The organism is Ruminococcus flavefaciens, from assembly GCF_900108555.1.
GTDB classification, from domain to species: Bacteria; Bacillota; Clostridia; order Oscillospirales; family Ruminococcaceae; genus Ruminococcus; species Ruminococcus flavefaciens_P.
The window spans coordinates 57672-115342 of record NZ_FNWV01000001.1 but is presented as its reverse complement, the minus strand read 5'-3'; the positions used below and the strand labels follow the sequence as shown (position 1 = coordinate 115342).

56 protein-coding genes (2 of these 56 cut by a window edge) are annotated in these 57671 nt (G+C 39.3%); 35 read left to right on the top strand and 21 right to left on the bottom strand.

Translation table 11 applies throughout. The annotated features are described in order from the left end of the window. The 13 genes from addA to BLW60_RS00425 form a co-directional block, all read left to right on the top strand. On the top strand, positions 1-238 hold the end of the coding sequence (addA, locus tag BLW60_RS00485) for a helicase-exonuclease AddAB subunit AddA (protein WP_074713957.1). It extends 3392 nt beyond the left edge of the window; only the last 238 of its 3630 coding nucleotides appear in the window; its start codon lies off the left edge, out of view; its stop codon occupies positions 236-238. 184 nt (positions 239-422) lie between these two features. Beyond that, a complete protein-coding gene (locus tag BLW60_RS00480; protein ID WP_074713956.1) occupies positions 423-1493 on the top strand; it encodes a D-alanyl-D-alanine carboxypeptidase family protein in 1071 nt (356 codons plus the stop codon). A gap of 59 nt (positions 1494-1552) precedes the next feature. Next, positions 1553-2521 carry a D-alanyl-D-alanine carboxypeptidase family protein gene (locus BLW60_RS00475; protein WP_074713955.1) on the top strand — a complete coding sequence of 323 codons (969 nt, stop codon included), beginning with the start codon at positions 1553-1555 and terminating at the stop codon, positions 2519-2521. Between the two features lie 76 nt (positions 2522-2597). Then, positions 2598-3734 carry a D-alanyl-D-alanine carboxypeptidase family protein gene (locus BLW60_RS00470; protein ID WP_074713954.1) on the top strand — a complete coding sequence of 379 codons (1137 nt, stop codon included), beginning with the start codon at positions 2598-2600 and terminating at the stop codon, positions 3732-3734. Between the two features lie 135 nt (positions 3735-3869). Further along, positions 3870-5204: a glucose-6-phosphate isomerase gene (locus BLW60_RS00465; protein ID WP_074713953.1), complete on the top strand. Its 1335-nt coding sequence runs from the start codon at positions 3870-3872 to the stop codon at positions 5202-5204. A 70-nt stretch (positions 5205-5274) separates the two neighbouring features. Next, positions 5275-5682: a hypothetical protein gene (locus tag BLW60_RS00460; protein ID WP_074713952.1), complete on the top strand. Its 408-nt coding sequence runs from the start codon at positions 5275-5277 to the stop codon at positions 5680-5682. A 94-nt stretch (positions 5683-5776) separates the two neighbouring features. Next, positions 5777-6226 carry a YceD family protein gene (locus BLW60_RS00455; RefSeq protein ID WP_074713951.1) on the top strand — a complete coding sequence of 150 codons (450 nt, stop codon included), beginning with the start codon at positions 5777-5779 and terminating at the stop codon, positions 6224-6226. Between the two features lie 34 nt (positions 6227-6260). After that, entirely contained in the window at positions 6261-6446 is a 186-nt protein-coding gene (gene rpmF, locus BLW60_RS00450) for a 50S ribosomal protein L32 (RefSeq protein WP_019678749.1), read from the top strand. 74 nt (positions 6447-6520) lie between these two features. After that, positions 6521-7822, top strand: a complete 1302-nt coding sequence (locus BLW60_RS00445) for a DUF512 domain-containing protein (protein WP_074713950.1) — start codon at positions 6521-6523, stop codon at positions 7820-7822. Positions 7823-7866: 44 nt separating this feature from the next. Beyond that, the gene (gene der, locus BLW60_RS00440; protein WP_074713949.1) at positions 7867-9195 is read left to right on the top strand and encodes a ribosome biogenesis GTPase Der; all 1329 of its coding nucleotides are present in this window, start codon (positions 7867-7869) and stop codon (positions 9193-9195) included. Further along, positions 9195-9869 (top strand): glycerol-3-phosphate 1-O-acyltransferase PlsY, encoded by a 675-nt coding sequence (gene plsY / locus BLW60_RS00435; protein WP_074713948.1) that lies wholly within the window; start codon positions 9195-9197, stop codon positions 9867-9869. Before der ends, plsY begins: the two co-directional genes overlap by 1 nt. Positions 9870-9897: 28 nt before the next feature. Further along, positions 9898-10890, top strand: a complete 993-nt coding sequence (locus BLW60_RS00430; protein WP_074713947.1) for an NAD(P)H-dependent glycerol-3-phosphate dehydrogenase — start codon at positions 9898-9900, stop codon at positions 10888-10890. Positions 10891-10916: 26 nt separating this feature from the next. Then, positions 10917-12455, top strand: coding sequence for an asparagine synthetase B family protein (locus BLW60_RS00425; protein ID WP_074713946.1), 1539 nt, complete (start codon positions 10917-10919; stop codon positions 12453-12455). Between the two features lie 31 nt (positions 12456-12486). On the opposite strand, the gene surE is transcribed toward BLW60_RS00425, so the two are convergent. Then, positions 12487-13200 (bottom strand): 5'/3'-nucleotidase SurE, encoded by a 714-nt coding sequence (surE, locus tag BLW60_RS00420; RefSeq protein ID WP_074713945.1) that lies wholly within the window; start codon positions 13198-13200, stop codon positions 12487-12489. Positions 13201-13408: 208 nt separating this feature from the next. Here surE and BLW60_RS00415 point away from each other — a divergent pair, with 208 nt between their 5' ends. The 5 genes from BLW60_RS00415 to BLW60_RS00395 all read left to right on the top strand — a co-directional run bounded on the left by BLW60_RS00415 (position 13409) and on the right by BLW60_RS00395 (position 17949). Further along, a complete protein-coding gene (locus BLW60_RS00415; RefSeq protein ID WP_175460859.1) occupies positions 13409-15112 on the top strand; it encodes a putative bifunctional diguanylate cyclase/phosphodiesterase in 1704 nt (567 codons plus the stop codon). A 181-nt stretch (positions 15113-15293) separates the two neighbouring features. Further along, complete coding sequence (locus BLW60_RS00410; RefSeq protein ID WP_347496341.1) at positions 15294-16352, top strand: lysylphosphatidylglycerol synthase transmembrane domain-containing protein; 1059 nt, start codon at positions 15294-15296, stop codon at positions 16350-16352. Positions 16353-16455: 103 nt separating this feature from the next. Then, on the top strand, positions 16456-16983 hold the full coding sequence (locus BLW60_RS00405; RefSeq protein WP_074713944.1) for a MotA/TolQ/ExbB proton channel family protein: 528 nt from the start codon (positions 16456-16458) through the stop codon (positions 16981-16983). Beyond that, a complete protein-coding gene (locus BLW60_RS00400) occupies positions 16970-17545 on the top strand; it encodes a hypothetical protein (protein WP_074713943.1) in 576 nt (191 codons plus the stop codon). The genes BLW60_RS00405 and BLW60_RS00400 overlap by 14 nt, the downstream gene beginning before the upstream one ends. 11 nt (positions 17546-17556) lie before the next feature. Continuing rightward, a complete protein-coding gene (locus BLW60_RS00395; RefSeq protein ID WP_074713942.1) occupies positions 17557-17949 on the top strand; it encodes a hypothetical protein in 393 nt (130 codons plus the stop codon). 36 nt (positions 17950-17985) lie between these two features. Here the strand turns inward: BLW60_RS00395 and BLW60_RS00390 are convergent, their stop codons facing one another. From BLW60_RS00390 to thyX, 6 genes are read right to left on the bottom strand one after another with little or no spacing between them, the layout of a single operon-like run. Then, positions 17986-19203, bottom strand: coding sequence for a peptidase U32 family protein (locus BLW60_RS00390; protein ID WP_074713941.1), 1218 nt, complete (start codon positions 19201-19203; stop codon positions 17986-17988). After that, positions 19203-20675 carry an endolytic transglycosylase MltG gene (mltG, locus tag BLW60_RS00385; RefSeq protein WP_074713940.1) on the bottom strand — a complete coding sequence of 491 codons (1473 nt, stop codon included), beginning with the start codon at positions 20673-20675 and terminating at the stop codon, positions 19203-19205. Before mltG ends, BLW60_RS00390 begins: the two co-directional genes overlap by 1 nt. Further along, positions 20668-21228: a 5-formyltetrahydrofolate cyclo-ligase gene (locus BLW60_RS00380; protein WP_242872795.1), complete on the bottom strand. Its 561-nt coding sequence runs from the start codon at positions 21226-21228 to the stop codon at positions 20668-20670. The genes mltG and BLW60_RS00380 overlap by 8 nt, the downstream gene beginning before the upstream one ends. 1 nt (position 21229) lies before the next feature. After that, positions 21230-21772, bottom strand: coding sequence for a DJ-1 family glyoxalase III (locus BLW60_RS00375; RefSeq protein ID WP_074713938.1), 543 nt, complete (start codon positions 21770-21772; stop codon positions 21230-21232). Between the two features lie 13 nt (positions 21773-21785). Further along, on the bottom strand, positions 21786-22676 hold the full coding sequence (locus BLW60_RS00370; protein WP_074713937.1) for a DUF2156 domain-containing protein: 891 nt from the start codon (positions 22674-22676) through the stop codon (positions 21786-21788). Positions 22677-22680: 4 nt separating this feature from the next. After that, complete coding sequence (gene thyX, locus BLW60_RS00365; RefSeq protein WP_074713936.1) at positions 22681-23460, bottom strand: FAD-dependent thymidylate synthase; 780 nt, start codon at positions 23458-23460, stop codon at positions 22681-22683. Positions 23461-23684: 224 nt separating this feature from the next. Here thyX and BLW60_RS00360 point away from each other — a divergent pair, with 224 nt between their 5' ends. Continuing rightward, positions 23685-24953 carry a hypothetical protein gene (locus tag BLW60_RS00360; protein WP_074713935.1) on the top strand — a complete coding sequence of 423 codons (1269 nt, stop codon included), beginning with the start codon at positions 23685-23687 and terminating at the stop codon, positions 24951-24953. Positions 24954-24983: 30 nt separating this feature from the next. Here BLW60_RS00360 and BLW60_RS00355 read toward each other — a convergent pair whose 3' ends face one another. From BLW60_RS00355 to sigK, 4 genes are all read right to left on the bottom strand, one after another. Continuing rightward, positions 24984-25946 carry an ATP-binding protein gene (locus BLW60_RS00355; RefSeq protein WP_074713934.1) on the bottom strand — a complete coding sequence of 321 codons (963 nt, stop codon included), beginning with the start codon at positions 25944-25946 and terminating at the stop codon, positions 24984-24986. Positions 25947-25957: 11 nt separating this feature from the next. Then, entirely contained in the window at positions 25958-26959 is a 1002-nt protein-coding gene (locus tag BLW60_RS00350; protein ID WP_074713933.1) for a DnaD domain protein, read from the bottom strand. A gap of 121 nt (positions 26960-27080) precedes the next feature. Next, the gene (locus BLW60_RS00345) at positions 27081-27980 is read right to left on the bottom strand and encodes an NAD-dependent epimerase/dehydratase family protein (protein ID WP_074713932.1); all 900 of its coding nucleotides are present in this window, start codon (positions 27978-27980) and stop codon (positions 27081-27083) included. Between the two features lie 76 nt (positions 27981-28056). Next, positions 28057-28740, bottom strand: a complete 684-nt coding sequence (gene sigK, locus BLW60_RS00340) for an RNA polymerase sporulation sigma factor SigK (protein ID WP_081348059.1) — start codon at positions 28738-28740, stop codon at positions 28057-28059. A 200-nt stretch (positions 28741-28940) separates the two neighbouring features. Here sigK and rpe point away from each other — a divergent pair, with 200 nt between their 5' ends. From rpe to pfkA, 11 genes are all read left to right on the top strand, one after another. After that, the gene (gene rpe, locus BLW60_RS00335; protein ID WP_074713931.1) at positions 28941-29600 is read left to right on the top strand and encodes a ribulose-phosphate 3-epimerase; all 660 of its coding nucleotides are present in this window, start codon (positions 28941-28943) and stop codon (positions 29598-29600) included. Beyond that, positions 29594-30589 (top strand): RnfABCDGE type electron transport complex subunit D, encoded by a 996-nt coding sequence (locus tag BLW60_RS00330; protein ID WP_074713930.1) that lies wholly within the window; start codon positions 29594-29596, stop codon positions 30587-30589. The genes rpe and BLW60_RS00330 overlap by 7 nt, the downstream gene beginning before the upstream one ends. Then, positions 30582-31217, top strand: coding sequence for an Rnf-Nqr domain containing protein (locus tag BLW60_RS00325; RefSeq protein WP_074713929.1), 636 nt, complete (start codon positions 30582-30584; stop codon positions 31215-31217). Before BLW60_RS00330 ends, BLW60_RS00325 begins: the two co-directional genes overlap by 8 nt. Continuing rightward, complete coding sequence (locus BLW60_RS00320) at positions 31201-31773, top strand: Rnf-Nqr domain containing protein (protein ID WP_074713928.1); 573 nt, start codon at positions 31201-31203, stop codon at positions 31771-31773. The genes BLW60_RS00325 and BLW60_RS00320 overlap by 17 nt, the downstream gene beginning before the upstream one ends. A gap of 31 nt (positions 31774-31804) precedes the next feature. After that, positions 31805-33007: a putative glycoside hydrolase gene (locus BLW60_RS00315; RefSeq protein WP_074713927.1), complete on the top strand. Its 1203-nt coding sequence runs from the start codon at positions 31805-31807 to the stop codon at positions 33005-33007. A 41-nt stretch (positions 33008-33048) separates the two neighbouring features. Next, the gene (gene hprK, locus BLW60_RS00310; protein WP_074713926.1) at positions 33049-34008 is read left to right on the top strand and encodes an HPr(Ser) kinase/phosphatase; all 960 of its coding nucleotides are present in this window, start codon (positions 33049-33051) and stop codon (positions 34006-34008) included. A gap of 40 nt (positions 34009-34048) precedes the next feature. Further along, complete coding sequence (murB, locus tag BLW60_RS00305; protein ID WP_074713925.1) at positions 34049-34954, top strand: UDP-N-acetylmuramate dehydrogenase; 906 nt, start codon at positions 34049-34051, stop codon at positions 34952-34954. Between the two features lie 24 nt (positions 34955-34978). Further along, on the top strand, positions 34979-35851 hold the full coding sequence (gene rapZ, locus BLW60_RS00300) for an RNase adapter RapZ (protein WP_074713924.1): 873 nt from the start codon (positions 34979-34981) through the stop codon (positions 35849-35851). Positions 35852-35859: 8 nt separating this feature from the next. Next, entirely contained in the window at positions 35860-36783 is a 924-nt protein-coding gene (gene whiA / locus BLW60_RS00295; protein WP_242872794.1) for a DNA-binding protein WhiA, read from the top strand. Further along, complete coding sequence (locus tag BLW60_RS00290; RefSeq protein WP_074713923.1) at positions 36773-40180, top strand: DNA polymerase III subunit alpha; 3408 nt, start codon at positions 36773-36775, stop codon at positions 40178-40180. The genes whiA and BLW60_RS00290 overlap by 11 nt, the downstream gene beginning before the upstream one ends. 150 nt (positions 40181-40330) lie before the next feature. After that, entirely contained in the window at positions 40331-41293 is a 963-nt protein-coding gene (pfkA, locus tag BLW60_RS00285; protein ID WP_028516550.1) for a 6-phosphofructokinase, read from the top strand. Between the two features lie 39 nt (positions 41294-41332). Here the strand turns inward: pfkA and BLW60_RS00280 are convergent, their stop codons facing one another. Continuing rightward, the gene (locus tag BLW60_RS00280) at positions 41333-42250 is read right to left on the bottom strand and encodes a S1 RNA-binding domain-containing protein (RefSeq protein WP_074713922.1); all 918 of its coding nucleotides are present in this window, start codon (positions 42248-42250) and stop codon (positions 41333-41335) included. 85 nt (positions 42251-42335) lie between these two features. Continuing rightward, the gene (locus BLW60_RS00275) at positions 42336-42692 is read right to left on the bottom strand and encodes a hypothetical protein (RefSeq protein WP_074713921.1); all 357 of its coding nucleotides are present in this window, start codon (positions 42690-42692) and stop codon (positions 42336-42338) included. A 170-nt stretch (positions 42693-42862) separates the two neighbouring features. Here BLW60_RS00275 and BLW60_RS00270 point away from each other — a divergent pair, with 170 nt between their 5' ends. Genes BLW60_RS00270 through BLW60_RS00250 form a run of 5 tightly spaced genes read left to right on the top strand, consistent with a single transcriptional unit; the run spans position 42863 to position 47294 of the window. Next, positions 42863-43051 (top strand): DUF951 domain-containing protein, encoded by a 189-nt coding sequence (locus BLW60_RS00270; RefSeq protein ID WP_074713920.1) that lies wholly within the window; start codon positions 42863-42865, stop codon positions 43049-43051. A 49-nt stretch (positions 43052-43100) separates the two neighbouring features. Beyond that, positions 43101-44174, top strand: a complete 1074-nt coding sequence (gene prfA, locus BLW60_RS00265) for a peptide chain release factor 1 (RefSeq protein ID WP_074713919.1) — start codon at positions 43101-43103, stop codon at positions 44172-44174. A gap of 5 nt (positions 44175-44179) precedes the next feature. Next, a complete protein-coding gene (locus BLW60_RS00260; protein ID WP_074713918.1) occupies positions 44180-45193 on the top strand; it encodes an L-threonylcarbamoyladenylate synthase in 1014 nt (337 codons plus the stop codon). Further along, positions 45190-45837, top strand: a complete 648-nt coding sequence (coaE, locus tag BLW60_RS00255; protein ID WP_081348058.1) for a dephospho-CoA kinase — start codon at positions 45190-45192, stop codon at positions 45835-45837. Before BLW60_RS00260 ends, coaE begins: the two co-directional genes overlap by 4 nt. Positions 45838-45890: 53 nt before the next feature. After that, a complete protein-coding gene (locus BLW60_RS00250) occupies positions 45891-47294 on the top strand; it encodes an aminopeptidase (RefSeq protein WP_074713917.1) in 1404 nt (467 codons plus the stop codon). Positions 47295-47386: 92 nt separating this feature from the next. Here the strand turns inward: BLW60_RS00250 and BLW60_RS00245 are convergent, their stop codons facing one another. The 8 genes from BLW60_RS00245 to BLW60_RS00210 form a co-directional block, all read right to left on the bottom strand. Continuing rightward, positions 47387-49501: a polyribonucleotide nucleotidyltransferase gene (locus BLW60_RS00245; RefSeq protein WP_074713916.1), complete on the bottom strand. Its 2115-nt coding sequence runs from the start codon at positions 49499-49501 to the stop codon at positions 47387-47389. A gap of 163 nt (positions 49502-49664) precedes the next feature. After that, the gene (gene rpsO / locus BLW60_RS00240) at positions 49665-49931 is read right to left on the bottom strand and encodes a 30S ribosomal protein S15 (RefSeq protein ID WP_074713915.1); all 267 of its coding nucleotides are present in this window, start codon (positions 49929-49931) and stop codon (positions 49665-49667) included. Positions 49932-50170: 239 nt separating this feature from the next. Next, positions 50171-52042, bottom strand: a complete 1872-nt coding sequence (gene ftsH, locus BLW60_RS00235; protein WP_081348094.1) for an ATP-dependent zinc metalloprotease FtsH — start codon at positions 52040-52042, stop codon at positions 50171-50173. Between the two features lie 56 nt (positions 52043-52098). After that, positions 52099-53433 (bottom strand): tRNA lysidine(34) synthetase TilS, encoded by a 1335-nt coding sequence (gene tilS / locus BLW60_RS00230; RefSeq protein ID WP_207645897.1) that lies wholly within the window; start codon positions 53431-53433, stop codon positions 52099-52101. 2 nt (positions 53434-53435) lie between these two features. Further along, a complete protein-coding gene (gene dnaB / locus BLW60_RS00225) occupies positions 53436-54791 on the bottom strand; it encodes a replicative DNA helicase (protein ID WP_074713913.1) in 1356 nt (451 codons plus the stop codon). Between the two features lie 12 nt (positions 54792-54803). Continuing rightward, entirely contained in the window at positions 54804-55250 is a 447-nt protein-coding gene (rplI, locus tag BLW60_RS00220) for a 50S ribosomal protein L9 (protein WP_074713912.1), read from the bottom strand. A gap of 20 nt (positions 55251-55270) precedes the next feature. Then, the gene (locus tag BLW60_RS00215; protein WP_074713911.1) at positions 55271-57244 is read right to left on the bottom strand and encodes a DHH family phosphoesterase; all 1974 of its coding nucleotides are present in this window, start codon (positions 57242-57244) and stop codon (positions 55271-55273) included. Positions 57245-57265: 21 nt separating this feature from the next. Continuing rightward, positions 57266-57671, bottom strand: partial view of a ribonuclease J gene (locus BLW60_RS00210; protein WP_074713910.1) — the end only. It continues 1427 nt past the right edge of the window; the window shows 406 of its 1833 coding nt (coding positions 1428-1833); its start codon lies off the right edge, out of view; it ends in the stop codon at positions 57266-57268.

Here is a 57671-nt window from a genome sequence, read left to right as displayed (position 1 = left end):
CAAACGTTCAGACGGCATGATAAAGGGAATTATCGACCTTATGTTTGAAGAAAATGACGGTATAGTCATAGTTGATTATAAATCAGACAGGGGAGTGTCTCTTGAAAAGCTGAAAGAAAGGTATTCTATGCAGCTTAAACTGTATAAAGCGGCAATTGAGCTTACAACAAGCAAGAAGGTCAAGGAAGCGTTTTTGTATTCGTTTGAACTGAAAAAATATATTGCAGTAGAGATTTAATAAGAAGTCCCTGTATATTTCAAATTACAGGGACTTTTACATTTATAAAACAAATCTGTTTTTTATGTTTTGCATTATTTGAAGTGTGTAAATTTGTGCAATATGTAGATTTTGCAAATTTTGTTGACAATATATGAAGATTGTATTATAATGGAAGATACAGAGATATAAATTGAGGTGTAGAATGAACAAAAGAAGGAAGCAATGGCGCAATGCTAAATTGTTAAAAGCAGGCACAGCGTTTTTCCTTTTAGTTCTTATATTTGGCGGAATAACTGCTGCAAATTATCTGATAAAGCATAACAGGCGTACTGTTCCTGAAAGTGCTGTATCGGACAGTTTTGTTGCAAGTACAGGCGAATTGTCTGATGTTTCCGAAACTACTACAGAACAAGCAGGAAAAATGGCGGTGCCTTTTGTTATATTTCCTGAAAAGACGGACAAGTCTAAGGAGTTCACAAAAGATTATGACGCTAAGAATGCTATTCTGATAAATGTTGACGACAGCGAAGTTATTGCTTACAGAAATGAACAAATTAAACTGTATCCTGCGTCGCTCACAAAAATAATGACGCTTATCGTAGCTGTCGAAAATATAGATGATCTTTCGGCTACTGTACCGATCACATATGATATGGTAGCACCTTATATTGCTCTGGATGCTTCAAGGGCAGGATTTGCACCTGATGAGACTCCTACACTAAAGGATGCTTTGTATGGTATGATCTTATGCTCGGGAGCAGATGCCTCACTTGCGGCAGCTGAATATGTTGCAGGAAGTGAGAAGGCGTTTGTCAGGCTTATGAATGACAAATGCAGGGAAATAGGCTTAAAAAATACGAGTTTTACAAATGTTGTGGGACTTCATGATAAAAATAATTATAGTACAGCCGAGGATATTGCGGTCATGCTTGAATACGCAATACAAGATCCCGTCTGTCGTGAGGTCCTCTCAGCAGTTGAATATAAAGTTCCGCCTACGAAACAAAATCCCGAGGGATTAACATTTGAAAGTACACTTTTCAGCAGAATGTACGGCGATGAAATGCCTGGGGTAAAGATTATCGGCGGAAAAACAGGATTTACAGATGAAGCAGGAAACTGCATGGCAACTTTTGCGGAGATAAACGAAAAGACATATATACTCGTGCTCTGCGGAGGCAAGACAAACTGGAATAATGTATACAATACGTTAAGCGCGTACAGCGTTTACTGCACAGGCGGTAAAGCATATACGCCGCCTGAAAATAAATAAAAAGCAGATATAGTAGGCGGCTTTTAAGTGTAGAACAACAAGCTTGGAGGATATGAACAATGAGTGAGACTAAGAAATGCAGGCTCAGAGTGAGTCGTGTTTTTCTTGCAATGGGAATAACAGTCGGTACACTGTTCGGAGCTGATGCTTTGAGAAGAAGTTTTGATAGTCAGCAGCCATATAATATAAAAGTTCATGGAGATTTTCGTAATTCGGCGGAGAATGTTGAGACCTCAACAGGCAGGAGTCTCTCATACGAAACATCAGATGTGGCAACAACAGCTTTTGAAGGCATAAAATACTTGGGATACTCTGAGTTTGAGCTTTCAAAGGATGATATATCTAAGGGTATCCTTTCTATATATACTGATAAATCTCCTGCAAGAGCAAGCGACCAGGGACAAATGGTCGATCTTGCAGATGAGAAAAATGAGTATTATTCTCTTGTTGAAGAAAAGGTATATCTTAATGAAGATGCCACAGATGCTCTTAATCGTATGATGGAAGCCTATGCCAATGAAACAGGATTAGCGGACTTTATCGTTTACGGAACAACAGATACATTTACCGGTGAAAATTCATTCTGTCCACAGAAATTTAGCGAGTCTAAAGCAGGATACTGTGTTGATCTTGCTTTAAATGCGTACGGAAATATGCTCACATATGACGGCTGCGATGCTGAAGGCTGGATCGTTGAGAATTGTTGGAAGTACGGTTTTGTAGTTAGATATCCTGAGGGAAAGAAGGATAAGACAGGAAATGAGTATTGTCCATGGCATTTAAGATATGTAGGCGAGGTCCATGCAGCCATAATGGCAAATAAGAAGATGTGCATTGAAGAGTATCTGGATTATCTTGAGCAGTATACTTTTGAAGAACCATATTCTTTTACATTCAATAATGAAGCATATCAGATATACAGCGTTTCGGGTGATGACGACAGACTTGAAACAAGAGTGCCTATATCAGGCAATTATGAGCTGTCAGGTGATAACAGAAATTCTGTTATTATAATGCAGAAGAATTGAAGATAGAGGAGCAGTTTTTACTGCTCCTTTTCATTTTGTGCTCTTTGTCTGCATATTATTATCTGAGGTGATATTTATGCGGATATGCTTAAGATCAATACTTCTCTTGATCTGTATCATTGTTTCAATGACCTGTATCAGTGCAGATCTGAATATAGATAATGAAATAGAGGCTTTCGTTCTCATGGAAGCAGAAACAGGAACAGTTCTTGATGCAAAAAACGAACATAAAAGAATTAATGCAGGATATCTTACGAAGTTAATGAGTATTCTCGTTGTTGCAAAGCGTATTGAAAGCGGTGATTTATCTATTGATGATGAGCTTACTGCTTCTGATAAAGTAAGTGGAACAAAGGGTTCGGTGATTTGGCTTCAAAGCGGAGATAAAATATCAGTCGATGAGCTTCTAAAGGCTGTTATAATCGGTAACGCTAATGATGCTATGACTGTTCTTGCAGAAGCTGTTTCAGGCGATGTTGATACATTCGTTATGGATATGAATGCGAAAGCTTTTGATATCGGACTTCGGGACTCTTATTTTGTTTCTCCTTATGGATATGCTGATGAACGTGAATATACAACTGCGCATGATATGGCACTTATTTGTTCAAGACTTGCGAAATATGATTTTTTGCAGCCATATTTCAAAACATGGCGCGATTTTATAAAGAATGAACAGGTCGAGCTTGTCAGTGAGAATGACCTTACAAGAAACTATGAGCCGCATATCGGCTTTAAAGCTTGTCATTCTTCCGAAGACCGTTATTTTTTAGCTGAGGGCGGTATAAACTCAGGCGGCAACACTTTTATTTCTGTTGTTTTAGGTGCGAAAAATGAAGATATATCCTTCAAAAAAGGAAAAGATCTTCTGAAAAGAGCATTTTCAAGCTATAAAGTCGTCTCTACGGAGTTCCCCGAAGAAATGCTCGTGCCTTTAAAAGTAAAAAATGGTGAGAGCTCGGCGGTAGAGATCGGTATAAAAGTGCAGGGGAAAGCCACTGTACCCAAAGGCGATAAAGAAGTACGGACAAAAGTAGTTATTCCGGAATATATCACAGCTCCTGTATATGAAGGTCAGCCTGTAGGCACTGCTGCATTCTTTAACGGTGATACTCTTGTTTTTGAGACTGATATCATAATAAAAAGCACTGTTCGTGCGCTTACATGGAATTACGTTTTGAAGCAAACATTGCTTAAAATGATAGAAAAATAGCGCCGAATTTGTCGGGATTGTACAAATGTTGGAAATGTTATGTAAAGGTACTTGAAAAATAATCAAAAATATAGTATCATAAAGATGGTAAATTATATTTGTATGGTTTCCCATACATATTGGAGGTAAATTTTAATGTCATTAAAACTCAACACCAAATACTTGAAGGATTTCGTCAATGCTGACGAACTTGCAGGAATCAAGGCACAGGTAGAGGCTGCTGCACAGTCTCTCCAGAGCAAAACAGGTCTTGGCAATGACTTCTTAGGCTGGGTGGATCTTCCTACTGCTTATGATAAGGAAGAATTTTCTCGTATAAAGGCAGCTGCTGAGAGGATCAAGGCTAATTCCGATATTCTTATCGTTATTGGTATCGGCGGTTCTTACCTCGGTGCAAGAGCTGCTATCGAGCTCCTTAAATCACCTCTTTATAATAATATGAAGAAGGATACTCCTGACATTTATTATGTCGGAAACAGCATCAATCCTGCTTATCTTAACGAGATCATCGCTCTTTGCGAAGGCAAGGACTTCTCTGTAAATGTTATATCTAAGTCAGGTACAACTACAGAGCCTGCTCTTGCATTCCGTATCTTCAAGAAAATGGTTGAGGATAAATATGGTAAGGAAGAGGCAAAGAACCGTATCTTTGCTACAACTGACAAGGCAAGAGGAACTCTCAAGAATCTTTCTGATGCAGAAGGCTATGAGACATTCGTTATTCCTGATGATGTCGGAGGACGTTTCTCTGTTCTTACAGCTGTAGGTCTTCTTCCTATCGCAGTTGCAGGCTGTGACATTGACGCTCTTATGAAGGGAGCTGCTAAGGCACAGGCTGATTTCTGCGCCGATTTTGATAATAATGACTGTTATAAATATGCTGCACTCAGAAATATCCTTTACAGAAAGGGCAAGTCTGTAGAAATGCTCGTTTCTTATGATCCAAGCTTCGTTATGATGTCTGAGTGGTACAAGCAGCTCTTCGGCGAGAGCGAAGGCAAGGACAACAAGGGTATATTCCCGTCAGCAGCTGTATTCTCTACTGATCTTCACTCTATGGGACAGTATATCCAGGATGGTGCAAGAATTCTTTTCGAGACTGTTGTTGATATAAAGAAGCCAAAGACTGATCTTTTCCTCGAGCCTGATGCTGAGAACCTTGACGGTCTTAACTTCCTTACAAATCAGAATATGTCTGTTGTTAACAGAAAAGCATTTGAGGGCACTGTTCTCGCTCATACAGAGGGCGGCGTTCCTAATATCATTCTTGAACTTGACGACACTACAGAAGAAAGCGTCGGCTATATGATCTACTTCTTCGAGAAGGCTTGCGCAATTTCAGGCTATGTACTTGGTGTAAATCCGTTCAATCAGCCGGGTGTTGAGAGTTATAAATCAAATATGTTCGCTCTTCTCGGTAAACCGGGATATGAGGGAGCAAAGGCTGCTCTTGAAGCTAAGCTCGGCTGATAGGTCTGTTTAGCTCATAATGCAAAACTAAATACGTCATAAATGCCGCAAGGCACGGAAGGAGTAAATTATGATTAAACTTATTACAGGAAAAAAAGGCACAGGCAAAACAAAGATACTCATCGATAAGATCAATGATGCTGTAAAGTCAACAAACGGCAATCTTGTTTGCATCGAAAAGGGTGACAATATCAGACGTTCTATCAGCTTCAGAGTAAGATGGTGCGATACAGAGAGCTTTGCTATCGAAGGTGCAGATGCATTTTATGGCTTCGTTGCAGGTATGCTCGCAGGCAACTATGATATAAAGGACGTTTTCGTTGACGGTATCCTCAAGATCGTTGGCCGTGACTATGATGTTCTTGGTTCACTTTTTGAAAAGCTGGACAAGCTTACAGGTGAAGAGGCTACTATCGTTTTCACAGTTTCAGCTGATGCTTCTGAGCTTCCTGAGAGCGTTAAGCAGTTCATTAAGTAAGTCATTAAAAAAATTGAAATTTTTACACTGAACTATTGACATATTTTGACGTTTGGTGTATAATATATTTTATGGTGCTCTGAAGGATAGTTGTATGAAGATCAATTTAAAGCAGATATTCAATATTGTCGGAGAGTCAAAGGAGTTTTCTTATGAGATCTCCGCAGATGAATTTGGTGATATCAAGGGCTATGTTTTTAAATCACCTGTTAGTCTGAGCGGAAAATTCCATAACAGGGCAGGGGTAGTATATTTAAACTATTCTGCGTCTTTTGAGCTTCTCCATACTTGTGACAGATGCTTAAAGGAATTTTCAAGAGATTATGATCTAAGCTTCGACCATATTGTTGTTCCTTCCATAAGCAATGATGATAATGATGATTATATAGTTGCAGATGGCGAGAGCATTGAATTGAATGAAATTGCACTGACTGATATGCTTCTCAGTCTTCCTACTAAAAATCTTTGCAAAGATGATTGTAAAGGTCTTTGTATGGTTTGCGGCTGTGATCTTAACGAGGGTCAGTGTGATCATCTTAATTAATCTGAGCTGTGAAGCTCTTTAAGGAGGTGCCAGAATGGCTGTACCGAAGAGAAAAACTTCCAAGGCAAGACGTGATAAGAGACGTAGTGCTGTTTGGAAGCTTGAAGCACCCGCAATGTCAAAGTGTGATAACTGCGGCGCATATAAGGCTCCGCATAAGGTTTGCAAAAATTGCGGATTCTATAAGGGCGTTGAGGTCCTTAAGATCGACGCTGAATAATCGGCTTGATCCGATAAAAGAGAAGGAGAGGAGGAGAGATCCTTCTCTCCTTTTTAAGTGTATGGAGTAATTTTATGGTTAAGATCAACAGCGTTATGCATGGTTCTCCGTGTGATAAGCACGGAATTCAAAGCGGCGATACCCTCGTCAGAATAAATGGTCATGACATTAAAGATGTTCTTGATTATATGTACTATGCTGCGGATACTGATATTACCCTTGAAATTGTAAGGGACGATGTCCCTTTGACAATACATATAAATAAGGACGAATATGACGATCTTGGACTTGAGTTTGAAACTTTCCTGATGGATAAGAAACAGTCATGCAGTAATAAATGCGTGTTCTGTTTTATTGATCAGATGCCGCCTGGAATGAGAGAAACTCTTTATTTTAAAGACGATGATGCAAGATTGTCTTTTTTACAGGGCAATTATGTTACTCTTACCAATATGAAGCAGGAAGATATTGACAGAATTATCGAAATGAAGCTCAATATCAACGTTTCAGTCCATACAACAAATCCTGAATTACGTGTAAAAATGATGCATAATCGTTTTGCAGGTGAAAAGCTCAAATTCATCTGGCAGCTTGCTGAAAACGGCATTAAGCTAAATTGTCAGATCGTGTGCTGTCCGGGACTTAATGACGGTGACGAGCTCAGACGTTCATTAACGGATCTTGGTACTCTTATGCCCAATATCACAAGTATGGCTGTTGTTCCTGTAGGAGTTACAAAATTCCGTCAGGGATTATATCCTCTTGTTGGATTTGATAAAAAAGGTGCAGGAGAAACTATCGATATAATTGAAGAATTTCAGCAGATATTCCTCAAAAAATTCGGTACAAGAACTGTTTTTCCGTCAGATGAGTTTTATCTGATAGCCGAGAGAGAGCTTCCGCCTATGGAAGCGTACGAAGATTTCTCGCAGTATGAAAACGGAGTCGGAATGCTCCGTTCTTTGATAGACGAGTTTGAAAAAGCACTTGAAATAGCCGAGTGGGAGGGCGGTGAACGCCATGTTTCCATTGCAACGGGCTATTCTGCTTTTGGTACTATAAATATGCTTGCCAAAATGGCTGAGGAAAATTTTCCAATGCTGAAATGTGATGTTTATCGTATCCGAAATGACTTTTTTGGAGATACTATCACAGTTACAGGTCTTATAACCGCACAGGATCTTATCGCTCAGCTGAGCGGAAAGGATCTTGGAGCTAATCTTCTCTTGTCGCAGGCTATGGTGAGACGAGATTCAGATGTTTTTCTTGACGATCTTACAATAGGTGATGTTGAGAAAGCACTTAATGTAAAAATACGTACTACGCCAAGTGACGGCTATGAGTTGCTTGACGCAATAATGGGAATTGAATATTAGTTGTGAATTATCACACTTTAAGATATGAAAGGGGATGTAAAAATATGTCATTACCGATCGTTGCAGTTGTTGGACGACCTAATGTTGGTAAGTCAACACTTTTTAACAAACTTATCGGACAGAGACTTTCAATAGTCGAGGATACCCCCGGTGTTACACGTGATCGAATTTATTCTAAATGTGAATGGCGAGGAAAGGAATTCATGGTAGTTGACACAGGCGGTATAGAGCCTGACAGCGATGATGTCATCCTTGCTCAGATGAGAAGACAGTCTGAACTTGCTATTGAAAAAGCAGATGTTATTGTTTTTGTAACAGATATAAAATGCGGCGTAACTGCCGACGACTATGCTGTTGCTCAGATGCTTCTGAAAAGCGGAAAGCCCGTTGTTCTTGCGGTCAACAAGGTGGACAGCCTTGGAGATCCGCCTATGGAACTTTATGAGTTTTATAATCTTGGACTTGGGGATCCGTATCCGATATCGTCTGTTCACGGACATGGTACAGGTGATATGCTGGATAAAGTGTATGAAAGCCTTCCTGACAGCGATGAGACGGAATATGACGAGGATCATATCAAGGTCGCTGTTATCGGAAAGCCTAATGCAGGAAAATCTTCGCTTATCAACAAGATCGCTGGTGAAGAACGTGTTATAGTTTCAGATATAGCAGGAACTACCCGTGATTCAACAGATACTGTTATTGAAAATGAATACGGCAAATTTGTATTTATTGATACAGCGGGTATAAGAAAAAAATCAAAAGTAACGGAAAAAGTTGAGCATTATAGTGTTCTCAGAGCTTATATGGCTGTTGACAGAGCAGATGTATGTGTTATTATGCTTGATGCTGCTGAGGGCTTTACAGAGCAGGACTCAAAGGTTGCAGGATATGCCCATGAACAGGGCAAAGCCTGTGTTGTTGCTGTGAATAAATGGGATCTTGTGGAAAAGAACGACAAAACTATGCAGGAATACAGAACAAAGCTTGAAAATGATTTCAGCTTTATGTCTTATGTTCCGTTTGTATTCATTTCTGCTAAGACAGGACAGCGTATAAATAAACTCTATGAGCTTATCAAGTACGTCTATGAACAGAACAGCATGAGAATATCAACAGGTATGCTCAATGATGTACTTGCTTATGCAACAACAAGAGTCCAGCCGCCATCTGATAAGGGAAGAAGGCTGAAAATATACTACATGACTCAGCCTTCCACAAAGCCTCCGACTTTCGTAACGTTTGTAAATCGTGCTGACCTTTTCCATTTTTCATACAGAAGATATATTGAAAATCAGATACGTTCAACATTCGGACTCGAAGGCACTCCCGTAAGATTTATTGTACGTGAGAGGGGAGGAAATGATAAATAATGAAGTTATTTTTATCAATTTTTGCAGCTGCCGGTTTAGGGTATTTTCTTGGCAGTATCAATTTCTCGATAATTGTCGTTAGAATGATGACAGGAAGAGATATCCGTGATATGGGCAGTAAAAATGCTGGTCTTACCAATACATTAAGATGTGCAGGAAAAAGCTGTGCTCTTATGACACTTATAGGTGATCTTGCTAAAGGTATAATTGCAGTAGCTCTTTCAAGAGGGATATGTCATTTGCTCCATGCAGGAATGATGCCCGGAAATGATACACATTATATTGGATATATAGCAGGCTTTTTTGCTATAATCGGTCACGTTTTTCCGATATACTATGGATTTAAGGGCGGAAAAGGAGTACTTGTAGGTGCTGCTTCTTTTCTCGCAGTAGATTATAAAGTTTTTCTGGCACTTATAGCTATTTTTGCAGTTATTCTTGCACTTTCAAAATATGTATCCCTTGCTTCTATTATTTCAACCACATATTGTCCTATTGCAACTCTGCTTATGTCATGGCTTATAGACGGATATACATTTGGAAGAAGCTTTATCTATATGGTTTTATCCTTGCCTATGGCAGCAATGGTAATATGGATGCACAGATCAAATATCCAACGCCTTATTGACGGAAATGAGAATAAATTTTCATTCAACAAAATAAATATTAACTGAGGCTTTCAGCCGAAAGGAGTGAAATGCTATGGCAAATATAGTTATACTTGGTTCGGGCGGATTTGGACTCAGTCTTGCAATAATGGCTGAGCATTGCGGCAGACATAATGTTACGGTATGGTCAAAATTTCAATCTGAGATAGACGATATCCGTTCACACGGAGAACACGTTCAGAAGCTTCCGGGTGTTCCTGTTTCAGAGAGTATAGCCATGACAAGCGATATCTCTTGTGTAAAAGGCTGTGATATACTGGTTTTCGGAATTCCTTCATCATTTGTTCGTGATGTCGCTAAGGAAGCAGCTCCTTATGTTGATGACAATATGGTCATCGTAAACACAGGAAAAGGACTTGAAGAAGGAAGTCTGAAAACGCTCAGCGAGGTCATCTGTGAGGAGATACATACAGATAAAATGGTCGTTCTTTCAGGTCCGTCTCATGCTGAGGAAGTTGCAAGATGTGTGCCGACAACTATTGTTGCTGCGTCTGCAAATCATGAAGCAGCTGAATATGTACAGCGTGAATTCGGCAATAACTTTATGAGAATATACCTAAATGACGATGTTAAGGGCTGTGAGATAGGCGGCGCGCTGAAAAACATAATAGCTCTTTGCGTGGGTATTTGTGACGGTCTCGGTTATGGTGATAATACCAAGGCTGCACTTATGACGCGCGGTATACATGAAATTGCTCGTCTCGGAAAAGCCTGCGGAGCTGATGTTACTACGTTCAGCGGACTTACCGGTATTGGCGATCTTATTGTTACCTGTACAAGTATGCACAGCCGAAACAGACGCGCAGGTATTCTTATCGGTCAGGGCGTTTCTCCCGAGGAAGCAGTTGAGCGCGTTGGTACTGTTGAGGGTTATTTCTGCTGTAAGGCTGCATATGAGCTTGCAAGACGTTTGAATGTTGAAATGCCTATAACAGAGCAGCTAAATGAAGTGCTTTTCAATGGCGGAGATGTCAGACTTGCACTTGGTGCTCTTATGAACAGACCACAGATCTATGAAGAAATATAAGTTATACTACCAGAGGTGAATAAAAAGTGATAAAAATCTGTGATTACAGAGGTCATATAAGGAACTGGCGCGGACTTTGCGAAGAGCTTGGTATTGATAATACACTTTCCCGTGAAGAGCGTGAAAAGGCTATAATCATCAAAGCATATGAAAAATGGGGCAGGGAAATGGCTGACCATTTTTACGGTATGTTTGCATTTGGTCTTTACGATGATGCAGAGGATAAATATTTCTGTTTAAGAGATCAGTTCGGTACAAAGCCGTTTTATTACTATATAACAGCCGATAACAGATTGCTTTTCGGTACGAATATCAGCAGCATTATCGGTAAGGAAGGTTTTGTAAAAGAACTGAATGTTGATATGCTCCAGATCTATATGACACTTACCTATGTTGCAGGTGAGGATACATTCTTTAAAGGCGTAAAAAAGCTCATGCCAGGTCATTGGCTGGAATTTAAAGACGGGACACTGACTATTGAGCGTTACTGGACTCCTACATTCAAACCTGATGAAAGCAAATCCCTTAACGATTGGGCTGACGAGATACATACAACACTTACCAATATCTTCCCTGAGGTCAAGGACGAAGATGAAGTTGCTGAGTCATTCCTTTCTGGCGGCGTTGATTCATCTTATGTTCTTGCCATGAGTGATGCAAAAAGAGCTGATTCCTGCGGATACGATGAGGAAAGATTTGATGAATCGAGAGTTGCTGCAAAGACAGCTGAGCTTTTGAATGTTGAGCACTGTGTTGCAAATATTCAGCCAAAGGACTTCTTTGATATAGTTCCTTTTGTAATGTACAATATGGAGCAGCCTCTCGGTGATGCTTCTGCTATCGTATTTACACTTGGCTGTAAGGCTACAGCAGAGCATACAAAGCTTTGCTATTCGGGCGAAGGCGCAGATGAGTTCTTTGGCGGATATAATATGTACAGGAATGCTGAGCGTTACGGAGATAATCTCAAGACCTTCTACGTTGGTAATACCAATATTATGAAGGAAGACGAGAAGCAGCGCATACTCAAGCATTATGATCCAAGTGTACTTCCTATAAATCTTGTAAAGTACATCTATGATGAAACTGAAGGGCTTGATCCACTTACTAAAATGTCAGATGTAGATATACAGATCTGGCTTGAGGGAGATATTTACCTCAACGTTGACAAGATGAGTACAGCCTGCGGACTTGAGATACGTATGCCGCTGACTGACAGAAGAATATTTGACATTGCTTCACGTATGCCTTCAAAATACAAGGTAAATGAGGAGCAGAACAAGGTAGCATTCAGAACCGCGGCTGCAAAGGTACTTCCTGAGGAAATCGCTTTCAGGAAGAAGCTCGGATTTATAGTTCCTGTCAGAATATGGCTTGCCGATGAGCGATACAATGCAGATGTACGCGAAAAATTCAACAGTGATATGGCTGCAAAGTTTTTTAATATTGATGAGATCAATGCAATTTATAAAGACTATGTTGGCGGAAACTCTGATAACTGGCGTAAAGTTTGGACTATCTATACTTTCCTTGTTTGGTATGAGGAGTACTTTGTAAAGAGATAAAAATTATCCCCTGTGAAAACAGGGGATTTTTTTATCCAATATTATTAACTATGCTGATCGATATGTATTTGTCCACAACAGCTCTGAAATCTGTATCAGGTTCGGCATCTTCGTTATATTCTCCCTCTACCATAAGTCTTAGACCGCCGTTTTCAAGTTTTTCAAGCTCTATATAGCGGTCGCGGAAAAACATACCGTGTGAGACCTTTCTGTCTTTAAGTATTCCTTTACATTCATTCAGTGGACACCCGGGGAAATTAACATTGAATATTTGTCCGTATCCAAGTTTTTTATCTGCAAATTCATTGAGTATGCTTTGTAAGTATACATCTGAGACTTCATGCAGTTTGTCAGCTTCTTCCGAGAGGGCAATGGAAGTTATGCCTTGAAAAGAGCCTTCAAAGGCTGCACCTGCTGTAGCAGAATACTGTATATCCGATGCTACATTATAGCCATTATTCAAGCCTGAAAGTACAAGATCGGGTTTGCATGGCATGATATTCAGACTTCCTACACGAATGCAGTCAGCAGGAGTACCGCTGCATGAAAAAGCTTTGACATCGCTAACTGGAAAAGCATATGGGTATACATCAATATGATCATGTAGTGAAATACTGTGTGAAGCAGCACTTCGCTGTTCGAGAGGAGCGACTACCCATACTTCGCCGAGTTCTTTAGCCGTTTTTGCCAGTCTTATAATGCCGTCTGCATTTATACCGTCATCATTTGTTATAAGAATACGCATAGATTATCCTCCAAAATAAAATACGCTATTATTATACTATATAAAAGAAAAAAACTCAAGCACTTGTGATCGCTGAAAAAAGTGTTATTATTTTGGAGATTTTTACTAAAAAACATTAAAAATGACTTGAAATCAATGCTAAAAAATGGTATAATTAATGTTAAGGGGAAGGTTTTTCTCAATAAATAACTTGGACGGAGTGTTTATAATGGGAAATGAAGAATTATTGGAATATTATCGTTTATTTGATGCTTTATTATATACGATGACAGATGTTGAAAGCTTTGATATCGAAGAAATAAAAAATGCATTAGCTGATTTATGTAAATTTTTCAAGATATCAAAAGGGATAACCGAATTTTACCAAAATATAAGCAATGAAAAGGCTAACAAAGGTGATGTCTTTGTTGGCTATGATAACGGTGAGGATTGTGTAGAGATAATCAGCAGACGTATTGTGACTAAATCTATGGCTGTTGTTAAATGCAGTGCTTACAGAAGTGAAAAGATACCTCCGCTTTCAGCTGATGATGTTCAGAGAGTGGATCTGGTTATGCGTACGGTTTTAAGCTTTATAAGCCGTAATAGACTTCAGAACGTAGTCGAGAAGTTTACTTTTTACGATGAGTACGGTTACAGAAATGTTCGATCGTTTATAAGATATATCGAAAATCTCGATGAAAAGGGAATTCTCAGCGGTCATACAGCAATTTATTATAATCTGAGGCATTTCACTCTTATAAATCGTGAGATTGGCCGAAATAACGGCGATATCGCTATGCGAAACTTCTTTAATATGATAGAGAATATTGTTGGCGATAATGGAATCGTGTGCCGTGTTGGCGGAGATAATTTTGTATCCGTATTCAAAGATGAGCTCCTTGATGATATTTTAAAGATCGTAAAAGGTGTTCCTGTCGTTTATGATAATAACAATCAGAAGCGTATTATGGTTTCAGCAAGCACAGGTGTTTTTCGTATAACAGATGAATTTGTGTATGAAACTCCCGGAGATATCATGGATAGGATATTATCTTCATCTCAAGCTGCAAAAATAGGCGGCAAAGACAGTATCGTTTTCTTTGATGATAAAATGGAGATCGGCAAGGAAAAACGTATGAAGATACAGCAGCTTTTTCCAATTGCGCTTAAAAATAAGGAATTTAAAGTATTCTATCAGCCAAAGATCGATATACAGACAGGCGAACTGGTCGGTGCAGAAGCATTGTGCAGATGGTTCAAGGAAGGAAAGATCATACCGCCTATGGAATTTATCCCTGTACTTGAATACAGTACGGATATTTGCCAGTTGGATTTTTATATGCTTGACAATGTATGTAAAGATATTCGACGCTGGCTTGATGAAGGCCATAAGGTCGTACGTGTTTCAGTTAACCTTTCAAGAAAGCACATGATGGATGTTGATCTGCTCGATCACATTATCGAGATAGTTGATAGGAACAATGTTCCTCATAATTATATTGAGATAGAGCTTACCGAAACTACGACAGACGTGGAATTCCGCGACCTTAAACGTGTTGTAAGCGGACTCCAGCAGGCAGGAATATGTACTTCGGTAGATGATTTCGGAATGGGATATTCATCGTTAAATCTTATTCGTGAAGTTCCGTGGAATGTGCTAAAGGTCGACAGAAGCTTTTTGCCGCTTGACGAAGAAAACTCACAGAGTACAAGAAATGTCATGTTCAAGTATGTTGTCGGCATGGCGAAAGAGCTTGGTCTGGAATGTGTAGCTGAGGGGGTTGAAACAAAGAGGCAAGTTGAAATACTGAAAAATAATCAATGTGTTTTTGCACAGGGCTATTATTTCGACAGACCGTTGCCACTTGATGAATTTGAGGACAGACTTATAAAGCATCATTACATAATTGATAGTGGTGTGCCTGATTAAGTGAAATATCATAAAACGTCTTCTTTTCAGAAGGCGTTTTTCTTTTGAAAACGTATTTGTCATATAAATGTATAAATGAAGCGAATTGTTATTTTTATTTTCGTTATTACGTTTTGTATTGACAAAGGTAGGATGATGTGTTATAATTTAATTTGAGTTACTAAACATAGATCCTAATGCAGTGGGGGTGACATTAATAAAAAAAATACTAAAATATGTTTTGAATATAGGACTTATTCTCGTAATTACATTTTTTACACTGCACGTTATTTTTAAGGAACAGGAACTTACGGAAATAATCCGTGACATACGTATAGCAAATCCTATGTGGATCGCTGTCGGTGCAGTTACAGCTTTACTGTTTGTTTCCGGAGAGTCTGTCATAATACACTATATGCTTCGAGTCCTTAATCAAAAGATAAGCTTTTGGAAATGTCTGAAGTATTCATTTATTGGATTCTTTTTCTGTTATATAACGCCTTCTTCCACAGGCGGTCAACCTGTACAGATGTATCATATGAAGAAGGATAAGATCAATATAGGTTATTCCACGCTTATAATGCTGCTCATAACTATTGCTTACAAATCAGTACTCATTCTTATGGGAATTGGTTTCCTTGCATTCAATTACGATGTTGTTGCAAAATATGCTTTTGATATGAAATGGCTGATAGTATTGGGATTTGTATTGAATCTTTCTTTTATAGCCGCATTGATCCTTATATTCCTGAAACCGATATGGGCGAGAGCTCTTGGTATAAAAGTAGTCGGACTTCTTACAAAGATAAGGATACTCAAACGTAAAAATAAAGAAAAATATACAGAAAAGCTTATAGGAATATGCGATACATATGCTATGGGCTCAGACTATATAAAGAAAAATCTGTCTGTCGTCCTTAAAGTTTTTATCCTTACGTTTATACAAAGGCTTTTACTATTTACAGTTACATGGATAGTTTATCGTGCATATGGTCTGAGTGATACAAGTTATATTGATATCATAACTTTGCAGATAATGATAGCAGTTGCTGTAGAAATGCTTCCTCTGCCGGGAGCTGCCGGTATATCCGAAGGCTGTTTCCTGCTTGCATTTACAGAAATATTCGGAATAGGTCTTGTAAAGCCTGCAATGCTTATCAGCCGCGGACTTACTTTCTATCTTGTGCTGTTTGTTGGCGGATTTGTCACATTAGCAGATCGTATCATAAGATTAAAAAAAGAAAAAAACAAAAAGGAATAAAAGTTCAGCTCCGCTTTTTAGCGGAGTTTTTTATTTATGGATTTTTGTCAAATATACTTGCAATTTGGAATTTAATGCTGTATAATAAAAAAGAGGTGATAATATGAGTATTATTACTAAGTTATTGCAAAGTATTTTTTCATCTGATCTTTATATAGGTATTGCTGCTGTAGTTACAGCTATTGTATGTTATAAAGTAAAACAATGCAGAAAGTCAGTTGATAACGAAATATACGATTGGGAAGCAACAAGTGACGATCCATATAATGTTGATAAAATTGATAAGATCTTCGATAATTACAGAAAGATCAATTTTTATTATACCTTTTTTATAACATTGATATCTATTTTCCCTTTGCTGGGTATGCTTGGAACGGTTTTTGCTCTGCTTGGACTTGATATGACAAATGCAGAGGCTATCAGTAATGCAAAAAGCAGTTTCTTTGATGCCCTTACATCTACAACATGGGGAATAATATTCGCTATTACCTTTAAAATAATAAATTCGATTTTTTTCTCAGATGTAGAAGATCTTATACAGCGTCATCTGGCTCTTATAAAGAAACTCAGGAAGAGTGGTATTGACCAGTCTCAAAAACGTCGAGGATACGATTATAATGAAGATACGTGAAATAATTCTTGATTTTACATCGCTTCTTGATGTTACTATGATAATTCTCTTTTTCTTTGTTCTATACAGTTCGATCGACGTTGAAAATGTCTCGGAAAAAGCAAAAGCAGCAGAAGCTTCATATACAGAGATGCAGGCAGAGAATGAAAAGGAACAGCAGGAATGGCGTGAGAAAGCTTCACAGGAATGGGAGCGTATTCTGACCGCTGATTCAAATGCAGCTGCCAATCAGGAGGCTTTGAGTGCATACAATGACGGAAGTGGTCTTGCTTTTAATCTTCACGAAGTTGAAAGCGGTAATGTATGGTCATTAAGTGTTTTATCAGGAAACAAAAAGCTTAATGAGATAAGTTCAGACGATCAATACAAGTTGAAAGACAAGCTTAAAGAGTCCATAAAAAAAGCAGGTTTTGAAAGCGATGATGTTATAATCGCTACTTTTACATATGACGGCAGCTCTTATGGTACTGCTAAAGCTGTTCCAATTATTGAAGATGCTTTTATAAGCTTACAGCGTGATTATAAAGGTTTATATTTTACATCTATTAATATATCAAAGTGAGGTAAATAGAAATGAAGAAATTTTTAGGTTTTTTATTATTAGTTGCAATAATAGCTTTGGCTATATGGGCGTTTTTACATTTTAAAGGCTTTGGCGGATTTGGCAAGGAGTCAGAAAAAGGTAAGAACAATGATACTTCAGTAAGTGAGACAACTGAACCTGAGACAACTACAGTAGAGGATAAGCAGTTAGAAAGTGCAGAGATAACTGTATCTGGAAATGATTATCTTTACAACAATGAGAAGTTATCACTTGAAAAGCTTGTAGCTGAAATAAGCAAGCTTGATAAGAGTACAGAGATAACTATCACCTCTGATGATACAGCTGCTAAAAACACTGTTGATGAGCTTACAGACAAGCTTGAAGAACTTGGATATAATAACTTTAAAAAGGCTGATAAGTAAAAAACAAGGCTGATACAAATTGTATCAGCCTTTCTTTTATGTTGTTTCTTTACGGATAACTGTACCATTGGGGAAGACAATATCAGACTTGAATGAGAATTTCATCATAGCGTGGTTTGCAGTCTCGATCTCTTCACCGTTTTCGTCATAGAGCTTATCAAGCTTCATTTCTACAGGTTTCTGTGAAGGAGCAAGTAATTCAACTGTATCACCTGCAAAGAAACGATTTCGCTGTGTACAGTAAACTGTTCCGTTTTCGCATTTTTCAACAACAGCAACAACATCATAATTTCTGATGTAACCGCTGTTTTCATAGTACTGTGACTCTTCGGGAGTTCCAAAGAAAAATCCGTTACAATATTTTCTGTGGCTTACCTTATAGACTTCGTCTCTTATCCATTCAGGAAGAGTGAAGTTATCAGGATCTTTGTAATAATGATCCACAGCCATTCTGTAAGCGTTAGTAACAACAGCTACATAATATGCGGATTTTGCACGGCCTTCTATTTTCAGACTCTTAACGCCTACCTGAGCAAGCTTGTCTATATGCTCGATCATACACATATCCTTTGAGTTGAGGATATAAGTACCTTTTTCATCTTCATAAACAGGGAAGAACTCTCCGGGACGTTTTTCTTCCATAAGGTGATATCCCCATCGGCAAGGCTGCGCGCATTCACCTCGGTTAGCGTCTCTGTTTACAAGATACTGTGAAAGCAGGCATCTGCCTGAAAAAGAAACACACATTGCGCCATGTACAAATGTTTCAATATCGAGATCAGGAGATGTTTTTGCACGTATCTCAGCTATTTCATCAAGCGAAAGCTCTCGTGCAAGAACAACTCTCTTTGCGCCCATGTTATAAAGTTCTCGTGCAGTAACATAATTGACGATACCCGTCTGAGTTGAGATGTGTATCTCCATGTCAGGTGCGTATTTTTTTATAAGCATCAGTAAGCCGATATCAGCTACTATGAGTGCATCGACCTTTGCATCTACCGCTTCCTTAACAAATCTTTCAAAAAAGGGGATCTCTGAGTTCCTTGGCAGAGTATTGCAGGTCAGATATACCTTAACACCTTTTGAATGTGCGGCTTCAACCGCTTTGCAAAGCTGCTCAAATTCAAAGTTGAGCGGTGATGCGCGCATACCGAATTGTTTTCTGCCAAGATAAACAGCATCTGCACCGTAATTAAGAGCAGCTGCAAATCTTTCTTCATCACCCGCAGGGGAGAGAACTTCAAGTTCGTTCATCAATATTCCTCCGATTCGGCAGCGGCTGCCGCAGCAGCTGCCTCTTCTGCCTCACGGCGTTCTTTTTCTGCTTCCTGATCAGCCTGTACTATAGCCTTGTTCTGCTCATGCTCATCATTAGTCTTAGCAAATTTTGTTTCACCTGTGTAGATATTAGCAATGAAGTAGTAATCATCTGAAGGCATCTTTTCAAGAACTGCATCTATAGCGTCTAAACCCGGGTTACATATAGCTCCGGGAGGGAGTCCCTTACTTACATATGTGTCATATGCATTTATTATATCCTTGTTGATTACTTCCATGTGCGAACGTATTATTTCAGAGTAATTCCTTGTCGGATCAGACTGAAGCATTCCTACTGTTTCTGCGTCAGTGTGTTCAAGTCTGTTCCAGAATACACTTGCAACATGATTCATTTCCTCGCGGTTATTAACTTCCTTTTGAACTATAGAAGCAAAAGTGATGAGCTGATCAAGTGAAAGATTGAGCTTAGCCATTCTTTCCAGTCTATCATTGGTCATTTTCTGATTGAAGTTGAAATATATCTTCTGGCATACTTCTTCCGGATCCATATCTTTAGTAAAAGTATAAGTATCGGGGAAGAGATATCCTTCCATACGTGTTTCGGTAAACTTCAGAGTATTTGTATCTTTTGAAAGATACTTTTCAAAATCAAATCCGTAATCTGCTGCATTGAAATTGAAGAGGAAATCGTCAGCCTTGCATACACCTTCGTCATCGAGCAGTTCAGCTGCTTCATAAAGGTTTATACCTTCATAGAAGGTTATTGATACTGCTTCCTTCTGCGACTCTTCCTCAACGCTCGTAAGCTTGTTTATGATAGTTTCATATGCCATGCTCGGGCTTACAAAATGTTCGCCTGCGAGATAAACGTCCGCAGATTTTCTGAACTTTGTGAAAAGCTGGAAGCACTTAGGAGAATTTATGATGCCTTCATCATACAGAAGCTCGGATATTTCCTTTGTAGTGGCATTCTCGGGAACGTTAATGAGCTTGGTATTATCGCTCTTGCCAATGCCGAACATATCTCTGCCAAAGGCGATGATAACAAGTGAAAGGCATATGGAAACAGCAAAAATGAATACTGTAAGGATAAGAACGCCAGGTAAACGGCTTCTTTTCTTCTTCTTTTTCTTATGGTGAGCGTTGTTTCGCTTTACGGCGGCATTATTCCTCTGAGGAATGTAATCCTGTTGTGCAGGTGGTGGAACAGGACGTTCATTTTTGGGGATTTCAGCTTCCTGTCTTCTGACATTAGCAGAATTTCGCACTGCCATTTCAGGTTCTTTTGCATGAGATACAACTTTTTTTACAGGTATTTCAGCTTTTGTCTCAGCGACCTCTTCTTTTATTTCTTCTTCTTTTTTTAATGCCTCTGCTTCGCTTGATTTTTTAGCTTGATCCAGCTGATTGAGGATATCATTGATAACATCATTATTGTTATCAGCCATTGCAGAGCACCGTCCTTTCTTCAGTTACAATAAGATTTACGACAAGATCATGCTGCATAAGAGGAAGCTGTTTTACAATGAGTTCTTCATAAGCAAGAGCAATTGTGAAAATATCGGGATTTTCAGAGATGAACTCGTCATAGTATCCTCCGCCGTATCCGAGTCTGCCGCCTTCTTCTGTAAAAGCGAGCCCCGGGATTATGCAGACAGTTTTATCGGTTATAACAGGCTTTGGGAGAGCACTGTCAGGTTCGGGAATACGGTACATACCCTCATGCAGATCGGCAACTGATTCAATGAGATGAAAAGTCATTGAACGCTCTGAGCCGCATTTGGGAAGTGCCACATTTTTTCCCATTTCTATAAGCTTATCTATGAGCAGATATGTATCTACTTCCGAACCAAAAGAGGCGTAAAGCAGTACATTATCGGCTTCTTCTATTTTTTCCTCTTCAAGCAGCCTTTCGGTGATATCAAGGTCTTTTGAGACTTTATCACGTATCTCCGCTCGAAGATGAGAATATTCTTTTCTAAGTTCTTTTTTATTATCCATATCAGTCACATAAAATAGCATTTCGCTGTCGTTGGCTTTCCGCCTTTGAATGACATTTTTCAACGAGTTTCAAACCAAAATCAACGGCAACACCTGCACCTCTTGCAGTAATAAAGATACTGTCTTCCGCAACTCCGCCGTTTCCGATATTTGCGCCGTCGAGCTGAGTTTCAAATCCCTCATAGCATACAGCAGTCTTGCCTTTGAGAAGTCCTTTGTGTCCGAGTATTGAAGGAGCAGCACATATAGCACCGATGAATTTATTGTTTGAAACACAGTAATCAATGGCAGCCTGAACATATTCAGACTTTTCAAGATTAAGTGTACCAGGCATACCACCGGGGAGAACGATCATTTCAAGTTCATCTGTAAGAGGAGCTTCCTGAGCAATTGTATCGGTAACAACAGGGATACCGTGTGAACCTGTGATTATATTATCGCCAACACCTACAGTTATGACCTGTTTGCCTGCACGTCTGAGCAGGTCGATAGGTGCAATAGCTTCTGTCTCTTCAAATCCGTTTGCAAGAAAGACGTATATCATTTTCTTTATCCTTTCATTTAAAAGTTACAATATATTTTTTCAGAAGAAAAGCAGGGTGATACGACTGCTTTGCTTTACGCAGTCCCTCTATCCCGAGATCTTCCTCACGATTGATATATTTATATTGAGCGGCAGCTTCTTTAGCAAAGCAATTGTTTATGCCTGCATAGATGCCGTCGTATTTTGTATCTGCTTTTTCAATATGAACACAGAACGTTTCGTTATTGAGCTGGTCTCCGATAGTGAATGCAGCTACTTCACCGCCGATACGTATAACTCCGCCTTTAAGTCCAAGTTCATGGAAGTAAGTGAAATACGTGTTTATAGCGTATTGTTCGGCTATATATGAATGATCGTGTTCTTCATTTCTGTTATTGTACTCAATAGTACTGAAAGTGATGCAGTCATTAAAGTCATTTTCCGTCATCATTTTGAACTCAGCATCAAGCTTGTTGAAATGTGCAAGATGATTGCGCTTTCCATGATATTTTCTGCCCGAAAGAGTTATCAGATCCTGAGTATTATATATGTAATCCCAGTCGCCTTCATCGGTCGATACCGAGAAACTGTCAGGAAAAACTTCATTTAGCATTTGAAGTGTTTTTTCTGTAATTCCTGCGACTCGCAGCGGCTTCCCGAGTTTTTCGGAATAAGCCTTCATTTCAGAAATGACTTCGCGGTAATCACCTTCGCCAGACGGAAAAAAGAAGCGGGGGACACCATCTTCTGATCTGAATGAGCAGCATATGTAAAAATCTTTATAAAAAGATATTTGTGAATCGCCAAGCCTTTTCCACGCCATATTATTGGCAAAGCTGTACTCACAGCCCATAAACTGAGACTTGTTCAGTGCAGCATTGATACGTTCCTTGTCGGTTATGGCAATATCTCTGAATTCAAGCATTATATCACCTGATATCAGTTTTTTTCAAAGTATCAAAATATTCTTTTACTTCGTTTATTTTTCCGCAGGTCATCTTGCCCTCAGGACATTTTCCACTGGAAACGCATGAAGGACCTGCATGAGAAAAGATATGAGGTGCTACTTCAAGGCATTGTCTTAGCATTTCATTAGCTACGGCTCTTATCTCCCACTGTGCTCGGTTGCAGCAGCGGTGGCGGAAGAAATTGAACAGTGAACGCACATTCATTGTAACGACAATTTTTGTCTCACAGGCATTGGGCAGTATAAAACGAGCATCTTCATTTGCAAGCTTTGATGCCTTTGAACGAGCACTTTTTTCATCAAGCCCCTGTGCAATCAATTCCTTTGTATGCTTTTCGGTAAGGAGTTCGGCAATTTTTGCATAGCTGTCTGTTATCTCAGCGATAACTCTGTCGTACTCCGATTTTGCCTCGGGAAGTTCCTCAATAGCAGGAGGTGTTATAAACTCAAATCCGTTCTCGTTTACGTATCTCTGGCTCTTTTGTGAATATGAAGCAATACGATGTCTTACAAGCTGATGTGTACAAGCTCTTGAGACACCTTCAATCCCAAAAGTAAACGAAACGTGTTCCATGACGCTTTCGTGTCCGATGGACGCAAGCATATCAATGAAACTTTCGGTTTTTTCATCTGTGAGCCCGTCTCTGAGTGACTCAATATCGCTGCTTGAATAACAGAGCTTTGCTGCTGTTGCAACAAGTCTTTCGGGATCAGGAGTATGTGACAGGAGTTTTACCTTCAAAACAGGACACCTTCCTTATTAATAATAAAGCATATACAATAATTGTATCATTTATTTGTCATTAAGTCAAGGATATAACATAAAAATATTTAAGATAATTTATTTAATAAGGTGGTTTGGTGATAAATAGAAAAAATTTTTCATTATACTATGGACAAAATAAAAAAAATGTAGTATAATAAAACAGTATCTGGAATCTACAATTATATCGGAGGAATTTACAGATGAATAAGTTTAATAAGTTTGCTGCAGCTGCTGCGGCATTCGCACTTGCTGCTGCTTCTGCAAGCTGCAGCGCACCTGAGGCAATTACATTCGGAAAGGGCTCTCAGACAGCTCTTACTGTTGATGGATATGAAGTACCCGCAGGCGTATTTATTTATAATGAGATATATGCTTATAATACTGCACAGTATGAGCTGTACTCAAAGAACGGTCAGATGCCTACATTGGATGAAGTAAAAAATTCAACGATCCAGTCAAAGGATGCTGTAGACTGGATACAGGATCAGGCAACTGAGGCTTGCAGAGATTTTGTTGCAAGTGAGAAGGAATTTGAAAAGATAGGCGGAGAACTTACTGCTGATGAAAAGGCGCAGGTCAAGGATTATCTTTCTCAAAACAGTTCAAATTCTACTCTTTCCGTAAACGGCGTTGGTGAAGAATCTCTCAGAAAGATAATTGAGAATTCATTTAAGACAGAAGCAATTTTCAAGCATTATTACGGAATCGATGCTGAAAAAGGATGTTCGGAAAGCGAATTGAAGGAGTATTATCAGGACAAGACTACAAGAGTAAAGTATTTCACTATAAGTCTTGTTGATGAAAATGGTGAGCAGTATGGTGCAGATGAGAAGCGTACACTCAACAAAATGGCTGATGAATACATTAAGGAGATCAATTCTCAGAGCTCAAATGATAAGAAACTCAAGAAGATAGACGAGTGTGGGGAAGAATACAACAAGTATGTTGAAGAGCGTGCAGCTAAGGCTGCTGAAGAAGCTGCTAAGGAGGCAGGGGAGACAGTAACTACAACAACTACGACGACAACTACTACCGATGCAAGCGCAACAACTACTACAACTGATCCTTACGCAAATGAAGTTCTTGTAACAAAGTATACTACAACAGTTGCTGAGGAGAATACCGACGATACAGCTACAACTACTACACTGTCTGCTGAGCAGGAAGCTGCTAAGAAATCACAGAAGGATTACAATGATTATCTGTTCAACAAGCTCGATGATTATAAGGCTGAAAAGTATCAGTACGATGATGATACTATCTATATAGTTATCAAGGCTGATATCAAGGAAAGAATGACAGATGATGATCTTTGGAGCAAGGATCAGATCGAATCTCTCCTAAGTGAGCGTTATTATAAGGATTTTCAGGATATGATGAAGGGAATATCCGAGAGCTTATCAGTTAATAAGAATAATACTGCATACAGCAGATATTCACCGTTTAAGCTTGATCTTGAAGCAAAATAAAAATTTAAGGCTGCCGTAAAGGCAGCCTTTTTATATGCTGTTTTTTCTTATCTGTAATCTGACATCATCGCCCTTGAATTCGAGACATGAATACATAGAAACGATACGCGAAACTACTCTTTTGTCGTATCTTCGTGCGATACCTGCAAGGTCAAGGTTAGTGCTTATTATTGATGGCTTACCGCAGTTTAAACGTGTGTTAATGATGTTATATATAGTTGCATTATAAAACTGGGATTCATATTCTGTGCCCATATCATCGAGAATAAGCAGATCGGTATTCATAACAAGATCTATCATTTCCGATGAATGTTCATAGCTGAAATGCTCTTTTTCGATGTTTCTGAGAATGTTTATAGCTGAGTCGTATATGACGCTGTAGCCTTTTTCGAGGACTTTATTTGCTATAGCAAGTGAAAGATGTGTTTTGCCAAGTCCTGTCTGACCGAACATGAGTATGCTTTTAGAGTCGGGAGAGAATGTTGAGGCATACTGCATAGTATATTCCAGGATTTTCTTCATAGCCAGATAATTTTCACCGGAATAATAAGAAAGAGAAAAACTCTCAAAATTAGAAAGTTTCAGCTGAGAACTCTTATTCAGATCATCTGCTGCGAGTTTTCCACAGAGGCTTCGTAAGCAATCACAGAATTTATTGCCGTTATACCCTGTATCACAACACTTTGGGCAAGTGTAATGAATATCAAGATAGTCCTCGGGATAGCCGTGTTCGGCAAGAATTTTTCGTGACATTGCCTGCGCACCAAGGTTATACTGCTTTAATTGTTCGATCTTATCTGAAATATCTTTACCTTTGTTATTAGATATTATAGAAATAAGTTCTTTTCCTGTATTGAAAAGTACTTCATTTATCTCACGTATCTGTGGTATTTTGCTGTTTACTTCACTTATTCGCTGCTCGTTTTCGCTGACAGCTTTCATACGTCTGTTTGTTAATATAGACTGAGCTTTATCAAAAATAGAGCTGTCCATTTTTTACCTCCTCAGTATAAGAACTGATTTATAATTGATTCATATCCTTCCATATCTGCATCTTTGATGTCTTTTTTGGAAGAATTTCCTTTTTTATTCTTCTTGAAATCGTTTTCGGCATTTTTTACGTCTTGTACTGTCATAAAACCGCTGTCACGCCATGAAAGAAGTATTTTATTTATATAATCGAAGCTTAATTTGTTTATCTGTTCGATAGTTTTTTCGTATGCATAGTGTACAAGTTCAAGCTGGAAACCTGCATTTTTCCACTGTTCAATGAACTCAGCCTGCTTTGCGGTAGGGCGTCTGTTCATTTCAAATTTTTTCATAATGCTTAGTATGTAGTCTTTTGCAGCATTGCGTTTTTGTATTTCGTCCTGTGCAGCTTCCATAGTGTTGATATCGTTTTCTGCCCATGCGGAAGCGATTTTTTCGATATAAGCTGTATTTGTCTTTTCAATCGAAGCGCAGTAAGTAAGAAGGATTATGATAACTTCCTTCTTCAAACCAAGATGATCGTACATCCATATAATCGAATTCATCTGATTGTTTTTCAGTGTGCCGATAATTGTCTCAGCAACTTTGAAAAGATCTCTTATATCCTGAGAGTCCTGCATTATCGCTGCAATCTCACCGCCGCTTAGTGTTATTTTATGGTCAGGGAGTTTAGCTGCTGCGGGCTGCTGCTGTGAAGCAAGCGCAGGCGGTGTGCTGATCGACTCAGGCGGCTGTGGCTGTACCATTATTGAATTGGAGGCAGTTTGCGAAATAGTTCCCTGAGGAGTAATAACATTAGCCTGCTGCCAGAAAAGTACAGCATCTTCTGCGACTTGAACAGTAACACCTGTATTCGCTGATATATCCTCACTCGTACATATTTTACCTGAACATCTCAAAAGATACAGAAGCACTTTGATCTGATCACCTGTAGCAAGTTTGAGAAAATTGTCGGCAACAATAACAGGGACGCCGAACATTGCTCCCCATATGCCGCAGTTAACTTTATATTCCAACGAATACACCTCCAAAAACACTGTAAAAAACATTATAACATATTTTTAGAGAGTTGTCACTGTACAAATTATACAATCAAACGATAAGCAAATAGTGCACTTTTATTATGATCAAGTTTTATCAAGCCAGATTATTTTCAATATAATCTATAAGCGGCTTTTTTATTATAAGTTCACGGTTGTTTCTGAACCATTCATACGATTCTTTGAGAGAATCATTTAATGGAGTAAGATCAGGAAGAATATTATTCATTCGTTCAACATTCAAAAGATACTCATATTTGTAAAAGGGGAAATAGCTTCTCTGTGCTATTTCAGCTTCCACATTCTTAAATATTGGAGTTTTGCCGATAATTGAATAGCAAAGAGATACCCATTCTTTGATACTAACAGGAACAGGGTATCCTGTATTGAAAAGGTGTTCTTTTACATCTGAAATGAGTATTTTTTCAATCAATCTGCATAGATCACCAATATGAAAGAATTGAAGCTTCATACTGCCGTTTTCAGGCAGATAGAAAGGTCTGTCCTGTTCTGCACATTCAAAAACAAAAGATTCACGGTAAAGATTGTTCATAGGTCCGCAAAGATAAGGCGGTCTGATAATATACGCATAGGGACATCGCTGCAATAAGGCATTTTCGGCAGCAATTTTATCGGTACCGTATTTTCCCCATATTGAATTCGGACCGATTTTCATTGTTTCACAGAAAGGCTGCGGTAATGTTTCGGGATATACTGCGCTTGAACTTATAAGAATATATTTATCAAAGCTTTCCAATCCGTTAATCAGCAGCTCGACATCTTCTGAATTATAGGCTGTTACATCTATAACCGCATCGAAATGATACGGTTTCAGTGTGTTTCCGAGAGCTTTTCTGTCGCCGATTATAGGAATGACATTTTTTGACTGTGGTTTGCTGCCGCGGTTTAATACATATACAGTGCTGCCTCGTTTAGAAAAATATTCAGCAGTATATCTGCTGGCAAAAACTGTTCCGCCTGTTACAAGAATATCCATGTACTTCCTCCTGAAATATAGGTTGCTTAAATTATATCATAGTTTTGGCATAAGTACAATGTATCATAGGTTTACTTTACAGTGTATTACTTTCAAACATTTTCTTTAATTTGCTGATAGATTTTTTTTCGAGTCTTGAAACATATGACCGCGATATACCAAGTTTAGAGGCAGTTTCGTTTTGCGTATGCGGTGAAGTTCCATATAGTCCGTATCTATAAACAATTATATCGAATTCACGCTGTTCGAGACATTCTTTCAGAAAACTGTATAACTGCCGAGAACGTATAAGCGTATCTACTTGTTCGTGTATATCAGTTCCGTCATCTATCAGATCCATTAGAGTCACTGAATTTCCGTCTTTATCTGTTTCAACAGGCTCGTTTATATAAATATCTCCTGCGGATTTTTTGGCGGCACGGTATTGCATAAGAATTTCATTTTCGATGCATCTGCTTGCGTAAGTCGAGAATTTCGCACCTTTTGTATAATTAAAAGTTGATACAGCTTTTATTAATCCAACAGTTCCAACGGAAATGAGCTCATCCTGTTCGTCAGAGGTCGAAGCGTATTTCTTTACAATATGTGCTACAAGCCTAAGGTTATGTTCAATTAACTTTGAACGTGCAGATGTATCTCCGTTTGACATTTTATAGAAATACTCTTTTTCTTCCTTTGAGGATAAGGGTTTAGGAAATACAGAAGTATTATCAATGTGAAGTGCGAAGAATAATAAGCTCCTTAAAAGTTCGGTCAGCATATGAATTACCTCCAATGTGATATAGAGAATAATATGCGTAAAAGCTTGGGAAATATAGTGGGGACAAAAAAATAAAATAAAAAACAATATAAGTATATTGACGTTCTGCAATAAATATTATATAATAATAGTGTATGGATTAAGAAAGATTTACTATCGCCTACTGAAATAGGCGGTCAAAATACGGAAGAAGTGATTATTTGAAAAACTATGTTTCAGCATCTGTACTGAGTGCAGATATGCTCGATTTTAGGAATGAAATAAGAAAACTTGAGAAAAGTGATATTGATATGCTGCATTTTGATGTAATGGACGGCATATTTGTCAATAATATTACATTCGGACTTCCTGTTCTTCAACAAGTAAGAAGTGCGACAGATATGACACTTGATGTTCACCTTATGATCGCAGATCCTTTAAAATATGCAAAAAGATTTGCTGAATTTGGCGCGGATATCATATCTTTTCACATTGAGAGCGAAAGCGATACACTTGAAACGATAAAAGCTATAAAAGAATGTGGCGTAAAGGCAGCGATCGCAATAAAGCCTGCAACTCCTGCGGAAGCTGTTTATGAATATCTCCCGTATCTTGATATGGTTCTTGTTATGACTGTCGAGCCGGGATTTGGCGGTCAGAGTTTTATACCTGAAACTGCTGATAAAATAAAGAAATTAAGAGAAAAAGTAAATTCTATTGGAATTGAAACAGATATTGAGGTCGACGGCGGTATAAATGATAAAACTGCATCTATTGTCTTGAATGCAGGAGCAAACGTTCTTGTTTCGGGAAGTTATCTTTTTACATCAGATGATATGAAGTCGGCAGCTGCTGTTCTCAAGGAAGGCAAGTCATGCTGAAAAAAGCAAGAAAAGAACGCCTTATCTGGCTTGATATCATGATAACTCTTCTCACTCTGGAACTTATGTCGTATTTCTATTATGGAATACGTTCTGTCGTGCTTGCGGGAGTTTGTGTTATTACAGCTGTCATTGCTGAAATTGTTTCGCTTAGAATGATGAAGAGACGCTTTACAGCCGATGATCTTACTTGTACATCTGATGCTATGATCCTTGCACTGATGTTTCCTGCTGTCATGGATTATAAAATAGCAGTAATAGCAGTTCTTTTTGCTATTATTGCTGCAAAGAATGTTTTTGGCGGACGATTGAATATGATCTTTTCGCCTGCGGCTGCGGCATATATTTTTGTGCTTACTTCATGGGGACATCAGCTTTTACAGTACACAGAACCTCATGTAAAGACTGGTATATTTGAGAAACCAACAGGTCTTGTTAATTCTGCATCTCATACTTTTAATATGACAGGAAATGTTGATCATACTGATTTTGAGCTGCTGCTCGGTAATTTCAGCGGACCATGCGGTTCTGTAAGCATACTGCTCCTTGTTGTAGCTGCTGTGGTTCTCATTTTCAGAAGAAGTATTTCAGCAGGAGCGTTTATCGGAACAGTATTCGGCACTGGATTTTTTGCTTGCGTTACTCCTATGATAAGCTCAAGGGCTGATTCTTTCAAATATTCTCTTGTTATGAATATGGTTCTTTTTTCGGCTATATATATAGTGTCAGATATCAGGATCGCACCCAAAAGAAACTATTATGCTTTTTTTTACGGACTTTTCATAGGTGTCATATCTTATGTACTTGTACTTACAATGGCAAAAGAAAATGCTATAGTCATTGTTTCCGTACTCTTTACTCCTATAGCTCTTGGCTTTAAGAATCTTGAAAAACGGATCGAAAAGGCTGCTTCGGAGCATACATCTGAGAAAGATAATGAAGCTTCTGAGAGTGTAACAGCAGGAAAGGAGATGACTGAAGGTGAATAGTCGCAAGAAAAATCTCTTCGGCGGTATTCTTCACGATAATATCGTCCTTTCGGGACTTATGGTCATTTCTCCCGTTATAATATGCGGAGATACTCTGAAAAATGCTATGGCACTGATATATGCTTTTTCAGCCATAACATTTTTATCGGTGCTTATTTCTTCGTTTGTTCCGAAAAAATTGCCTTATACTGCAAAAATAATCATTTATGCACTTATATCTGCGGCAGTTTATGTACCTGTAAAACTAGCTGCTGAGGAGTTCTATCCTGATTCTATAGAAAGAATTGGCATATATTATCCGCTTCTTGCAGTAAATTCACTTATTGTTTTTCAGACTGAGGCAAAGTTCTTTAAAATGAAAAAGCTTGATATGATGATCTCGCTCATATTCTGCATTATTGGATTTGATGCAGTTATGCTGTTAACGGGTTTTTTGCGTGAGCTTTTTGCATATGGTACTATAAATAGCAAGATTGTTGATGTGAATACACTTATAAGCGGACTATCACAGCCTTTCGGAGGTTTTATATTCCTCGGACTGATGTGTGGTGTATACAGATTTATACGTTCACTTGTATCAAAAGATCACAGACAGGTAAGGAGTGAAGCAAGTGTTTCTGATAAATGATCTTATTACGCTGCTTGCTGCTAACCTTATATTGTCTCAGGCTTTGGGAACAAGTACGATTTTTATTGCGGCAGGAAGCAGAAAAAATCTTGTCGGTACAGCCTGTGTGATAACACTGTTCACGACTATCGGTTCAGCTGCGGCTTATTTGATAGATGCTGAACTTCCGGCATCGTTTTCTGATCTGAGATTATTATTTTATACATTGATAATCGGTATACTCTATATACTTCTCCTTACAGCAGTTTATTATGTAGGAAGAAGTTATTTTGAGGATTTCCGAAAATATATCCATGTATCTGCCTTTAACTGTGCAGTTATGGGAACGCTTTTTACAATAAGCAAAAGAGCGTCAATGGACAGTTCTTTATTTGAACTCGGGGGATATGTTTCTGCCGGATTTGAGGCAGGAATAGGTTTTATTATTGCAGCACTTATCCTTACAGTGGCTTACAGAAAACTTAATTCTGCAAAAGTTCCTGCTGCTTTCAGAGGATTTCCGGCAATGCTTGTATATCTTGGAATTATATCAATGGCAGTATATTCACTTAAATAATTGCAATATACTGATATAGGAGAGTAAATTAATGAAGTTCAAAAATAAAGGTAGGAAGATCTATAAGACCAAAGAAAAGAATTACTATGGTAAAAGTCCTGTTGGGAAAGCTTTTTCTGTAGGTTTGACAGTTCTGCTTATCGGCGGAATAGGTTTTATCGGATACAGTGTAGCTGAACCTCTGATAAACTATTCAAAGAAAAAGGGCGATAATACATCACCCACATCAACTATCTCTGAGAATGAAATAGCAACCGATGAAAATGGTCAGCCTATTACAGAAGAGCCGACTTTATCTGTTGCCCCTGTACAAAGTGCAGAGCAATATCGTGCATATACGCTTGATCCGCTGGATATTTCAGACATTCAGGCAGTAAAAGCTGCTTTGAAGCGTGTTCCTGCAGATCAGGATATAAAATATGTAGAAGTTCCTCTGAAAGTTAGCGGAGGAGATATCTATTACGCAACAAATAATTATTATGCAAATTCGTCAGGCATAGTTCGTTCAACGTGTAAGCTCAGTGATATAGTTTCGGCAATATCATCAGCCGGTTATAAGCCTGTTGCAACTGTGAGTACATTTTATGATAATGTTGTGCCTAATTATTTCCGCGATATGAGCTATCTTACTGTTGAGGACGGTTCACAGTGGATAGATAATAGTGTGGAAGCAGGCGGAAAGCCGTGGATGAATCCCTTTTCACAGGGATCTGTAAACTATAATAATGATATCGTTGAAGAGGTCGCTGAAGCAGGTTTTGATAAAGTTGTATGCTATGATTTTATCTTTCCTGATTTCAGACCAAGCGATGTGGAATATCTTGGCGATAAGGTCGTAAGTGCTGACAGATATATGGCTCTTACGTCGGCAGCCAATACGATGTATGAAACAATAATGAGCAAGGGCTCTTCAATGATACTTGAGGTAAATGCCTCGGATCTTCTTAAAGGAAAAACAGATATACTTCAGCCAATGCTGCTTAAAGTAAACTCTGTAATACTGAATATAGACCTTGATACTATCAGCTATGGTGTGTATACAGATGAAACGGTTTACGAGTTTACAGGCACAACGGCAGATAATGTAAGGAAAATGCTTGATCTTGTAAGTGAGGATGTTGAAGATTTCAATGTTGCTGTAAGAGTTTCCGGTGAAACTCTCAGCACTCAGGATCTTCTTGACGCGAAGGATGAAATAGTCGAATACGGGTTCGATTCATATGTACTCGGCTAAAAAAATAATTCCCGATCACAGATCGGAGAATGGAGTTTGTTATGGCAGATAATTTTAAAGTCTCTCTTCAGAAGTTGATCGAAGAATTCAAACTTGAAGCGATCTTTATTCATAAAGACGCAAATGAGATCATGATCGATGAAAATGATGTTAATCGTCCAGGCTTGCAGCTTATGGGATTTTATGAGTATTTTAATCCCGAGCGTATCCAGATCATCGGTAAAATGGAATTTGCCTATCTTTCAACTATTGACGAAAAGACCAGACGTGAGCGTTTGCAGCTTCTTTTTGCTCAGCGTATCCCTGCTCTTATAATCACAAGGGAACTTCCGTATTTTGCAGAAATGCTTGAGCTTGCAAAGGAGTATGAAGTACCACTTCTCAGAAGCAAGGAAAGTACTTCAAACTTTATTGCAGGTCTTATTGCATTCCTTAATCTTACACTTGCTCCACGAATAACAAGACACGGCGTTCTCATAGAGATATACGGTGAAGGTGTATTTATTACAGGTGAAAGCGGTGTCGGTAAGAGTGAAACAGCTATCGAGCTGGTAAAAAGAGGTCACAGACTTGTTGCAGATGATGCTGTTGAGATCAGAAAGGTATCTAATATAAGCCTTGTAGGAAGCTCACCTGATAATATCAGACACTTCCTTGAACTCCGCGGTATCGGTATCATAAATGCAAGACGACTCTTCGGTATCGGTGCTGTTAAGATGACAGAAAAGATTGATCTTGTTGTTGAGCTTGAACAGTGGAATTCCGAAAAAGTATATGACAGAATGGGCGTTGACACAGAGTTCGTAAGTCTTCTTGGTGTAAAGATACCTTCACTTACTATCCCTGTAAAACCGGGACGTAACCTTGCTGTTATCCTTGAAGTAGCAGCTATGAATAACAGACAGAAGAAAATGGGCTATAATGCTGCTCGTGAGCTTCTTAACCGTCTTGGAATGGAATCAGATCCTAAGGAAGTTGTTCGTGATTATGACGCATTCTGATAATGAAGAACTACATACTAATATGATCCAGGGGGAAATAATGATAGACATAAATGAATTATCAAAGCTTTGCGAAAAATTTGGGTGCAAGATCACTCCCGAGTGTTCACTTAGTGATTATATAACATTTCGTTTCGGCGGCCCATGCAGAGCTCTTATCAGTGTCAATTCTGCAAAGTCGGCAGCTGAGCTTATCAGATATATGAAAACAAAAGGAATAAAGTACGGTATCCTTGGAAGAGGCAGCAATGTGCTTGTTTCTGACGATGGATATGATGGTGTTATCTTGCTTTTCGGAAGCGATTTTTCGCATATGGAGATAAACGGTAATACAATAAAGTGCGATGCAGGCGTCCTTCTTGCATCAGCTTGTGTTCGTGCACAGCAATTAGGTCTTACAGGCATGGAAAATCTCTTTGGTATTCCGGGAACTGTGGGCGGTGCATTGTATATGAATGCAGGTGCTTACGGCAGTGAAATGAAGGACGTTGTAGTTTCTGCTGAGTACATTGATGAAAACTGTGAAATCCGTACCATAAGCAAAGATGATATGCAGCTGTCTTACAGACAAAGCTTTTTTTCGGGAACAACAAATGTTATCACATCTGTTACTCTTGAACTGAAATCAGGCAATTTAGATGAAATTAAGAAGGCAATGTCCGAATGTATGGCTAAAAGAAGTTCTAAACAGCCTCTTGAATATCCAAGTGCAGGAAGTACTTTCAAGCGTCCAGAGGGAAGTTATGCCTCGCTTCTGATAGATCAGTGCGGACTTAAAGGACTTACCTGCGGCGGTGCTATGGTTAGCGAAAAACACAGTGGTTTTGTTATCAACAAAGGGTACGCGACTTGCGCTGATGTACTTGAACTTTGTGATAAAGTTAAAACGATAGTAAAGGAGAAAACAGGCTATCAGCTTGAGCTTGAGCCTGTTATCCTTCAGTAAACTCTTTTTAAAAAGGAGATTATTATGCAGCTTTTGATTGTAACGGGAATGTCGGGATCGGGAAAATCAAGTGTTATGGACGTTATGGAGGATATTGGTTTTTATTGCATCGACAATATACCGCCAAAGCTTATAACACAATTTGTTGATCTGTGCAGGCAGTCCGAATCGGATATAAATAAAATAGCTGTGGCAGTTGATATCAGAACAGGTGATATGTTTGCAGAGATCTTCCGTTCGTGGCAGGAGTTGAAAAGCCGAAGCGATGTTGATGTAAAAGTTCTTTTTATTGAAGCAAATCACGATGTTCTGCTGAAGAGATACAAGGAAACAAGAAGAAGACATCCGCTTTCTGATAAATTCAACGGAAATATCCATGATGCTATCAATTATGAGTGGGAACAGTTATCACAGCTTAGAGAGATAGCTGATTATTACATAGAAACATCAAATTTCACTTCTTCTCAGCTTAAAGAACAAGTCAAAGGGCTTTTTCTTGAAAAAAGTTCGGATTCTCTCATTATAAAAGTTATGTCATTTGGCTTTAAATACGGAGTTTCAACAGAAGCAGATCTTGTTTTTGATGTAAGATGCCTGCCAAATCCGTTTTATATCGAGGAACTTCGTAATCATACAGGCTGTGACAGCTGTGTCAGGGATTATGTTATGAGCTTTGATCAGTCTAAGCAGCTTTTTGATAAGCTTACTGATCTTATTGATTATCTTATACCACTTTATGTTCTTGAAGGTAAGAGTCAGCTTGTTATCTCTTTTGGCTGTACAGGCGGAAAGCACCGTTCCATAACTTTTGCCGAGTTAATGGCGGATCATCTTATCGAAAAAGAGTATAAGGTGCAGAAGTATCATAGAGATATAACTAAGGACAGGAAATTCTGAGTAAGGAAGTGGTCAAAATTTCATTCTCAAATGATGTAAGACACGAGATATGCTCATCTGTAAATGATAAAGACAAGAGATTTGCCTGTCTCTACGGAATGCTGCTGTTTTGCCGTACCCTTACCCGTGAAAGGATATGCTTTCAGAGTGAAAGCAGTACTTCTGCGGCACTTTTTAAATCACTTTTTAAAGCTGTATTTCATATTGAACTTTCAGAAAGTGAACACATACGCAAAAACGGTACAGTTTTGCACTCATATGACATTGAAGGCGAAACAGCGTCAGCGGTTTTTGAAAAATATAAAATATCAGGTTATGAAAGAGTCATAGACTCCGAGATTATTGCAACAAATAGTCTCGGAGTTTTTACAGCAGGTGTTTTTCTTGCCTGCGGAAGTGTAAATGACCCATCAAAGGAGTATCATCTTGAGTTTGCCTGCCCTGAGGAAGGAATATCCGAACAGCTCCTTATGCTTCTTAATGATATTGGTGTAAATGCTAAGAAAATGCTGCGCAGAGGGCAGAATATAGTTTATATCAAGGGCAGTGAGTCGATAGAGGATACGTTGACTTTTATAGGTGCTACACAGTGTACACTTGAACTTATGAATACGAAAATTTATAAGGATATAAGAAATAAAGCCAACAGAATTGCAAACTGCGATGCTGCTAATATTGATAAGGTCGTTAAATCTGCTATGAAGCAGATCGAGGATATCAAGCTGATAGATCATTCACTTGGACTTGAAAGCTTATCCGATGAACTGCGTGAGGTAGCTCAGCTGAGACTTGACAATATTGATATGAGCTTGCAGGAAATAGGTGAAAATCTTAGTGAACCAATAAGCAGATCAGGTGTAAATCACAGATTCAAGAAGCTTGCCAAGCTTGCAGACGAAATAAGATGCGGAGGTATCAAACATGAGAAATGATGAATTTGTTAACCTTCATGTTCATACCGAATACAGCCTTCTGGACGGTGTTTGCCGTATAAAAAAGCTCATTGAAAGAGTTAAGGTGCTTGGACAAACAGCCGTAGCGATTACAGATCACGGCAATATGTACGGAGCTATTGAGTTCTGGAATACAGCACGAGAAGCAGGTGTAAAGCCGATAATAGGTTGTGAGGTCTATGTTGCAAGAAGGACAAGACATGATCGTGAACCGAAATTCGATGCATCTCCGTATCACCTTATTCTTTTGTGTGAGAATAATGAGGGATATAAAAACCTTGTTAAACTTGTATCTCTTGCAAGTATAGAGGGCTTTTACAACAGACCGCGTGTAGATTTTGAGCTTTTGCAGAAATATCACAGCGGTCTTATTTGTATGTCTGCCTGCCTTGCAGGTGAGATACCCCGTCTCCTTGTAGAAGGTCATTACGATGAAGCTAAGGCAGTTGCACTTAAATATCGTGATCTTTTCGGTGAAAACAACTATTTTATTGAAGTGCAGAATCACGGTATAAAAGACGAATTAAGGATACTTCCGCTTTTATATAAGCTTTCAGCAGAGACAAATATTCCTCTTGCTGCTACAAATGACAGCCATTACATCAATAAAAATGATTCGGAAACGCAGAACGTTATAATTTGTATTCAGACAGGTAAAACTCTTGATGATCCGAATGCTCTCAAGTTTGAGTCGGACGAATTTTACATAAAATCAGCAGATGAAATGGCAGAACTTTTCAAGGGACATGAAGAAGCGGTTACAAATACAGTGTCCATTGCTGAAAGATGTAACGTTGATTTTGAATTTGGAAATATTAAACTTCCGAAATTCACTTTAGACGGAGTTACAGACAATAAGGAGTATTTCAGACAGCTCTGCCGTAAAGGTATGTTCGAGAAATATGGTGCTTCACCTGATGACAAAGTCATCGAGCGAATGGAGTATGAGCTTGATGTGATAACAAAAATGGGTTATACCGATTATTACCTTATTGTATGGGATTTTATCAGATATGCTCGTGAACATAATGTTCCTGTAGGTCCGGGAAGAGGTTCGGGTGCAGGCAGCTTGTGTGCTTACTGCATCGGTATCACAGGAATTGATCCTATAAAATTCAATCTTCTTTTTGAGCGTTTCCTCAATCCCGAACGTGTAAGTATGCCTGACTTTGATATTGATTTTTGTATTGAAGGACGTCAGAGCGTAAAAGATTATGTTGTTCAGAGGTATGGGAAGGATTATGTATCGGAGATAATCGCATTTGATACTCTGAAAGCTCGTGCTGCTGTACGAGATGTGGGAAGAGTGCTTGGAATATCCTATCAACTGTGTGACAGAGTGGCAAAAGAGATCGACCCTCGTGCAACGCTTGATGAAGCTATAAAAGAAAGTGAAGAACTTGACTCACTTTATCATACAAACAGAGATGTGCGCAATATTATTGATCTTGCAAAACAAATAGAAGGTATGCCGCGTCATACTTCTACCCATGCAGCGGGCGTAGTTATATCTGCTGTTCCGCTCATAGATCTTGTACCACTTCAGCGTAATGATGATACAGTTGTCACTCAGTATACAATGGGCGTTCTTGAGTCGCTAGGACTGCTGAAAATGGACTTTCTTGGACTGCGAAATCTCACTATAATCAGAGATACGGTTAAAGAAATACATCGTTCAGAGCCTGATTTTAACATTAATTCCATTCCGACAGATGATCAGGGTGTTTATAAAATGATGTCTGCCGGTGATACTCAGGGCGTATTTCAGTTTGAAAGCGAGGGTATGACAGCTCGTGTTGTGGAGCTTGTCCCCGAACGTCTTGAAGACCTTATCGTTATCATTTCGTTATATCGTCCAGGTCCTATGAAATCAATACCTGTATATATCGAGAACAAAAATCATCCTGATAAGGTGACATATAAGCATCCTATTTTAAAGGATATCCTTGAAGATACGTATGGCTGTATGGTCTATCAGGAACAGGTAATGGAGATATGCCGAAAACTTGCAGGCTATTCATATGGCCATGCAGATATAGTGCGCCGTGCAATGGCTAAGAAAAAGCATGATGTTATGCTGAAAGAGCGAGAGAGCTTTGTAAATGGTGCAGCTGCAAATGGTGTTTCGGAGGATATAGCTAATTCGATCTTCGATGAAATGGTAAGCTTTGCGTCTTATGCTTTCAATAAATCTCACGCAGCAGCCTATGCTTATCTTGCTTATCAGACCGCATATCTGAAGTGCCATTACCGCGGTATATATATGTCAGCACTTATGTCGAGTGTAATGGGTGCAAGCGCAAAACTTGCAGAATATCTTAATTCCTGCAAGGAATATGGCATAGAAGTTTTAAAGCCCGATGTAAATAAAAGCAATAAGACCTTTACTCATGCTAACGGCAAGATATATTTCGGACTTCTTGCGATAAAGAATGTCGGAAGCGGACTTGCAGACAAGATAATAAACGAACGCGCTGAAAATGGAAATTTTTACGGATTACAGGATTTTTGTGAGCGTGTAGGCGGAAGAGAGCTTAATAAAAAGGCTCTTGAAAACCTCATCAAAGCAGGTGCATTTGACGGACTTGGTTTAAATCGCAGACAGATGCTGGAAAGCTATGAGTCAATACTGGATATGACAGGTGCAGGCACAAGGGGAGTTATTGAGGGACAGCTCAATTTTCTTGACGGAGAAGATACGACCGAAATGAATGTGCGCGTACCATATAAGCAGGAATACGATGAAAAAACACTGCTTGCACTTGAAAAAGATGCAACAGGAATGTATCTGAGCGGACATCCGCTTGAACCGTACAATTGGCTTATGGAAATGCTGCACGCCAAAAAGATCAGCGATATAATCACTCATACTGATATGAAAGACGGTATGAGCGTAAAGCTGGTATGCACTGTAGAGAGTTCAAAGATACACATAACGAAGAATGGCGAAAAAATGTGCTTTGTGACCTTTGCAGATGAAACAGGAGAGGTTGAAGGTGTTGTTTTCCCTGATCTGTTCATGATAAACGGTTCAAAGCTGAATACTGATGCAGTTGTTCTTATAAACGGAAAGCTTTCTGTAAAAGATGACCGTTTAACTGTCATATGCGGAGCAATTATCGCCGAAACCGAGTTTGAACGTCATGTATCAAATATGAAACTGTGTATAAAAGCGGAGTCTGCTGATACAGCGATAAAAAATGAGCTTACTGAGCTGTGTAAGAAATATAAAGGCGATACAGTAGTATGCTGTTATCTTTCTGATATAAAAAAGACAGTTATCCCTCGTTCAAAGCTGTGTCTGAAGGTTTCAAAAGAATCCTGTGAAGAGCTGAAAAATATATATGATATCGCAAAAATTGGACTAATACAGTAAAATAAGATAGAAAAAACAGTTTTATAAGAAAAAATAAGGAATACACTTGACATTTTTTATACAAAGTAGTAAAATATAAGAGTATGGAATTATGCCGCAGTAAATCTGTGGGTTAAACAATATATGCCAAGTGCAGAATGGAGAATATGTATGATCAAGAAAATCGGTGTTTTAACAAGTGGAGGAGACGCTCCTGGAATGAATGCCGCAGTAAGAGCAGTTGTTAGATCAGCTCTTAGCAAGGGAATGGAAGTTTACGGAATTCGCAGAGGCTATGTTGGTCTTTTAAATGGTGACATTGTAAAGATGGATGAAAGAAGCGTTTCTGACATTATCCACAGAGGTGGTACAGTTCTTTATACTGCAAGATGCCCTGAGTTCAGAACACAGGAAGGTGTAGCAAAGGGTAAGGCTAAGCTTGACGAGCTTGGTATTGAAGGACTTGTTGTAATCGGCGGTGACGGTTCATTCAGAGGTGCAGCTGATCTTTCAGCAATGGGCGTTCTCTGTATTGGTCTCCCTGGTACTATCGATAACGATATTGCCTGCACAGATTATACTATCGGATTTGATACAGCCATGAATACAGCTATGGAAATGGCTGATAAGCTCCGTGACACATCTCAGTCACATGACAGAATATCTGTTGTTGAGGTAATGGGACGCGGTGCAGGTCATATTGCTGTAAATACAGGTATTGCCTGCGGTGCTACAGATATCATCACAAAGGAAGTTCCTTATGACATCAATGCGATCGCAAATACAATGCTTGCTAAGAAAGCAAAGGGCAAGCAGAACTTTGTTGTTATCGTTGCTGAAAGCGTTGGTCACTCAGATGAAATTGCTAAGATGCTTCAGGAAAAGACCGGTATTGATGCAAGATCAACAATTCTCGGTCATGTACAGAGAGGCGGCTCACCTACTGTAAGAGACAGAGTTGAAGCTACAAGAATGGGTTACTACGCTGTAGAGCTTCTTGAGCAGGGAATAGGCAATCGTGTTGTTGGTATCAAGGACAGCAAGATCGTTGATTATGATATTCAGGAAGCACTTTCAATGCACAAGGATTATGATGAAAAGCTTCATCATATCGCTGAAGAGATCGCATTCTAAATATATAATGATGCACCTGTTTTACAGGTGCATTTTTAATTAGAAAACACTTATTATATTTTTAGGTGAATTTTCAGTTGAATATTTCCATTGACTGATATGATCTGACTGAATGAAGTAATTGATCTCTTTAGGTTCTGTCTTATCGCCGCAAACATCTACAATGATAAGCTTTACTTTCATCTTATCAGGAAGTATAGCCTTTATGTAGACACTTACGCTTTGCCCTATACAAACATTGTCTTTGGGTTCAGCGAGTCCTGCAAGATTAGGTGATAGTTCGACAAAGATGCCATATTCTTCAATTGAACGTACTATGCCCGGAACAGTTTCTCCTGCTTTGAAATAATTTGCATTTTCTTTCCATGTGCCGAGAAGCTCTTTATGGGTAAGAAAGATTTTATTGTTTTCATTTGCTTTTACAATTACTTTTATCATTTGTCCTACTTTGAAACGGTCTGACGGGTGTGATATTCGTGAAACTGACATAGCATCTATGGGAAGCAGTGAGGGGATACCACAACCAATATCTACAAAGCTGCCAAATTTTTCAAAATGAGTTATACGAGCATCAATGATATCTCCTGATACCAATTTAGATATATATTCTCTCATGCACTCTTCCTGAGCTGATTTTCGTGAAAGCACTGCTGATAGTTCACCACTTTCATCAAGTTTAAGGGATTTCACTTTAAAGCATACGTATTTATTGACACGTGATATCAAAGCGATATCACGTGTCGTTCCTTCTGAGATGCCTAAAGCTCCTTCTTCACGAAAAATGATACCTTTAGCACAGGGCAGATCTATTATAAGATCATGTGAATTAGTGCATAAAACTGCCTTAGCTTCAAGTATTATGCCTTTTTCCATTGCTTCGCTGAGACCTTCGGGTGATGATATATATTTCTGATTGGAAAAGGTGTCAAAGATGCAGCCTTCCGGTGTGTAATTCATGTTTGTACCTCCGTAATTTACTGTTGTTACTGTTCTTTTGAACAGTCCTGACTTTAGATTTTATGCGGAGGCGGATTAGATTATGCTATTGAGCAAATCTTATATTGAGTGCTCCCATAGAATTTAAAACTGATATGACATTATCCACTGCTGCACTTCCGCATATAATGCAGGCAGAAGTTTTTCTGCTCCTTGCAGGTTCGGGGATAATATCACGGGAAGCAGGGGATTCCATTACAGCTGTGAGGAAATTTGTGTGTGTATTACAGTAAGTCGGTATAATAGAGAAACTTGTTCCTCTGCTTATTTTTAAAGCTCGGTCTGAGATCTTATTATATATCGTTTTGGCTGAATATACATAGTCCACACTTTCCTTTACTCTTTTCATTGCCAGTTCGGCAAGTTCAGGTGACTCAAATTCGGCAGTAACTCTTGAAATCATATTTATAATTCCTTTCCATTTTTGTATGTGTTCAATATGTTTAAAGTGAAGTTTTTATTATTTTTCACCAAAATGAAAAAAATATACTTCTAAAATATTGATTTAAGAGCGAATTTAGGGTATAATGAAAAATGTACGATTTTTCATTTTTTCGGAAGGAGGATACTGTTTTGGATATCAGACCTGGAGATACGCTTACAATGAAAAAAAATCACCCGTGCGGCGGTAATGAAATGTATGTGATACGCTCAGGAATGGATTTCAGACTTCGCTGTGTGAAATGCGCAAGAGAGTTTATGGTCGCAAGAAATAAGATCGAAAAGAGTATCCGAAGCGTTAAACACGCTGATGAGGGTTAGCTTTCTCCATTAAATTTTGTAATAATTTTAGCATTAAGGAGTATACTGAATGTTTGAAAAGCTTGCTTTGATGGAGCAGAAATATGAAGAGATAAGCGATAAATTATCCAATCCCGAAATTATTAATGATAATAAGCTGTATGCTCAGCTTATGAAGGAATACAAAAACTTAACGCCTATAATTGAAAAGTATCGTGAGTTCAAAAAGGCTCAGGCTTCATTTGATGAAGCTAAAGAGCTGCTGGACGGCGGCGGTCTTGATAAGGACTTCAAGGAAATGGCTCAGGCTGAGTTTGATGAATCTCGTGAAGCTATTGATTCAATAACTCAGGAACTAAAGATTCTTTTACTTCCGAAAGATCCAAATGATGATAAAAACGTTATTATTGAGATAAGAGGCGGTGCAGGCGGCGAGGAGGCTTCACTCTTTGCAAATTCACTGTACCGAATGTATACGATGTATGCTGAGGCTATGGGCTGGAAGCAGGAAATATTAAACGCAAATCCAACTGAACTTGGCGGATTTAAGGAAATAAGCTTTTCAATTGAAGGTGAAGGAGCTTATTCTCGCCTTAAATATGAAAGCGGAGTACATCGTGTACAAAGAGTTCCCGAAACTGAATCACAGGGACGAATACACACATCTACAGTAACTGTGGCAGTACTTGTTGAAGCTGATGATGTAGAGCTTGAGATAAATCCCACAGATTTAAAAATAGATTATTTCCGCGCAAGCGGTGCAGGCGGACAGCATATAAATAAAACAGAGTCTGCCGTAAGAATAACATATCTCCCAACAAATGTTGTGGTGGAGTGTCAGGACGAAAGAAGCCAGCATAAGAACAAAGATAAAGCAATGAAAATTCTGCGCTCAAGAATTTACGAAGCTATGCAGGAGGAGCACGACGCAAAAATCGCATCGGAGAGAAAAATGCAGGTCGGAACAGGAGATCGCTCCGAGAGAATACGAACTTACAATTATCCGCAGGGACGTCTTACAGATCATCGTATAGGGCTTACTATATACAGACTTGAAGATATTCTCAACGGAAATCTTGATGAAGTATTTGATGCGCTTGCTACTGCCGATCAGGCTGCCAAGCTCGCAAATCAGGAAGCGTAGTTTTTATGGATACAGTTTTACTTAGTGATAATGAAGCAGACCTTATAAAAGCGGCTGAATTTATTAAAGACGGAAATATCGTTGGTATACCTACCGAGACTGTTTACGGTCTTGGAGCTGATGCTTCCAACGAGGAAGCTGTCAGAAAAGTCTTTGAAGCAAAGGGCAGACCCGCAGATAATCCTTTAATAGTTCATTTTGCTGACTTTTCACAGGCTTTGGAATATACAAGCTTTATACCTGAGCTTGCATATAAGCTTGCTGAAAAATTCTGTCCCGGTCCGCTTACAATTGTGCTTCCTAAGAATGATAGGATACCTATGATAACCTCAGGCGGACTTGATACAGTTGGTATAAGAGTACCGTCTCATAAGGTTATGCACAGGATAATAGAAATATCAGGACGGCCTATAGCTGCTCCTTCAGCAAATACTTCGGGATATCCAAGTCCGACATCTGCTGCTCATGTTATGAGAGATATGAGCGGTAAGATATCAGCAGTTGTTGACGGCGGAAGTTCTGAGTTTGGTGTTGAGTCTACAGTTATATCTATTGAAAACGAAAATACAGCCAGAATTCTTCGTCCCGGCTGTATTACAAAGGAAATGCTTGAACAGGTTTGCAGTGAAGTCATAATAGACCATGCGATACTGCATGAGCTGGAAGCAGGTCAGAAGGCTGCTTCTCCGGGTATGAAGTATAAGCACTATTCACCCAAGGCAGATATAATCATGGTCGAGAGTGATCTTGAAAAGTTTATCTCCTATGTGGGCGAGCATAATGGTGAAGGAGTTTATTCTCTTATTTTCAACAGTGACAGTGAAGTATTTCCTTACAGAAATATGACTTACGGAAAAGATAGTTCCGAACAGGCACATTTGCTATTTCAGCGTCTTCGCGAACTTGATGATGCAGGTGCAAAAAAGGTATATGTTCGTGCTCCGGAAACCAGCGGAGTAGGACTTGCAGTATATAACCGTCTTATTAGGGCGGCAGGATTCGAGGTGATAAGGATATGAATTCTCTGAATGGAGTTATGGTCGTCGGACTTACAGGACAGACAGGTGCGGGTAAGAGTACCGTTTCAAAGGTATTTGCATCAAATGGTTTTTCTATAATCGATGCAGACCAGGTCGCACGTAAAGTCGTAGAGAAAGGTACAAAGTGCCTTGATGAGATAGCGGATTTCTTCGGAAGTGGTGTTATATGCAGTGACGGCACACTTAACAGAAAAGCTCTTGCGGCTATTGTTTTTTCGGATAAAGCAAAGCTTGAGACTCTGAATACAATTACATATCCATATATCACAGGAGAGATACTTCGTCAGATACGTGTTCATTCAATGAAAGGTGAGAAGCTCATACTTCTTGATGCTCCTACTCTGTTTGAGAGCCGTGCTGATGATTTCTGTGAGATAATCATATCCGTACTTGCTGATGCTGATATAAGAGAAAAGCGTATAATTTCGCGCGATGGTCTGACTCAGGATCAGGCACGTAGAAGAATGAATTCACAGCTTGATGAAGTGTTTTTCAGAAGTCATTCGGATTACATTATTCATAATAACGGCAATATTGATACTGTAAACGGGATAGCGTGTGAGGTATCTGCGAAGATCAGAGAGCTGTATAATAATAAACAGACTCCCGTACAAGTGCAATAATACAGCTGTAATGGCTGATTATATATATTTCTGCGAAAGGAGAATTCATTATAATGGCAGAAAAAAAAGATGCAGTAAAAAAGCTTAAAGAAAAGCTTCTTGTGCAGCGCAAAAATGCTTATCACCTTATTTCAGAAAAAGAACTTAAAGCCTGCGATAAATTTTGTGAAGGCTATAAGGATTTCATGGATAAGTCTAAGATCGAGCGCGAGGTAGTTATATATTCAATAGACCTTCTGAAAAAGAAGGGCTTTGTTGAGTTTAAAGAAGGTATGAAGCTAAAAGCAGGGGATAAGATATATCGCTGCAATCGCGGTAAAGCTGTACTTGCAGCAGTTATCGGTACAGCTCCTATCACAGAAGGTGTAAGACTTTGTGCAGCTCATATTGATTCGCCAAGACTTGACATGAAGCAAAATCCACTTTACGAGGATACGGAAATGGCTCTGTTCAAGACTCATTATTACGGCGGTATCAAGAAGTATCAGTGGACAACGATACCACTTGCACTTCATGGTGTTGTAATAAAGGCAGACGGAACTACAGTTCCTGTAAATATAGGAGAAGATGATAAAGATCCTGTTTTCTGTGTTACCGATCTTCTTCCTCATCTTGCTTCAGCTCAGATGCAGAAGCCAATGGCTAAGGGAATAGCCGGTGAGCAGCTTAATATAGTTATAGGTTCACGTCCTTTCAAAGATGATGAGGAAAGCGGTTCTGTAAAGCTTAATATTATGAATATACTCTTTGAAAAGTACGGTATTACTGAGTCTGATTTTATCTCATCAGAGCTTGAGGCAGTTCCTGCTTTTAAAGCAAAGGATATCGGCTTTGACAGAAGCATGGTAGGTGCATACGGACATGATGATAAGGTTTGTGCGTATCCTGCATTAATTGCAACAGTTGATTGCAAAAAGCCGAAGCATACAGTTGTTACAGTTCTTACAGATAAGGAAGAAACAGGAAGCGACGGCAATACAGGTCTGAGATCAGCATATCTTGAGTACTTTATAGCTGATATAGCTGAAAATTTAGGCTCTGATGCAAGAACGGTGCTTTCTGCTTCTGAGTGCCTTTCAGCAGATGTTAATGCTGCATTTGATCCTACTTTCCCTGAGGTAAATGAAAGAAATAACTGTGCATACATAAATCACGGTGTTGTTATTACAAAATATACAGGCGCAAGAGGCAAAGCAGGTACATCTGATGCTTCTGCTGAGTTCACAGGACGCATAAGACGTCTTATGGATAAAGAGAATGTTATTTGGCAGACAGGTGAACTTGGTAAGGTAGACGAAGGCGGCGGCGGTACAGTTGCAGCTTATATCGCTAACCTTAATGTTGATACTATCGACCTTGGAGTTCCTGTACTTTCGATGCACGCACCATACGAAATAGTATCAAAAATCGATACATATATGGCTTACAAAGCTTTTGCAGTATTTATGGCTGACTAATATAGTAAAAACTCCTCGGACTTACCGAGGAGTTTTTTATAATTGAGTATGTAAAAAAATCCGTGTACATTTGTACACGGATTTCATTATATTTAGTTATTCTTCTTTGCTTCTATATCAGCAAGAGCATCCTTACGTGAGAGGTTTATTCTGCCCTGACGGTCGATCTCTGTTACCTTAACAACGATCTCGTCACCGATAGAAACTACGTCCTCAACCTTTTCAACTCTCTGCTTGTCAAGTTTTGATATGTGAACAAGTCCGTCCTTGCCCGGAGCTATCTCAACAAATGCACCGAAGTCCATAATTCTTACTACCTTACCCTTGTAGATAGCACCTACCTCAGGATCGTTAGCGATTGTATGGATTATCTGGAGTGCCTTGTTAGCGTTATCTCCGTCAACACCGCTGATGAATACATTACCGTCATCGCTGATGTCGATCTTAACATCACAGTCAGCAGATATCTTCTGGATAACCTTACCGCCCTGACCGATAACTTCACGTATCTTATCAACTGGTATCTTAGTCTGGAGCATCTTAGGAGCATACTTATTTACAGTTGGTCTGCTCTCAGGGATAGCCTTGAGCATGATCTCGTCAAGAATGTAAATACGAGCTTTTCTTGTCTTTTCAAATGCTTCCTTAATGATAGCTGGTGTAAGACCGTCAACCTTGATATCGACCTGGATAGCTGTGATACCCTTGTGAGTACCGCCAACCTTGAAGTCCATATCGCCGAAGAAGTCCTCAAGTCCCTGAATATCAACCATTGTCATGAATTCATCGCTGTCAGGCTTTGTGATAAGTCCGCAGGAAATACCTGCAACAGGAGCTTTGATAGGTACACCTGCGTCCATAAGAGCAAGTGTTGAACCACAGATAGAGCCCTGCGATGTAGAACCGTTTGAAGAAAGTACTTCTGAAACGAGTCTGAGAGCGTATGGGAATTCTTCAACAGGTGGGATAACAGGTGCAAGAGCTCTTTCAGCAAGAGCACCATGACCTATCTCACGACGTCCTGGACCTCTGCTTGGCTTTGTTTCACCAACAGAATAGCTCGGGAAATTGTACTGGTGCATATATCTCTTTGAATCTTCTTCATCAAGACCATCTATCTTCTGAGCATCGCTTACAGGACCAAGTGTAGCAATTGTAAGGACCTGTGTCTGACCTCTTGTAAAGAGACCTGAACCGTGAACACGAGGGAGTACACCAACTTCAGCAGCGAGCGGACGTATCTCGTCAATGCCACGACCGTCAACACGCTTGCCTTCGTAGAGCCAGTTACGAACGATCTTCTTCTGTAGCTTATAGATACACTCGTCGATCATAGCGATCTGCTCAGGGTACTTCTCGTCGAAGTTAGCGTGGATATCGTCAACGATAGGGGCAAGTCTCTCGTCACGAACGTTCTTGTCGTTTGTATCGAGAGCAAATTTTACACGATCAACTGCAAATGCTTCGATAGCATCAAACATATCATGGTCAACTTCCATTGACTCGAATTCAAACTTTGGCTTACCGATCTGAGCGCGGATATCACTGATAAATGCTACCATTTTCTTGATCTCTTCGTGACCTGTAAGAATAGCATTGAGCATTGTATCCTCAGGAACTTCGTTTGCACCTGCCTCGATCATTACGATCTTTTCAGCAGTACCTGCAACTGTAAGGACAAGATCTGTCTTAGCTCTCTGTTCAAGTGTAGGATTGAGAACGATCTCACCGTCAACAAGACCTACATTGATACCTGCAATAGGACCATTCCACGGAATATCGGAAATAGAAATTGCAATAGAAGTTGCGATCATACCAGCGATCTCAGGAGAGTTATCAGGCTCAACTGCGAGAACTGTCATTACAACTGAAACGTCATTTCTCATATCCTTTGGGAAGAGTGGACGAATAGGTCTGTCGACACATCTTGAAGTAAGGATCGACTTCTCTGAAGGCTTGCCCTCACGCTTTGTGAATGAACCCGGAATTCTGCCTACAGAATAAAGTCTTTCTTCATAGTCAACTGAAAGAGGGAAGAAATCAACGCCCTCTCTTGGCTTTGCGCTTGCTGTAACGTTAGCCATTACAACAGTTTCACCGTATCTTACCCAGCATGAACCATTGGAAAGACCGCAAGTCTTACCAGTTTCGACAATAAGTGGTCTGCCGGCATAGGTGGTTTCAAAAGTTCTGTAATTTTCAAACATCTGTTTTCCTCCATTTATTTATATTTATCAGAGGAGAGCTTTTAGAAGTTAGAGGTAAAAGTAAGATATATCACAACCCTTACCTCTGACTTCTAATCCCTTACTCTGATAGACGTAAAGGCAGAAGGATATAAATACCCCGCTGCCTTCATTCACACTGTAATTACTTACGGAGACCGAGCTTCTCAACGATAGCACGATATCTCTCGATATCCTTCTTCTTGAGATAACCGAGGAGATTACGTCTGTGACCAACCATCTTGAGAAGACCTCTTCTTGAGTGGTGATCGTTCTTGTGGCTCTTGAGGTGGTTTGTAAGATCGTTTATTCTTCTTGTAAGAATAGCAATCTGAACCTCAGGAGAACCTGTGTCGTTTTCGTGTGTTCTGTTAGCCTCAATAACGGCTGTCTTTTCATCCTTCAATAACATTTGAAGCACCTCTTAATAAAATATTCCGTTAACTCAGAATGAGGTGAAAATCGAGGACAAGCCTCAAACCAAGTACACGGTGATAATATTATACCATAAAATTTATCTTTTGTAAAGTACTTTTTTAGAAAAATATGATTTTTTAAAATTGTAGCATCCAGAAAAGAAATTCCCCTTTAGTATATGAGGATATCATATACTAAAGGGGACGGTATAAGTCTTTTTTATTGTAATGTTGCTCAGATATCAGTATTGTTTTCGTTTACTTCAGTTGCAGTATCTGTTGTATTATCGTTATCATAAAGTACAGATTCAGATATTTCACCGCGCATAAGCTTTTCAAAGTCATCACCGTCGATCTTCTCGTATTTGAGAAGGTACTTTGCAAGTAAATGCATTTTATCAGCATTTGCTTTGATAAGCTCGGTACAGTCGTTGTAAGCTTTTTCAATAATAGAACGTACTTCTTCATCTATCTGAGCAGCAACAGCTTCACTGTAGTTTCTTGTATGGCCGTAATCCTTGCCGAGGAAAACTTCATCGTTATCGGAGCCGTAAACAACAGTTCCTATCTTCTTTGAGAAGCCGTATCTTGTAACCATGTTTCGAGCTGTTGCAGTTGCGCGTTCAATATCGTTTGAAGCGCCTGTACAGATATCATCAATGAAAAGTTCTTCTGCAACTCGGCCGCCGAGAAGCATTACAATGCTTTCGCGCATCTGATTTCTTGAAACGTGGCGGTCATCGTTATCAGGTCTTGTGACTGTAAGTCCGGCAGCCATACCACGCTGGATAATTGTTACCTGATGAACTTTATCCTGAGTTTTGAGGTTATAAGCAGCAACTGCATGACCTGCTTCATGATAAGCTGTTACAAGCTTGTCGTGCTCTGTAACTATTCGTGACTTCTTTTCCGGACCTGCAATTACCTTCATAGTTGCTTCTTCAATATCAGCTTCTGTGATAGCAAGACGGTTATTTCTTGCAGCAAGGAGAGCGGCTTCGTTCAGGACATTTTCAAGATCTGCACCTGTAAAGCCCTGAGTTGTACGTGCGATAGTCTTGATATTTACATCTGGACCAAGAGGCTTGTTTTTTGCGTGTACCTGGAGAATTTCTTCTCTTCCCTTAACGTCAGGGTAGCCTACAACTATCTGTCTGTCAAATCTGCCCGGTCTGAGAAGAGCCGGATCGAGGATATCACGTCTGTTAGTAGCAGCAATAACGATTACGCTTTCATTGCCTGTAAAACCGTCCATTTCAACGAGAAGCTGGTTAAGTGTCTGCTCACGCTCATCGTGGCCACCGCCGAGACCTGCGCCTCTGTGACGACCTACAGCGTCAATTTCATCAATAAATATGATAGCAGGAGCGTGTTTTTTAGCCTGTTCAAAAAGGTCTCTTACTCTTGAAGCACCGACACCGACGAACATTTCAACAAAGTCAGAACCTGAAATAGGGAAGAACGGACAGCCTGCTTCACCTGCAACTGCTCTTGCGAGGAGAGTTTTACCTGTACCTGGAGGTCCTAAAAGAAGAACGCCCTTTGGTACTTTAGCACCGAGATCAGTGTATTTCTTAGGATTTTTAAGGTAGTCAACTATCTCAACAAGCTCCTGTTTTTCTTCATCAGCACCTGCAACGTCCTTGAATGTAGCTTTTCTTGCACTTGCACTGCTTTTCAGATTGGCTTTGCCGAAGCTTGTGTATTTACCGCCGCCGCCGCTTTGCTTCATCATAAAATAGAGAATAGCAACGCCGAGAAGTATTGTAAGAATAACAGGGATCAAAGAGTACAGCCATGTTCTGTCGGTTATTTTGATATAATCCTGTTCAAGCTGCTGATCCTTCTCTTTGTCTTTATTATATTCCTGACGATAGTCCTTGGTATCTTCAAGGAATATATTTACATTAGGAACAGTATAATGTCTTTCCTTTTCTTCGTTACCAACCCTATAGGTGAGATCACCTGTTCCGAGATCAAGTTCATAATATGATACCTGATAATTATCAAAAAGACTTATGATCTCAGAGTATTCTGTTTTATTGTTTGTTGAGTTCAGCCTTGAGCTTACATAAATAAGCAGGAAAACGGCTGCAATAATCAGCATGAGATAGGTAAAGATACCCTTGCTTTTCTTTGGTGTCAAATTATCCTCTCCATTTCTTACGATCGTATAAACGAAATTTTTAAAAACCTGGCTGTATTTGTATCGGGTGAAATACGGTCGGCAATACCGATCTTTTCAGCAAGAATGGTCCCACATTCATCTTCAATAAACAGAAGATCCGCACGTTCATCAGCAGGTATTTTTTCATTGATCAGCTTTTTTACGGAAGAAGTAAAGTCTCTTCCTTTTAGTTTGATCTTATCGCCGAACTTTCTTGTTCTGACAATAAGCTTACCTCTTATTTTATCATAATCAGCAACATAAAATGTGGATTTTTTGTTAACAGCTTCAATTTTCTTCAAATTATCACATTCAACAACATCACATTTTACAATACAGCTGCCTATTATATTATCTTCTCCAATGTTAATATTTGTCGAAATAATGACTTCTAAGGGCTTTTTTAACTCTTTTAGTTCAAGTACATCATTTTGGCATAGAAGAAAAAAAGAACCGGAAATATTTATTTTTCCACCATTTTTCAGAATATCATCAGCTTCTTCAAGTCGTCTGAATGAGTAGGGAAGGTGATTATCCGCAAGCAAACGAGAAATACAGCGTTTTCTGATCACAGCATCATAGATACTCAAACCAGTGATTTTATTGCCATTTCTGCATTTTTCTTCTGCTTCGGTGACGATTTTTTCTATAAACTCATTTTCTTCTCTTATATTGTTTATAGTATTTACAGATGTATCATTTACCGATGAATTGATCTCTGACAGCAGCGGAACTACCTTATGCCTGATCTTATTTCTTGTATAGTCATCAGACAGATTTGTACTGTCTGTAACATATGACTGTTCTCGCATAGAAAGATATTCTTCGATCTCCTGACGAGTAACAGTCAGAAGCGGTCTTATTATATTGCCTCTGATCATAGGAATACCTGATAGCCCCTTTACTCCCGTACCGCGAGATAAATTCAGAATTACTGTTTCAAGATTATCATTGGCATTGTGGGCTGTAGCAAGTTTCTTGCTCTGCGAGTTTTCTTCAAAAATCTTATATCTTAGCTTTCTTGCGGCTTCCTCCACAGAGAGACCTTCCGAAGCTGAAAGTGATTTAACATCGCATGATACAGCCTTAAACGGTATACTGAACCTTTGGCATAATTCACGGCAGAAATTCTCATCTCTGTCGCTTTCAGCTCCACGTAAGCAGTGATTTACATGGATTGCCTGTACATCGATATTCAGCTTTTCTTTTAATTCATTCAAAACTAAAAGGAGAGCAACACTGTCTGCGCCGCCAGATAGTCCGCATACAACAGTATCTCCGGCAGTAAGCAGTTCATTTTTTAAAATAAAGTTGTAAACCTTGGTTAACATATTCATACGTTTTCAGGAACTTCATTATAATCAGGATTTGAGAATCGTGTATACTGACCGTCCCATATCAGCTCAACTGTACCTGTTTCACCATGACGGTTTTTGGCAACGATACATTCTGATATATTCTGACGCTGGCTTTCTTTGTTGTAATATGCTTCGCGATAAAGGAACAGAACGATATCAGCATCCTGCTCAATAGAACCTGATTCACGAAGGTCAGACAGCATCGGTCTTTTATCTGTACGGCTCTCAACAGCACGTGAAAGCTGTGAAAGAAGTATTACAGGTACATTAAGTTCCTTAGCCATTACCTTTAGCTGACGGGTTATTTCACTGATAACAGTAACTCTGTTATCGGAATGTGAAGTTGATTCCATAAGCTGTAGGTAGTCTATAATTACTAAACCGAGATTTTTAGTTCTTCTCAGCTTGGCTTTCATCTGCTGAACGGTCATACTTGCAGTATCGTCGATGTAAAGGGGGATAGTACTGAGATATCCTGCGCTTGTGGCGAGTTTTACCCAGTCTTCACCTGTTATTCGACCGTTTCTGAGCGTATTTGACTCAACAAGAGCTTCTGTAGAAAGAATTCTTGTTGCAAGCTGTTCTTTTGACATTTCGAGATTGAAAGTAACAACTTCTTTCTCAGAGCGTCTTGCTACGTTGGTAGCAATATTCATGGCAAAAGATGTTTTTCCCATACCGGGGCGTGCAGCAATAATGATCAGGTCGGACTTGTTAAGTCCCGAAGTTATGCTGTCAAGAAGGGTAAAACCTGTTCTTGCACCAACATATTTTTCTTTATCGGGACCAGATATTTTGCCAAGTCTGTCATATGCTTCTGCAATTGCATCAGAAAGGGGAACAAGTCCTTTGACATCTCTGCCCTGTCTTATATCATATATTTTCTGCTCGGCAGCATCAAGAAGAAGCTGTGCATCTTGCTCACCTGACTGTACATCATCAAGTATAGCTCTTGCAACATAGCTGAGACTTCTGAGGAAGTATTTATCAGCAACTATCTTACAGTAACTCTGTATATTGGATGTTGAGGGGAGCAAATTGCCTATTTCGGCAAGGTAGCGTCTGCCCTCGGCAGGACTTTCAAAAATATGTTGTTTTTCCGCTTCATTGAGCACTGTAACTATATCAACAGGAAGACTCATAGAATTCATTTGCAGCATTATTGAGTATAGTGCTTTATGCTGTTCATTGTAAAAGTATTCCGGTTTTATCAGTTCAATTACATCTGAAAGAACTGACGGCTGAGAGATTATAGCACCCAGAACGGATTGTTCAGCCTCAATACTGTGAGGAAGCTCACGAGTCGAGAGCAGGATCTCATTTTCGTCCATATTATCCACCGATCAGCCTTCGCTGACTTCAACATCAATAGTTTCGGATATACCGTTATAAAGCTTTATTGCGGCTGTATAAGAGCCGAAATTCTTTATATCTGTACTGAGTGTGATCTTCTTTTTGTCTAACTGTACACCGAATTGCTTTGAAATAGCCTCAGCAACGTGTGCAGCTGTAACTGAACCGAAAAGCTTGCCGTTAGAACCTGCTTTTGCAATTACATTAACCTTCTTGCCTTTAAGTTTTGCAGCAGCTTCTTTTGCAGCCTGAACATCCATATCAATCTTATGCTGAGCAGAAGCCTGAGCGCCTTCAAGTTTATTCATATTTTCTGCGGTCGCCTCTACCGCATAACCCTTTGGGATAAGCATATTACGAGCGTAGCCGTCTGCAACATTCTTTAATTCGCCTTTTTTTCCTGATCCTTTTACGTCCTGTAAAAAAATAACTTTCATATCTATACCGACCTTTCTTTTTATGATTCCGAACTGTTTTTACGACAGTCGTCAATAGCATAAATAAGTGCTTTTACTGCATCTGCGATCTCAACGTTTTCAAGCTGAGTAGCTGCCATTGTCTGATGACCGCCTCCACCGAGCTGTTCCATTATTATCTGGACGTTGAGGGCTCCCAGTGAGCGCGCAGAAATATTAATAGTGTTTGCTGTTCTGTAGATCACAAACGATGCGTCAACATCGGTTATGCTAAGTAATTCGTCTGCTGCCTGAGGTGCAACTAATCTGATATCGTCTGACTCAAAATCAGCTGCTGCGATTGCACAGTGATTATGTATCTTTGCAGATGCTACTATCTGAGTTTTTCTTCTGTAAGAGTCTATTGAATTTGAGAAGAGGAGCTTTACAGCTACTGTATCTGCACCAAGTTTTTTCAGAAAAGCAGCTGCTTCAAACGTTCTGACACCTGTTCGCATTACAAAATTCTTGGTATCGAGCATTATTCCTGCAAGAAGAGCATCTGCATGGCAGCTTGCGATCTTTTCATCGGAATTATAATTGAAGTACTGGATTATTTCTGTTACCATTTCGGAAGCTGATGAAGCATATGGCTCATGGTGGAAGATAACAGCATCATCAATGAAATTGACAGTTTTTCTGTGATGATCAACTACAACTACAGAATGAGCTTTTTCGTAAAGTACACGGCTTTCAACATAATCCCTATTATGAGTATCTACAATAATGAGGATATCATTGACACCTATCATGCTTTCAGCTTCAGCAGGAGTTATGAACAGACCGCAGTCCGTTTCTGCATCAATAGTATCAATGAGATTGGAAGCGAGATTTTTAGTGCGGTCAACTGCTATATACGCTTCTTTGCCGAATATCGACACAGCACCTGCAAGTCCGCAGGCAGCTCCTACAGAATCAAGATCACCGAAACGGTGTCCCATAATAAATACTCTTTCAGAGCTCATTATCAGATCCTGAAGAGCGTTTGCGATGATCCTTGTCTTTGAACGTGAACGCTTTTCAACGCCTTTTGAAACTCCGCCAAAAAATCTGTATCCGCTCTCTGTTTTAACAACAGCCTGATCTCCGCCTCTGCCCAGTGCCATATCAAGACACTGACGCGCGATCTTTTCACTTTCGGAAAGGGAAGAAGCTCCCTGACCTACGCCGATAGAGAAGGTGAGAGGGTATTTTCCTGCAATTTTGATGTTTCTTGCAGCATCAAGAAGCTTGAATTTACCGTCAATAACTTCTTTAAGGTGACGATTTTCCAGAACAGCAAAGAAAGTATTTGCAGAAGTCTTTTTTATAAAGCCGTTCGTTGTGCTCATAAAGTTTTCGATGAGCTTTTCTGTCTCGACCGAAGTCTGAGCCTTTTCACTTTCTTTAGCGTTCTGCATTATATCGTCGTAATTGTCGATCGTAATGACAACAACATTTGGATGAGATTCATCCATATTTTTCTTTATACTATAATAACTCGTATCATCGTGGAAATAGAGGACAAGAAAAGACATATCTTTTTTTGTGAACTTTTCAGTTGTAACATTATAGATACAGCCATTCAAAGGACAGAGTGCAGAGCCGTTAGCTATCAGCGACTCAAGGTCTATCTTTACAAATCCTTCAAAGTCATGTCCGTATACATCTTGTCCGAGACCGATCTTTTCAGCAAAGATCTGATTGTACCATACAAATTTTTTATTATCATCTATAACAGCAACAGGTGCAGGAAGTGAATTCATGAATTCGGCAGCCGAGCTTTCAAGGTGCTGATTCATTTTTGATATTCGCCGCATTGCGTTCCGTGAGTAAATGATAGTATAGACAATACAAGCAAAGATAAATGCCACAGCTGAAATAAGAACTATATTAATGACTTTATCGTTGTGGTCTATCAGCAGAAATGTACTCGTCAAAGCTCCGAGTGCAAGCAAATGAAGAGTCAGCAAAACTGCCGGAAATTTATTTTTCAACTTAAATCTCCTTTCGGAAAATCATGTCTCCATAATTATAGGAAGTATCATAGGACTGCGCTTTGTTTTCTGATAAATATAATCAGAAAGTGCGTCACGAAGCTTGCCCTTGAGGGAATTCCACTCTCTTAATTCGCTTGCAGAGCAGTTAGCGAGGGTATCGGTGAGAAGTCCCTTTGCTTCTTCCATAAGTTCTTCTGACTCACGGACATATACAAATCCTCTTGATATGATATCTGGACCTGCAACTATCTCATTTGTGCTTCTTTCAATTCCAATAACGATTATGATAAGACCGTCCTGTGCAAGATGCTTTCTGTCTCTGAGGACAATAGAGCCAACATCGCCGACACCAAGTCCGTCTACAAGAACTCGTCCTGCAGGGACCTGAGATACGATCTTCATTGAATTGCCATCAGTTTCTATA

Excerpts from the sequence above, each read along its gene's own strand:
- BLW60_RS00480 (WP_074713956.1), top strand. The coding sequence starts at position 423 with ATGAACAAAAGAAGGAAGCAATGGCGCAATGCTAAATTGTTAAAAGCA.
- BLW60_RS00475 (WP_074713955.1), top strand. The coding sequence starts at position 1,553 with ATGAGTGAGACTAAGAAATGCAGGCTCAGAGTGAGTCGTGTTTTTCTT.
- BLW60_RS00470 (WP_074713954.1), top strand. The coding sequence starts at position 2,598 with ATGCGGATATGCTTAAGATCAATACTTCTCTTGATCTGTATCATTGTT.
- BLW60_RS00465 (WP_074713953.1), top strand. The coding sequence starts at position 3,870 with ATGTCATTAAAACTCAACACCAAATACTTGAAGGATTTCGTCAATGCT.
- BLW60_RS00460 (WP_074713952.1), top strand. The coding sequence starts at position 5,275 with ATGATTAAACTTATTACAGGAAAAAAAGGCACAGGCAAAACAAAGATA.
- BLW60_RS00455 (WP_074713951.1), top strand. The coding sequence starts at position 5,777 with ATGAAGATCAATTTAAAGCAGATATTCAATATTGTCGGAGAGTCAAAG.
- rpmF (WP_019678749.1), top strand. The coding sequence starts at position 6,261 with ATGGCTGTACCGAAGAGAAAAACTTCCAAGGCAAGACGTGATAAGAGA.
- BLW60_RS00445 (WP_074713950.1), top strand. The coding sequence starts at position 6,521 with ATGGTTAAGATCAACAGCGTTATGCATGGTTCTCCGTGTGATAAGCAC.
- der (WP_074713949.1), top strand. The coding sequence starts at position 7,867 with ATGTCATTACCGATCGTTGCAGTTGTTGGACGACCTAATGTTGGTAAG.
- plsY (WP_074713948.1), top strand. The coding sequence starts at position 9,195 with ATGAAGTTATTTTTATCAATTTTTGCAGCTGCCGGTTTAGGGTATTTT.
- BLW60_RS00430 (WP_074713947.1), top strand. The coding sequence starts at position 9,898 with ATGGCAAATATAGTTATACTTGGTTCGGGCGGATTTGGACTCAGTCTT.
- surE (WP_074713945.1), bottom strand. The coding sequence starts at position 13,200 with ATGCGTATTCTTATAACAAATGATGACGGTATAAATGCAGACGGCATT.
- BLW60_RS00415 (WP_175460859.1), top strand. The coding sequence starts at position 13,409 with ATGGGAAATGAAGAATTATTGGAATATTATCGTTTATTTGATGCTTTA.
- BLW60_RS00405 (WP_074713944.1), top strand. The coding sequence starts at position 16,456 with ATGAGTATTATTACTAAGTTATTGCAAAGTATTTTTTCATCTGATCTT.
- BLW60_RS00400 (WP_074713943.1), top strand. The coding sequence starts at position 16,970 with ATGAAGATACGTGAAATAATTCTTGATTTTACATCGCTTCTTGATGTT.
- BLW60_RS00395 (WP_074713942.1), top strand. The coding sequence starts at position 17,557 with ATGAAGAAATTTTTAGGTTTTTTATTATTAGTTGCAATAATAGCTTTG.
- BLW60_RS00390 (WP_074713941.1), bottom strand. The coding sequence starts at position 19,203 with ATGAACGAACTTGAAGTTCTCTCCCCTGCGGGTGATGAAGAAAGATTT.
- mltG (WP_074713940.1), bottom strand. The coding sequence starts at position 20,675 with ATGGCTGATAACAATAATGATGTTATCAATGATATCCTCAATCAGCTG.
- BLW60_RS00380 (WP_242872795.1), bottom strand. The coding sequence starts at position 21,228 with ATGGATAATAAAAAAGAACTTAGAAAAGAATATTCTCATCTTCGAGCG.
- BLW60_RS00375 (WP_074713938.1), bottom strand. The coding sequence starts at position 21,772 with ATGATATACGTCTTTCTTGCAAACGGATTTGAAGAGACAGAAGCTATT.
- BLW60_RS00370 (WP_074713937.1), bottom strand. The coding sequence starts at position 22,676 with ATGCTTGAATTCAGAGATATTGCCATAACCGACAAGGAACGTATCAAT.
- BLW60_RS00360 (WP_074713935.1), top strand. The coding sequence starts at position 23,685 with ATGAATAAGTTTAATAAGTTTGCTGCAGCTGCTGCGGCATTCGCACTT.
- BLW60_RS00355 (WP_074713934.1), bottom strand. The coding sequence starts at position 25,946 with ATGGACAGCTCTATTTTTGATAAAGCTCAGTCTATATTAACAAACAGA.
- BLW60_RS00345 (WP_074713932.1), bottom strand. The coding sequence starts at position 27,980 with ATGGATATTCTTGTAACAGGCGGAACAGTTTTTGCCAGCAGATATACT.
- sigK (WP_081348059.1), bottom strand. The coding sequence starts at position 28,740 with ATGCTGACCGAACTTTTAAGGAGCTTATTATTCTTCGCACTTCACATT.
- BLW60_RS00330 (WP_074713930.1), top strand. The coding sequence starts at position 29,594 with ATGCTGAAAAAAGCAAGAAAAGAACGCCTTATCTGGCTTGATATCATG.
- BLW60_RS00315 (WP_074713927.1), top strand. The coding sequence starts at position 31,805 with ATGAAGTTCAAAAATAAAGGTAGGAAGATCTATAAGACCAAAGAAAAG.
- hprK (WP_074713926.1), top strand. The coding sequence starts at position 33,049 with ATGGCAGATAATTTTAAAGTCTCTCTTCAGAAGTTGATCGAAGAATTC.
- murB (WP_074713925.1), top strand. The coding sequence starts at position 34,049 with ATGATAGACATAAATGAATTATCAAAGCTTTGCGAAAAATTTGGGTGC.
- rapZ (WP_074713924.1), top strand. The coding sequence starts at position 34,979 with ATGCAGCTTTTGATTGTAACGGGAATGTCGGGATCGGGAAAATCAAGT.
- BLW60_RS00290 (WP_074713923.1), top strand. The coding sequence starts at position 36,773 with ATGAGAAATGATGAATTTGTTAACCTTCATGTTCATACCGAATACAGC.
- pfkA (WP_028516550.1), top strand. The coding sequence starts at position 40,331 with ATGATCAAGAAAATCGGTGTTTTAACAAGTGGAGGAGACGCTCCTGGA.
- BLW60_RS00280 (WP_074713922.1), bottom strand. The coding sequence starts at position 42,250 with ATGAATTACACACCGGAAGGCTGCATCTTTGACACCTTTTCCAATCAG.
- BLW60_RS00275 (WP_074713921.1), bottom strand. The coding sequence starts at position 42,692 with ATGATTTCAAGAGTTACTGCCGAATTTGAGTCACCTGAACTTGCCGAA.
- prfA (WP_074713919.1), top strand. The coding sequence starts at position 43,101 with ATGTTTGAAAAGCTTGCTTTGATGGAGCAGAAATATGAAGAGATAAGC.
- BLW60_RS00260 (WP_074713918.1), top strand. The coding sequence starts at position 44,180 with ATGGATACAGTTTTACTTAGTGATAATGAAGCAGACCTTATAAAAGCG.
- coaE (WP_081348058.1), top strand. The coding sequence starts at position 45,190 with ATGAATTCTCTGAATGGAGTTATGGTCGTCGGACTTACAGGACAGACA.
- BLW60_RS00250 (WP_074713917.1), top strand. The coding sequence starts at position 45,891 with ATGGCAGAAAAAAAAGATGCAGTAAAAAAGCTTAAAGAAAAGCTTCTT.
- BLW60_RS00245 (WP_074713916.1), bottom strand. The coding sequence starts at position 49,501 with ATGTTTGAAAATTACAGAACTTTTGAAACCACCTATGCCGGCAGACCA.
- rpsO (WP_074713915.1), bottom strand. The coding sequence starts at position 49,931 with ATGTTATTGAAGGATGAAAAGACAGCCGTTATTGAGGCTAACAGAACA.
- ftsH (WP_081348094.1), bottom strand. The coding sequence starts at position 52,042 with ATGCTGATTATTGCAGCCGTTTTCCTGCTTATTTATGTAAGCTCAAGG.
- tilS (WP_207645897.1), bottom strand. The coding sequence starts at position 53,433 with ATGTTAACCAAGGTTTACAACTTTATTTTAAAAAATGAACTGCTTACT.
- dnaB (WP_074713913.1), bottom strand. The coding sequence starts at position 54,791 with ATGGACGAAAATGAGATCCTGCTCTCGACTCGTGAGCTTCCTCACAGT.
- rplI (WP_074713912.1), bottom strand. The coding sequence starts at position 55,250 with ATGAAAGTTATTTTTTTACAGGACGTAAAAGGATCAGGAAAAAAAGGC.